Origin of the sequence: Aeromonas sp., from assembly GCF_050252055.1 — a bacterium.
Classification (GTDB): Bacteria; Pseudomonadota; Gammaproteobacteria; order Enterobacterales; family Aeromonadaceae; genus Aeromonas; species Aeromonas caviae.
On sequence record NZ_JBFWLQ010000009.1, the window covers coordinates 55,734 to 111,372 of the forward strand.

A 55,639-nucleotide genomic window follows, 5' to 3' on the forward strand; every position below is an offset into this window, starting at 1 on the left:
CGCCAGGGCAGAGCCATGGCCGGGCGCACGAAGTCGAGCCGCTTGTCCGGTCGCAGGGCCTGCCAGTCGGCCAGGCGGCTGCCGGCCCAGCTGCCGAGCTCCAGATCGCTGCATTGCAGCGGCAGTTCGGGGCGATCGAGCCTGGCATAGGTGAGCATCTCCTCGATGAGGGCATCGAGGGCGCCGAGGTCCCGCTCCAGTCCCTGCTGCTCCTCGGGTGAGGGAGGCTCGGCCAGCATGGCGAGGCGATAGCGCAGCCGCACCAGGGGGGAGCGCAGCTCGTGGGCGATGGCGTCGGTCAACTGCTTGCGACTGGCCAGCATGGCCTGCAACTGCTCCGCCATCTGGTCGAAGGTGCGGCCGACCCGGCCCAGGCTGCTGCCGGGCGGCAAACCGGTGCGACAGGAGAGATCCCCGTCGCCGACCCGGCGGGCGGTCTGTTCGAGCTGTTGCAGGCCGCGCCAGTGGGGGCGCAGCCAGAGCAGGATGGGCAGGCCGAGGGAAAGGCCGATGAGCAGCAGCAGCCCCACGTCCACCCAGTGCAGCTCGTGCAGGTAGGAGAGGTAGGGGACGGGGCCGACGATCAGCACCTTGTCGGTGTTCGGGATGCGCTGCAGGAAGGTGTCATCCTCCTCGACGATGACGATGTTTCCCGCCTCGAGGAAGGCCTGATCCTCGCTGGCCAGGGGCTGGTTGGCGAGGACGCCGATCTGCAGCGGCAGATTGAGCTGGCGGCTCTGTTCGCCGGTGCGGGCGGCCCAGTGTTCCGGCGGCAGCCGGGCCAGCTCGCCAGTGAGCAGGCCGAGGGAGCCTTGCATCATCCGCTCCAGATAACGGTCCCCCGCCCGCTCTGCACTGACCTGATAGACCAGCCCGATGAGCAGAATGGCGAGGGTGAAGCAGCCTATCAGCAACAGATAGAACTGGATAAACAGGCGTCGCATGGGGGCTCTCCTCTTGCCTGGATTGCGTCTGGACATTGCCTTGTTGCCCCTCATCCCTAACCCTTCTCCCGCAAGGGGAGAAGGCTGAGTGCATCAAGGTCATTCGGCGGGGCTTATTCCCAGGCCTGGGGCACCAGCAGGTAACCCTTCTGGTGCACCGTCTTGATCCAGATCGAGTTGTTGCTGTCATTCCCTGGCTTCTGGTGTGCAGGCGTGTGAGACACCAGCTCATTCCCAAGCCTGGGGTACGAGTAGATAACCCTTTTGGCGCACCGTCTTGATGCGGGTCGGGTTGTTGCTGTCATCCCCGAGCCGGCGGCGCAGACGGGAGATGGCCACGTCCATGCTGCGATCCTGGCCGTCGTAGTCGCGCCCCCGCAGGCTGCGAAACAGCGCCTCCCGCCCCAGGATCTGGCCCGCGTGGCAGGCCAGCTCCCACAGGAGGTCGAAATCGGCGGTGGAGAGGGGAATGCTCTCCCCATCGAGGCGCACGTCCCGACCCGGGCCGTCTATCTGGAGGCGGCCGAACTGCAGGCGCTGGGGTGGGGCGGCGGGGACCACGGCCTGCTGGCTCTGCCCCTGCTGGCGAAACTGGACTCGTAGCCGGGCCAGCAGCACCGGGGGGGGCGTGGTCTTGAGGATGTAGTCGTTGGCCCCCAGCTCCAGGCTCAGGATCTGGTTCATGTCGCTGTCGAGCGAAGTGAGCATGACGATGGGGCCGGCAAAGCGCGGGCGCAGATCCCGGCACAGGGAGAGGCCATCCTGCCCCGGCAGCATGATGTCGAGCAGCACCAGATCCGGCTGCTCGGCCAGGGCCCTGTCGAGTGCCCGGTCACCCCGGGTCTCCAGCAGCACCTCGATGTCGTGGCGACCGAGCCAGCTGCTGATGAGCTGGCCTATCTCGGGATCGTCTTCAACAAACAGAACGCGTGGCATGGTGGCGTGATTCCCCGGTCATGGCGTGAGTGGGCGTGTCGCCAGCATAACGGCTGCGTCCGCGCTCTGCACCGGGATAACTAATCAATGCGGGGGTTTTTGCCCCTTCTCCCGGGGGAGAAGGGGGAAAGGATGAATCGGTTGGCATCGGGCCGCCCCCACTTGTCCCGTGGCGGGTCGGGGCGGCGCGATGAGGCAGGATCCGTGCCCTTCAGTGGCCATAGCGGCTCCGGCTGCCATGGAGCAGCCGGGGAACCGCCCGGATCAGCCGCCCTTGCGCTTCAGGTACACCCCGGCTTCCATGTGGTGGGTCCAGGGGAACTGGTCGAACAGGGCGAAGCGGGCGATCTCGTGGGTTTCACCGAGCACGGCCATGTTGGCCTGCAGTGTCTCGGGGTTGCAGGAGATGTAGAGGATGTTGTCGTAATCCTGCACCAGCTTGACGGTGGCGTCGTCCAGACCGGCCCGGGGCGGGTCGACGAAGATGGTGTTGCACTGGTAGGCGCCAAGATCGACCCCCTTGAGGCGGTTGAACTCCCGCTCACCGCGCATCGCCATGGTGAACTCCTCTGCCGACATGCGCAGGATGATCAGGTTGTCGACACCGTTGGCGGCGATGTTGAACTGGGCGGAGTCCACGCTCGGCTTGGCGATCTCGGTGGCCAGCACCTTGCGAAAGTTCTGCGCCAGAGCGATGGAGAAGTTGCCGTTGCCGCAGTAGAGCTCCAGCAGGTCCCCCTCGCTCTCTTTGGTCACGTCCAGGGCCCAGCCCAGCATCTGTTCATTGATGGCGGCGTTGGGCTGGGTGAAGCTGTTTTCCACCTGTTTGTAGACCAGCTCGCGCCCCTGCACGGTCAGGCGTTCGATGACGAAGTCATCCCCGAGACAGATCTTCTGCTTGTGGGCGCGGCCAATCAGTTGCAGCTCGAACCCCTTGGCACGCAGGTCGGCCTGCAGCGCCTCGGCGGCCTGCTGCCACTCGTTCTCCAGCTTGCGGTGGTAGAGCAGGCTGACGCAGATCTGGCCGGACTGGGTGGAGAGGTAGTCTATCTGGAACAGCTTCTTGCGCAGCACGGGGTGCGGGCGCAGCCCGGCCAGCAGCACCGGCATCAGCCGGTTGATGAGCAGGCTGGCGGTGGGGAAGCTGTCGACCCGGATGATCTCCTTGGTGGCCGGTGCATACATGCAGTGAAAGAGGTCATCCCCCTCGTGCCAGATGCGGAACTCGGCGCGCATCCGGTAGTGCTCGGCGGGAGAGGCGTGCAGCTCCAGCGCAGGCGGATTGAAGGGGGCGAACAGCTGGGTGAGGCGATCGCGCTTCTCGTCGATCTGGGCCTGGTAGTCGGCAGGAGTCCGTCTGCCCTGGGCGTCGGCGGAAGAGGGCTGGGATTGAGTCATGGATACCTCGCATGCACCGGGCTGAGCCGGGGAAAGACCGGGGGAAGGCCGCAGCCAACCAAAGGGTGGGGATTTTAAAAGGCCGTTGCGGATTGTCCAAGTTTTTTGTGGTCAAGAAGTGGCCAGTCGGGCCGATAACCGATCCACCACTATAGGCGGGAGAGTAATGATGCAAATTGATGGCATGGGCGCAGCCCAACCCAAGGGAGTGGGCATTGCTCCCAAATCGCCTCAACAGACGGAGTCGAAAACGGCGGACAAGGGGGATGAGGTCTCCCTGAACAAGCCCCCGAAATGGGCCCAGGTGCTGATCCAGCAGGCGCTGCAATTTGCGCTGGAGATCAACGGCCAGGGCTACAAGGCACCCAAGGTGCAGGAACCCCAGGAGGTCACCCCGGAGACCCTGTTCGATTTCCAGTCGGTGGCGGACAACGTGTTGCAGTTCGTCACCGGGCGGATAGGCGCGGCCCGTGCGGACGGCAAGTCCGACGACGACCTGACCAAGATGATGGAGCAGGCCCGCAAGGGGGTGGACAAGGGCTTCGGTGACGCCAGGAAGCTGCTCGGTGACTGGGCGGACAACGAGGACATCAAGACCGGCATGGATCAGAGCTACAAGCTGATCCAGAAGGGGCTCGACGAGTTCGAGAAGGAGTTCTTCGGCAAGGTGTCGACCACGGATCTGGGGGATGCCAGGATGGCCAGCCGCCAGCAGGCCCTCCTCGAGATCGAGACCCGGGATGGGGACAAGGTGATGCTGCGCTTCAGCGACAGCTGGCAGTTCAAGTCCCAGAGCGACGGGGGTGGCAGCCAGTTCAGCCTCAAGTCGAGCCAGAGCTTCGACTTCTCCCTGGAGGGGGATCTCGACAGTGCCGAGATGGATGCCATCGGCACCCTGGTCAAGGGGCTGGACGAGCTGGCCGGGCAGTTCTTCAAGGGGGGCGACGGCAAGACCCTGGCGGACGGGCTGAACGGGCTGCAACTGGATGACAGCCAGCTGGTCTCCTACTCCCTCAAGCTCAAGCAATCGGCCAAGTTGAGTCAGACCTACCAGGGGGCCAGTTCCCTGCAGGAGAGCCTCAAGCCCCTGGCGGACTACCTGCCGAGGCTCAGCCGGTTGCAGCAGCAGGCCGACGCCCTGCTGCCCCCTTCCCAGCAGGAGGCGCTGACGCCCACCGTGCTGGCGGCGCGGGGTCAGGACGGGGCGACCCAGGGGGCAGGCTTCATGGGCTTCAACCAGCGGATGCTGGAGGCCATGCGGCTGCTTGGCCAGCAGATGGCGACCGGCTAGTCTGGCGACGCCCCCGTGATGCTGGCGGGGGCGGGGTGTTTGCCAGCCCGTCCCCGGGCTGGCACACTGCCCTTTTCCCCAGCCCGGCGATGCCATGAACCCCAAGAAGCCAAGAGACAAGCGCGAGCTCTGCTACCCCTTCATCTTCGAAACCCAGTTCCAGTGCGACTACGAGATCGCCACCGACGAGCTCTGCTGCCAGGTGGGTGCCGTGCTCTCTCATCTGATGCCGGATGAGGATACCCGGCCCGTGATGGCGGATCTGGCGACCCTGCAGCGGCTCATCTACAACCTCAACGGCTCGGTGCGGGGACGGCTCGGCATCTTCGAGGAGGATCTGGACTGGCTGAAGGGACGGTACGATCACTACAACGAGGCGAGTCGCGGCCGGGTGACCGGCTTCGTGCTGCCCCAGGGGCCCCAGCCCATTCCCACCCTGCACCTGTGCCGCTGTGGCAGCAAGAAGGTGGTGCGTCTGCTGGTACGCCTGGAAGAGAGCGGCGTGCGCTTCGATCCCATCCTCTATCGCTTCGCCAATCTGCTGGCCAACTTCTTCTTCGTGCTCACCGTCTACCTCAAGCAGGCGTGGGATGTGACCGAAGTCCCCTATGTCAGCATCAACTACTGATGAAGAGATGATGTTTGATGTATTCGTCGCATCACACATGGCGATGTAGAGGTATCGGATCGAAAAACAGCGATGAGGCAGCATCCGCCACTTCGGGGGATGCAGGCATAAAAAAACCGGCGCCCCGAGCGCCGGTTTTCTATTGCCGCTATCTCTAGCTCGACAGCAGTACCCTGGCGGAGTTGGCCGGGATCGTGAGCTGCACCTCCCCCTGCACCACCTCGAACTTGTCGCCGTTGAAGGCATCGGTGAAGCGGCTGGCGGGGCTGGCGGTCTGCCACAGGGGCAGGCTGATGGTGCGCGGCTCCGTGGGGTGGCGGTTGCAGGCGACCACCACCTGATCGCTTTGCAGGGTACGGGCGAACACATAGCTGTGGGGGCCGGCGTAGAGGGTCTGGATGTCTCCCCGACGCAGGGCCGGGCGCTGGCGGCGCAGCTGGATCAGGCGGCGATAGTGGTCGTGCAGCACGTGATCCCAGTCGGTGGTATCCCAGGGGAAGCAGCGGCGGCAGTCCGGGTCGTTGCCGCCGGAGAGCCCCACCTCGTCGCCGTAGTAGATGGAGGGCACGCCGATGTAGGTGATGAGCAGGGTGGCGGCGAGTCGCATCCGCTGCTTGTCTTCCCCCAGCAGGTGCAGGAAGCGGGCGGTGTCGTGGCTGTCCAGCAGGTTGAACTGGGCCAGCTGGTTCTTGAACGGAATATGGGCCCGCGCCAGCTTGAGCCAGTGATCCAGCTCGGTGGCGCTGATCTTGATGGGGTGATAGGCGATGTCCTGCCCCGCCAGGAAGGCGCGGATGGGGTGGGCGAAGCCGTAGTAGTTCATGGCGCCGTCCTCCTGATCCCCCTGAAGCCACTGGCTCGCCTCGAAGAAGTGCTCGCCCAGCACGTAGGCGTCCGGATTCTCCTGCTTCACTGCACCGCGAATGGCGCGCACATGGCCGCGATTGCCCTCGGCAGTGCCCCGCTCCCCCAGCATGTGGATGACGTCGAAGCGCCAGCCATCGATCTGGTAGGGGGCGCGCATCCAGTAGCGCAGAATGGCGTTGTCTGCCCGATAAACGGCGTCCTGCACCTGTTCACTTGAGAAATCCAGCTTGGGCAGGCTGCGGATCCCTTTCCAGCTAACATAATCCCCTTCCTGATCGAAGGTGTAGAAGCTGCGCCAGGGGGAGTCCGGGTTGCTCTGGGCGCCCAGCGGTGGGCAGAACCAGGGGTGCTCGGTGGAGGTGTGGTTGACCACCGCATCCAGGATGATCCTCATGCCGCGCTGGTGCAGGTTGCGGGTCAGCTCGGCAAACTGGGCATTGGTACCGAGGTGCGCATCCACCTTGAAGTAGTCCTGGGTGTCGTACTTGTGGTTGCTCGGCGAATCGAAGATGGGGTTGAGGTAGAGCGCCGTCACCCCCAGGGATTGCAGGTAGTGCAGCTTGGCGTCGATGCCCGCCAGATCCCCGCCGTAGAATTCACAGGCGCCGTGCCCCTCTTCGTGGCGGCTGACCGGCTCGCCCCAGGCCTTGCTGATGACCGCCTTGCCCCTGTACTCGTACTCGTGATGCTTGACGCTCAGCGACGGGTCGCCGTTGCAGAAGCGGTCGGGGAAGATCTGGTAGAACACCTGATCCTGCACCCAGGCCGGGGGCTGGTGATGGCTGTTGAAGCGGAAATGCTGCTCCCGCGGCGGCATGGCGGCGCTGACGCCCGCCCCGTGCAGCCACCACTGCTCCTCGTCGGTGAGGCACTTGAAGCAGTAGAGGTGGATCTCCTGCCCCCTGGCCAGCGGCAGTTCGACCTGCCAGACCTGAAGCCTGTCCCGGGTGGCGACCGGCGTCATGGCGACCAGATACTCCTCGTTGTCCGGCTCGTGGCGCAGCCACACCTCGCGGATGGGGGCGTCCAGCTCGCTGAACAGGGTGAGCTGCAGGGTGTCGGCACTCTCTTTGAACCAGGGTGCCGCCTGGGGGTGAAACAGGAAGGGATGGGTCATGGTATCTACTGTGTCAGAGAGGCTCAGGAGTGGGGGATGGGCGCAGGCCATCTTATCCCGTCCATGGGCGTGTGTATGTGACGACCGGCCAGAATGAGACGGTGCTTCCGGCTTGGCTGGGCGGTCTGCCGTGACGCTATTGGGTCAGCAAATCGGCCAGGGCATTGCTTTGTTCGTGCAGCTGTTCGAGCTAATCCGCCAGAATGAGACGGGGATCCGGCTCCTGCTGATCGGCCGTTGTACATCTACTGGGTCAGCAAATCGGCCAGGGCGTTGCCCTGCTCGTGGAGCTGCTCCAGCTGATCCGCCAGGCTGGCGGGATCCAGCCCCAGCTGGTCAGCCAGGGTTCTGGGGAAACGGGCGATGATGGCCTGTGCCGGTACGCCGGCCTGCCAGGCGAAGGAGACGAAGACGGCGAGCCGGATGAGCACGGCCTCCTTGCTGACCGGATCGTGGGAGAGGGGGTCGAGCTGCTGGGCGATGGCATCCACGAAGGCGGGCGACAGGTTCCAGCGCCGCGCCAGCTCTGCGCCGAGCTGGGCATAGTCGTAACCCAGCATCTCCCGCTGGGCATCGACCCGGCTGCTGCCTTTCTCGATGGCCAGATTGATGAGCCCCGCCTCTTCCGGCAGGGTGCTCTGGATCAGCAGCTCGCCAATGTTGTGAATGAGGGCGCAGGTGAATGCGGTCTCGGGATCCACCGAGGTGGTCTGCTGTGCCAGGGTGCGGGCAATGGTGGCGACCTGGAAGGTCTGGGTCCAGAAGTGGAGCTTGTCAAAGCCGGGAGGGGCCTTGAAGCTGCTGATGATGCCGGAGGCGACCACCACGGAGCGCAGGCGGTTGAAACCGAGGCGGATCACCGCCTGTTCGATGGAGGTGATTTCATTGCCACGGCGCAGGGCGGCGGAGTTGGCCATCCGCAGTACCTTGACGCTGATCACCTGGTCCATGGCGATCTTGGCCGCGATCTCGTCGATGCGGGCATTCTCGTCGTTGAAACTCTGCATCAGCTCGTGCAGCAGTTTCGGAATTGTGGGCAGTTGCTTGATCTTGCCAAACAGGCGATCCATCGACATGGCTGAGGCAGCCTCCATTGCTAACAATGCCTCATATTGTGCCACAGCCTGGCCAGTTGTTCCTGCTGGCGAGCGGTTTTGTGAGCTCTAGTACACCCAGTCTTGCAGCCTGTATTCCAAACGGTGCCGTTTTCCCTGGAGGATCAGGGTCTGGGTGGAACCGCTCAGTGTGGCCCCCTCCGTCAGGGTGGCGAGCACGGCCTGCTCTATCAGATCGAGTTCGGGGGGGCAGGCCATGGCGGTGCTGCCGAGGCTGGTGACCCAGAGCTTGTTCCCCTTGAGGTGACCCTGGCCGAAGTAGCGGTTGCAACCGGCGATGCCGTTGACGGTGAAGTGCTCACCGATCTCGATGTCGGGGGGATTGCTGCGGCGGCTGGCGATGGCCTGGCCATCCAGCCGATCGAGCACCCAGTGATGGTGTTGCAGGTCTTGCGAGGCAAAGCGGGGAGCACTGCTGCAGGCGCTGAGCAGAAGCAGGGCGAGCAGCAGTAGCAGGTATCTGGGCATTGAAGGGGCTCCGGTGGTGGGTATGACAAGCATACCCGTCCATGGGCCCGGGCGGCAGGGCGAGGGGGGAGGAGCCCGACCGCTTCTGTCGCCCCGGGGGAAGAGGGGGTGTCGGCAAATGGCAACACCCGCCCCGAGCGAACCTGTCTACCGGTTGCCCATGGCTCCCCTGGCCGTTTCAGTCCGCAAACAGGCGCTCGGCATAGCGGGCGAGGCCCGAGGCCACCGAACCGAAGTCATCACCCCCCTCCAGCGGTACCTTGGGCAGTTTCTGCTGGATGAAGGCCTTGATGAGGGGGGAGCGGGCACTGCCGCCGGTGACGAAGACCCGGTCAGGCTGCACGCCTGCCGCCTGGATCGCCTCGTCCATCAGCTCGCCAATCTTCTCCAGCAAGGGTGCGGAAGCACTGGCCAGCTGGGGGCGGGTGAGTGCCGCCTCCAGCCCTTTTTCCAGCTCGTTCAGGGTCTGGTGATTGTGCTCGTGGTCGGAGAGGGCGATTTTGCCCTGCTCGGCGCGCCACACCAGTTGATGGCTCAGCTTGTGGGCCCGCAGGCTGGCGAGGCGCGGGAGCTTGCTGCCCGGCTGGCTGTCGAGCTGGAGATCCTGCAACTGACGGGCGGTATCCAGGCTGTAGAAACGGCTCTGGGCACTGACGTCATTGATGGCGGCGGCGTCCCAGAACAGGGGATGGGGCAGTGGCTTGCCGGTCTTGAGGGTCTCGTGCATGCCGAGCAGCGGCATCATGCCCTCCACGGTCAGGCGGATGTCGAAGTCGTTGCCCCCGATGCGCTGGCCGCTGTGACCGAGCAGGTCGCCGCTGCGATCCAGCTGGTCACGGTGGCTCGGGCCCATGCGCAGCACGGAGCAGTCGGTGGTCCCGCCCCCGATGTCCACCACCAGCACCACCGCATCCTCGGTGAGGCGCGCTTCGAACTCGAAGCCGGCGGCCACCGGCTCATAGAGGAACTCCACCCGCTCGAACCCGGCGAGGCGTGCCGCCTCCCTCAGAATGGCGATGGCCTGGCGGTTGCTCTCTTCCCCCGCCAGTCCCTGGAAGTTGACCGGTCGGCCGATCACCGCCTGGCGGATGGTGCTGCCCGTCTGCTGCTCCGCCTCCCGGCGCACGTGCAGCATCATGGCGCAGACGATGTCCTCGAACAGGGCGATCTGGGGAGCCTTGAGGCCATAGGCCCCGAGAAAGGATTTGGGGGACTTGATGTAGTAGCCCTCGTCCGGCTCTTCCAGATAGCGCGCCAGCGCCGCACTGCCGAAGCTCAGCTCGTCGATGAGTCCCTCTTCGCGCATCTGGCGGCGCACCGCCTGTGCCCGGGTCACCACGGGACCGCGCAGCTTGAGGTATTCGCTCTGCTGGACGGGGGCCAGCCCTTCGGCCAGGAGGCCGGCGATGGCGTCCCGGTGGGGGGCGTGCAGGGTGGAGGGAAGGTAATGGGAACCGGAGAGGGTCAGCAGCCTGGGGCTGCCCTGTTCCATCACGGCGACGGCACAGTTGGAGGTACCGTAATCAAATCCGATGAACATGCTGGCCAGACTCCTGTACAAAAAAGGGCTGGTAGCCTACCCGATGCCGCCGGGTCTCACAACCCGGCGGCGGGATCAATGGCGTGGCGACAACGCCTCAGGGATCACTCCACTTCGTTGTCAGAGCGGCCCTGGCTCTCGATGGCCTGGATGTTGCTGAGGGTGGTGTCGGCGATGGCGTGCAGTGCCTCCCGGGTCAGGAAGGCCTGGTGGCCGGTGAACAGCACATTGTGACAGGCAGACAGGCGGCGGAAGACGTCGTCGGTGATCACCTCGTTGGACTTGTCCTCGAAGAAGAGGTCTTCCTCCTCCTCGTAGACGTCCAGCCCCAGGGCGCCGATGCGGGCAGTCTTGAGAGCCTCGATGGCGGCGTTGGAGTCGAGCAGGCCGCCCCGGCTGGTGTTGATGATCATCACCCCGTCCTTCATCTTGGCGAAGGCCTCCTTGTTCAGCAGGTGATAGTTCTCCTTGAACAGGGGGCAGTGCAGGCTGATGACATCGGACTGGCGGAACAGAGTATCGAGATCCACGTACTCGGCGCCCAGATCGATGGCCGCCTGGTTCGGATAGGGATCGCTCACCAGCAGGCGCATGCCGAACCCCTTGAGGATGCGCAAGGTGGCGATGCCGATCTTGCCGGTGCCTATGATGCCGGCGGTACGGCCATGCATGTTGAAGCCCACCAGCCCTTCCAGGGAGAAGTTGGCGTCCCGGGTGCGCTGATACGCCTTATGGATGCGGCGGTTGAGGGTCATCATCAGGCCCACCGCATGTTCGGCAACGGCCTCGGGGGAGTAGGCCGGCACCCGCACCACCTTGAGTCCCAGCTCCTTGGCGGCGGCCAGATCCACGTTGTTGTAACCGGCGCAGCGCAGGGCGATGACCTTGGTGCCGTACTGCGCCAGCTCGGCCAGCACTTCGCGGTCGGCATCATCGTTGACGAACAGGCAGACCACGGGGAAGCCGTGGGCGAGACGGGCCGTCTTGGCCTCCAGCCGCACGTCGAAGAACTCCAGATCGAAACCGTACTGGGCGTTGGCCTGGTGGAAATGTTCCTTGTCGTAGCTCTTGGTACTGAAAACGGCGACTCTCATGGTGCGCTCTCCGTAGATAATGATGTGGTTAAATTACAACAAATAGTGACCGTCATCACGGGATAAGTGGTGCTGTTTCAACCCCAGGGCATGATGGGAACGGCACTGACCGCACTCTTGTACGAACCATCCACCAACTTGGTGCTGTAAGTCAGATAGACAAGGGCATTGCGCTTCTCGTCGTAAAAACGCACCACCTTCTGCTCCTTGAACACCAGCGAGGTGCTGACGTCGAACACCTCTTCCCCCGCCTTCAGCTTGGCGGGCAGGGTGATGGGGCCGATCTGGTGGCACGAGAGGGAGGCGTGGGAGGGATCCTCCGCCAGCCCGAGTCCGCCCTTGACGCCCCCTGTCTTGGGGCGGGCCAGATAGCAGGCGACACCGGTGATTTTCGGGTCGTCGAACGCTTCCACCAGGATCTTGTGGTTGGGTCCGAGCAGCTTGAAGGCGGTGCTCACCTCGCCGACGGGATCGGCCTTGTCGGCCAGCACCGGGCCGGCCATCAGTGCCCCCAGCAGCAGGGGCAGGGTGCGAGCAAGGGTCTGAAGATGTCTCATGGTCTCTCCTGTTGGCCTCCCTCAGAAAGGGATGCCCAAACGACGATAGAGGCTGGCCAGCACCCAGGCGGGGCCTACCAGCAGAAATTGCAGGTCGGTGAGAAAGGAGGGACGTTTCCCCTCGATATGGTGACCGACGAACTGGGCTATCCAGAACAGCACGAACCCGATGAGGGCAGGCCACAGCAGCGGCCCCTGCCAGACGTGGCAGAAGGCCAGTCCCAGGGCGGTCAGGGCCGTCATCCCCGTAAAGATCGTCAACGACAGCCGCAGGTAGAAGACCAGCACCGGGATGGCCACCAGCCCCGCCCAGTTGAAGGACGCTGGCAGGGGACCAGCGGGCAGGCACCAGAGCAGTGCCAGGATGCAGAGGTAGATGCCTGGCACAGCCACCTTGTGGATGGCCACATTGACGGGGTGTTGATGGCTCTGGCCGTAGTCGCGAAACCAGTCATCCAGTCGTTTCATGGCACCTCCCTGGTGCGCGTATTGAGGCCGGGCGACCTCGCGTTCCTGTGCGTCTGCGGCGGGCTGCGCCCACCGGATGGGATGACCCGCGGCTGATCACGCTCCCGGCGGCGGATATTCCCAATGCCGGGATACCGTGTCCGTTTATGCTCGCAGCGGTGGATATTCTCAACGCCGGATATCGTGTCCGTTTACTCCTGCGACGGTGGATATTCCCAATATTGGGCCGGAATGCTTTTGAGCAAGGGGGTCATGTCGGGATTGGGCAGGGCGATGGTGACTCTCTGCTCCAGATTCGCGCTGGCCAGGGCCTCGCGGATCTTGGGGTTCTCCCGAAAGAACGCCATGAAGCTGCCGTCGGCATAGGCACGCTCGAGGCCGGTCTGGATCGCCTTGGCCAGCTTCGGCGACTCCGGGCTGACGAAGAAGAACTCGGCGAAGGGGTAGCGGATCAGCAGGTGCTGATCGATCACCAGGTTGGGATATTGTGCCGCCAGCTCGCTGCGTTCGGCGAAGATTTCCACCAGACCACGGGGGAAGAAGTCCAGCTTGTCGCCGTCATTCATCAGGCGAAACAGGTTGCTGTAGCGCCCGGCATAGGTGGGAATGCCTGCCAGTTCCAGGATCTTGTTGTCGGCCCAGCCCACCCCCTGTGCGGCTTTCAGTTTCTTGAGGTCTGCCAGGGTGTTGATCTGGTTGAACCGCTCCTGGGCATCGGCGTGGATGAAGGAGAGGCGCAGCCCTTCCAGGCCACGAAACAGCGGGATTGGCACTGCGGTGAGGGAGGATTCCAGCGCGCTGGAGGTACCCATCCAGAACACATTGATGACCTTGCCCTTGGCAAGCGCCTGCTGGAGGCTGTACTGGTTGAGATTGAGGTCGACCCGCTCCAGCTTGTAGGGCTGCCCGGCGTGGTTGAGCGCCAGTTCCAGCAGCTTGAGCTGGTATTCGTTGTCGAGATCGTTGATCGGTCGGCTGGGGACCTTGACGGTGAGCGTCTGTGCTTGTGCCAGCAATGGCAGGCACAAGCACAGCCTGATGAGCCATTTCACGCTTTGATCTCCTGTAGGATCCGGGACTTGCCCGGAGTCTAACAGAAGTTGTCACGCTCTTGCTGTGAAAGGGGCCGGGGATCACCCGGCCGCGTCATCTTCGGGCATGGCCTGCCCTGTGCCCGGCTCGTACCGAGGCCGGGCTTGTTCGCCGCATCAGGCGACGCGACGGAACACGTGAGTGTCGTTGAATTCCTTGGTGCTCTGGCATTCAACACAGAAGCGGGACTCGGGACGGGCCTGCAGCCGCTTGAGAGAGATCTCGTCGCCACAGGATTCGCAATAGCCAAAATCCCCTTCATTGATCCGCTTCAACGCCCCTTTCAGCTTGCGCAGGTGCAACTTGTCGTGCTCGATGCGGTTCAGCTCCAGGCGACGGGCCTCCTCGACACTGGCACGGTCAATTTCATCCGCCATCTCGTTGGTATCGGTGGCGATAGCCTGGCTGGCCTGGGAGTTGAGACGTTCTTCGAGCTCAAGGATTTGTCGCTCGATCTGGCCTTTGTAGAAGGTCAGTTGGTCTTCTGTCATGAAATCACACATACGGTTTGCTACCAGTCAGTTTCCCAATGTTACCCATTGATGGGGGCTGTCTGTCGTCAGACCAAGCCCTTGTATCCCGTTTTGCACCAAATCCATGCAGGAGAGTGCAAATCAGGGCGGGCCTTGTACCAAAAAAATGCAGACATGCAAAGGAAATTGGATAAGGAGTGTGCGCCCTTGCAAAGAAATGGGCCTTCTCCGACAGGGTCTGACTGAGTATCGAACGAGATCCCGCCGCCGTTGGCATCGAGCTTGCAGTGGGCTGATCGTGACACAAAGTGTTTAGTATTTGGTGCCGCGATGGTCATTATACAGGCCGTTGTTTATAGTTTTTTAAACACCGCTGCTTGACAAAGGCCTTTATCACGGGCTTTTATGGTGTGGTCGATTACATTTTCTTAACAAGGGTGTTCCTTATATTAGACACCCTTGACAATGGCAACCGTAAAGTCGGGGTTTAACATGGACAGTATCAAGGGCTGGATGGAGAGCAATCGCATCACGGAAGTGGAGTGCCTGTTTCCGGATTTCACCGGCAATGCCCGAGGCAAGATCATTCCAGCCAACAAGTTTCTGCGCGAGGGGGGCATGCGGCTGCCCGAGGTCATTTTCACTCAGACGGTGACCGGCGAGTACCCGGATGACGACAGCATGATAGACCCGCTGGAGCGGGACATGCAGCTCTACCCCGATCCCAACACCATTCGTTTCGTACCCTGGGCGCTGGAGCCCACCGCCCAGGTGATCCACGACTGCTTTGACGTCAACGGCAAGCTCATCGACATCGCTCCCCGCTCCGTGCTGCGCCGGGTTCTGTCATTCTACGAGAAGCAGGGCTGGAAGCCGGTGGTGGCGCCGGAGCTGGAGTTCTACCTGGTGACCCGCAACGAAGATCCCGACTATCCGCTGGTGCCGCCGGTGGGCCGCAACGGCCGCCCGGAAACGGCCCGCCAGTCGTTCAGCATCGATGCGGTGAACGAATTCGACCCCATCTTCGAGGACATGTACGACTACTGCGAGGCCCAGGAGCTGGAGGTGGACACCCTGATCCACGAATCCGGCGCCGCCCAGATGGAGATCAACTTCCTGCACGGGGATGCCATCGATCTCGCCGACCAGGTGTTTCTGTTCAAGCGCACCATGCGCGAGGCCGCTCATCGCCACGGCATCTATGCCACCTTCATGGCCAAGCCCATGAGCAACGAACCGGGTTCCGCCATGCATATCCACCAGAGCCTGGAAGACATGGATGGCAACAACCTGTTTGGTACCAGCGAAGGGGGCAACTCCGATCTGTTCATGCATTTCATCGCCGGCCTGCAGAAATACACCCCGGCAGTGACCGCCCTGCTGGCGCCGAACGTCAACTCCTACCGCCGCCTCACCTTTGGCGAGAGTGCGCCGCGCAACGTGCAGTGGGGGGTGGAAAACCGCACCTGCGGCCTGCGGGTCCCCTTCTCCGAACCGAGTGCACGCCGGGTCGAGAACCGCTTCGCCGGGGCCGATGCCAACCCGTATCTGGCCCTGGCCGCCACCCTGGCCTGCGGCTACCTCGGCATGCTGGAGAAGCTGGAACCCATGCAGGAGATGAAGGCGAGTGCCTATGACCTGCCCTACAGCCTGCCCCGCTCGCTGGAGGAATCGCTGAGCCACCTGGAGCAGTGTGAACCCATCAAGGACATGCTGGGGGAGCGCTTCATCCGCGCCTTCGTGGCCGTCAAACGCAAGGAGTACGAGACCTATTTCGGCGTGATCAGCCGCTGGGAACGGGAATTCCTGCTGCTGAACGTCTGATCTGTCCCCGGGGGAGGCGAGGCCTCTCCCCGTCATATCGCAAGCAAGGGGCCGAAGGCCCGTCTGGCTGGGGCGCCCGCGACCCGGAAGGCACCGAGTATAGGTGAGGCCCGCTCCCGCAATGGAGAGGGGCGTCACCTGCAATCAACTGGCGACGATGTTCGCCCCATGGAAAGGCATCGAGCAGGCAAGAGAGTGCCAGCCCCGTGAATGGCAGTGACCGGGCAGGCCACCCGTGCCCTCATGAATGGCGACAAGATTCGCCGAATCGAAGGAACCGAGGAGCAAGCAATGCAGCACACCACCCGTGAGTGGCAGCAACTGGAAGCCAGCCATCATCTGCATCCGTTTACCGATTTTCAGGCCCTGAACAAGAAGGGCAGTCGCATCATCACCAAGGCCGAAGGCGTCTATCTGGAAGACTCCGAAGGCAAGCGCATTCTGGACGGGATGGCGGGTCTGTGGTGCGTCAACATGGGCTACGGCCGTCAGGAGCTGGTGGATGCCGCCACTCGCCAGATGCAGCAACTGCCCTACTACAACCTCTTCTTCCAGACCAGCCACCCCCCTGCTGCCGAGCTGGCCACCCTGCTGGCCGAGATCACCCCTTCCCACCTCAACCACGTCTTCTTCACCGGCTCGGGTTCCGAGTGCAACGACACCGTGCTGCGCATGGTGCGCCACTACTGGGCCAGCAAGGGACAACCTGACAAGCAGGTGATCATCAGCCGCCACAATGCCTATCACGGCTCCACCGTGGCGGGGGCCAGTCTGGGCGGCATGAAGGGGATGCACGCCCAGGGCGGCTTGCCCATTCCGGGCATAGTACACATCGACCAGCCCTATCACTTCGGTGAGGGAGAGGGCATGAGCGCCCACGAGTTCGGTCTGGCCCGTGCCCGCCAGCTGGAAGAGAAGATCCTGGCACTGGGGGTGGACAAGGTGGCCGCCTTCATCGGCGAGCCTATCCAGGGTGCGGGGGGGGTCATCATTCCCCCCGAGAGCTACTGGCCCGAGATCCAGCGCATCTGCGACCAGTACGGCATCCTGCTTATCGCCGACGAGGTGATCTGCGGCTTTGGCCGCACCGGTCACTGGTTTGCCAGTGAAGGTTTTGGCATCAAACCCGACCTCATGTGCCTGGCCAAGGGCATTACCTCCGGCTATCTGCCGATGGGCGCCGTGATGGTGGGGGACAGGGTTGCCAGGGTGCTGGTGGAAGAGGGGGGGGAGTTCAACCATGGCTTCACCTATTCCGGCCATCCGGTCGCCTGCGCCGTGGCCATTGCCAACATCCAGCTTATGCAAAGGGAGAGCATAGTTAAGCGAGTTCATGATAGTATCGGCCCCTATTTGCAGCGCCGCTGGGCTGAGCTGGCGGACCATCCGCTGGTGGGTGAAACCCGTGGAAAAGGCCTGGTCGCCGCGCTGGAAATAGTGCAGGACAAGCAGACGAAACGTCGCTTCCCGGCCGAGCTCCATGCCGGGATGACCTGTCGGGAGTTCTGTTTTAACAATGGCTTGGTGATGAGGGCTGTCGGCGATACCATGATCATATCGCCCCCCTTGGTGATCACCGAGGAACAGGTGGATGAATTGGTCAAACTGGCCAGGCTCAGTCTGGACCTGACGGCTGCAAAGCTGCGGGAATAGGCGGGAACCGGGCAGGTTGGCTTACGCATACAATTTGCTTAGGAGACAAGGACTATGTCTTTTAAAAAGGGAATGATGGCTGCTTCCGTGGCGCTGGTCATGATGAGTACCGGGGCGATGGCCGACGAGAAGGTGCTGCACGTCTACAACTGGAGCGACTATATCGCGCCGGATACGCTGGAAAACTTCCAGAAGGAGACGGGCATCAAGGTGGTCTACGACGTGTTCGACAGCAACGAAGTGCTGGAAGCCAAGTTGCTGGCAGGCAAGTCGGGCTATGACATCGTCGTACCGTCCAACCCCTTCCTGGCCAAGCAGATCAAGGCAGGTGTCTTCCAGAAGCTGGACAAGTCCAAACTCTCCAACTGGCAGAACCTGGACGTCGACCTGCTCAAGGCGCTCGAACCGAGCGATCCGGGCAACCAATACTCCATCCCTTACCTGTGGGGAACCATCGGCTATGCCTACAACGCCGAGAAGGTGAAGGCCGTGCTGGGGGCCGATGCCCCGGTGGACTCCTGGGATCTGGTGTTCAAGCCGGAGAACATGGCCAAGCTGAAGGAGTGCGGTGTCTCCTTCCTCGACTCGCCGACCGAAATGCTGCCGGCCGCCCTGCAATACCTGGGCTTCAAGCCGGACAGCCAGAAGCCGGACGAGCTGAAGAAGGCAGAGGAGCTGTTCCTCTCCATCCGTCCCTATACCGCCTATTTCCACTCCTCCAAGTACATTTCGGATCTGGCCAACGGCAACCTGTGCGTGGCGGTCGGTTACTCCGGTGACCTGCAGCAGTCCAAGGCGCGCGCCGCCGAGGCCAAGAACGGTGTCAGCCTGACATACACCATTCCGAAAGAGGGGGCAGGCAGCTTCTTCGACATGATCGCCATCCCGGCGGATGCCAAGAACGTCGAGGCGGCCCACACCTTCATCAATTACCTGATGAAGCCGGACGTGATCGCGAACATCACCAACGTGGTGCAGTTCCCGAACGGCAACAAGGCGGCCACGCCGCTGGTGGACGAGGCGATCCGTACCGACCCGGGTATCTACCCGACGCCGGATACCCTCAAGAAGATCTACACCTTCCCGGATCTGCCGGCCAAGGTGCAGCGTCTGATGACCCGCAGCTGGACCAAGATCAAGTCAGGCAAGTAAGAGTGACGAGTACCCCTCCCGGTCCGCAGTTCGGCCGGGAGGGTGGTGACCACCCGACAGGTTGGACGGCGCGTATGGATGCGCGACTGGCAAAATCACACAAATGAGGACTGATAAGTGCACATGACCAAGATGGCAACGCTGGCCCTGACCCTGGGGTTTGCAAATCTGACCCAGGCAGCCCCTGTGGTTCATTTTTACAACTGGTCCGATTATATCGGCGAGACCACCCTCAGTGACTTTCAGCAGAAGACCGGGATCAAGACCGTCTACGACGTGTTTGACTCCAACGAGACGCTGGAAGGCAAGCTGCTGACCGGACGCACCGGCTACGATCTGGTCGTGCCCTCCAACAATTTCCTGGCCAAGCAGATCAAGGCGGGGGCCTTCCAGAAGCTGGACCTCACCCTGCTGCCAAACCTGAGCAACCTGGACCCCATGCTGCTCAAGCAGCTCGAGAAGGTGGATCCGGGCCATCAGTACGCCGTGCCCTACCTCTGGGGCACCAACGGCATCGGCTACAACGTCGACAAGATCAAGGAAGTGCTGGGTGTCGACAAGATTGACTCCTGGGCGACCATCTTCGAGCCGGAAAACATGAAGAAGCTCTCCCAGTGCGGCGTGGCCTTCCTCGATTCGGCGGACGAGATGATCCCGGCTGCCCTCAACTACCTGGGGCTCAACCCCAACAGCCATGAGCCGGCGGATATCAAGCGGGCCGAAGAGCAGCTGCTCAAGGTGCGCCCCTATGTGGCCTACTTCCACTCCTCCAAGTACATCGGTGACCTCGCCAACGGCAACATCTGCGTGGCGGCGGGTTTCTCCGGCGACATCCTGCAGGCGGCGTCCCGGGCCGAGGAGGCGGGCAAGGGGATCAATATTGCCTACAGCATCCCCAAGGAGGGTGGCAATCTCTGGTTCGACATGATGGCGATCCCGGCCGATGCCACCAACGTGAAAGAGGCTCACGCCTTGATCAACTACATTCTCGAACCGCAGGTCATCGCCAAGGTGAGCGACTATGTGGGTTACGCGAACCCGAACATCAAGGCGGGAGAGTTCATGGACAAGGCCGTGCGCGAGGACGAGTCTGTCTATCCCCCCCAGGCGGTGCTGGAGCGTCTGTATGTGCAGGAAGCACATCCCCGCTCGGTGCAGCGCCTGATCACCCGGAGTTGGACCAAGATCAAATCCGGAACCTAACCTTGGCGCCCATCCCGGGGCGCCAGATTGTATTGATGGATCGGCCCAGGCCGGAATCACCTTTGGGAGTTTGGTAATGGCGATAGCCTCCAGTGCCTACAAGAAAGCCCTCGAGGGCAGCCAGCAGCGTAAAGAAGTGCTGGTCAAAATAGACAGGGTAAGCAAGCAGTTCGACGAAACGCTGGCGGTCGACAACGTGTCTCTCAACATCCACAAGGGCGAGATCTTCGCCCTGCTGGGTGGGTCCGGCTCCGGCAAGTCCACCTTGCTGCGGATGCTGGCCGGGTTCGAGCGACCCACGGAAGGACGGCTGTTCCTCGACGGCGTCGACATTACCGACATGCCGCCCTATGAACGCCCCATCAACATGATGTTCCAGTCCTATGCCCTGTTCCCCCACATGACGGTGGCCCAGAACATCGCCTTCGGCCTCAAGCAGGATGGCCTGCCCAAGGCGGAGATCGATGCCCGGGTGGAAGAGATGCTCAAGCTGGTGCAGATGACCCAGTACGCCCGCCGCAAGCCGCACCAGCTCTCCGGTGGTCAGCGTCAGCGGGTGGCCCTGGCTCGTTCCCTGGCCAAGCGTCCCAAGCTGCTGCTGCTGGATGAGCCCATGGGGGCGCTGGACAAGAAGCTGCGCTCCACCATGCAGCTCGAGCTGGTCGAGATCATCGAGCGGGTGGGCGTGACCTGCGTCATGGTGACCCACGATCAGGAAGAAGCCATGACCATGGCCGAGCGGATCGCCATCATGCACCTCGGTTGCATCGAGCAGATCGGCAGCCCGATGGACATCTACGAGACCCCGGCCAGTCGGCTGGTGTGCGAGTTCATCGGCAACGTCAACCTGTTTGACGGCCTGCTGGTGGAGGATGAGCAGGACCACGCCATCATCGCCTGTGCGGATCTGGAGCAGCCCATCTATGTGGGTCACGGCATCAGCTCCCGGGCGGAGAACAAGAAGGTCACCTATGCCCTGCGTCCGGAAAAACTGCTGATGAGCCTGCAAAAGCCGGAAGAGATCGAGCATCCGGACTTCAACTGGACCAAGGGCGAGGTTTATGACATCGCCTATCTGGGCGGCCATTCCGTGTATCACATCCAGTTGCCCTCGGGCAAAATCGTTCAGGCTTTCATCGCCAATGCCGAACGCCACGGCAAACGGCCGACCTGGGATGACCAGGTGTTCCTCTACTGGGAAGATGACAGCGGCGTGGTGCTGCAATCATGAAGGCATTGAGACGACTCAAACAGGTGGGAGGGCGGCAGCTGGTCATCGGCATCCCCTTCTTCTGGCTGTTCCTCTTCTTCCTGCTGCCCTTCATCATCGTCGTGAAGATCAGCTTCGCCGAAGCGGACGTGGCCATCCCGCCCTACACGGACGTGGTGAGCTGGGCAGACAATCAGCTCACCATACTGCTCAACCTGGGCAACTACCTGCTGCTGCAGGAGGATGAGCTCTACATCGCGGCTTATCTGGGGTCCCTCAAGATAGCCCTGGTCAGCACCCTGCTCTGCCTGTTGATCGGTTATCCCATGGCTTACGCCATTTCGCGGGCCAACAAGGAGACCCAGACCGTTCTGCTGCTGCTCATCATGATGCCGACCTGGACGGCGATCCTGATCCGGGTCTACGCCTGGATGGGGATCCTCAGCAACAACGGCCTGCTCAACAGCGTCCTGCTGGGCATCGGGGTGATCGACGAACCGCTGCAGATCCTCAATACCAACCTGGCGGTCTATATCGGCATCGTATACTCCTACCTGCCGTTCATGGTGCTGCCGCTCTACGCCAACCTGGTCAAGCACGACCAGAGCCTGCTGGAGGCAGCCTCCGATCTGGGTGCCCGCAACCTGACCCGGTTCTGGCAGATCACGGTGCCACTCTCCAAGAACGGCATCATCGCCGGTTGCATGCTGGTCTTCATCCCGGTGGTGGGCGAGTTCGTCATCCCGGAGATGCTGGGCGGCCCTGAGACCCTGATGATCGGCAAGGTGTTGTGGCAGGAGTTCTTCAACAACCGTGACTGGCCGGTGGCCTCCGCCCTGGCGGTGGTGATGCTGGCGGTGCTGATCATTCCCATCATCCTGTTCAACCGCAACCAGGCCAAAGAGCTGGAGGGCAAGGCATGAGACGTTTCGGTTTTGCCAAGCTGATGCTGTGGCTGGGGCTGCTGTTCATCTACCTGCCCATGATCATCATGGTCATCTACTCCTTCAACGCCTCCAAGCTGGTGACGGTGTGGGGGGGCTGGTCGCTCAAGTGGTACTTCGGCCTGCTCGACAACAAACAGTTGATCGGGTCCGTGTTCCGCTCCCTGGAGATCGCCTTCTACACCGCCATCGCGGCGGTGGCGCTAGGGACGGTGGCGGCCTTCGTGCTGACCCGGATCCCTCACTTCCGTGGCCGGACCCTGTTCGGCGGCATGGTGACGGCGCCGCTGGTGATGCCCGAGGTGATCACCGGTCTCTCCCTGCTGCTGCTGTTCGTGGCCATGGCCCAGCTGGTGGGTTGGCCCGCGGAGCGGGGCATGCTGACCATCTGGATAGCACATACCACCTTCTGTACCGCCTATGTGGCGATCGTGGTGTCGGCGCGGCTGCGGGAGCTGGATCTCTCCATCGAGGAGGCGGCCATGGACCTGGGTGCCAAGCCCTGGAAGGTGTTCTTCCTGATCACCATCCCGATGATAGCCCCGTCGCTGGCGGCGGGTGGCATGATGTCGTTCGCCCTGTCGCTGGATGATCTGGTGCTGGCGAGCTTCGTCTCCGGCCCGGGTTCGACCACCTTGCCGATGGAAGTGTTCTCGGCGGTGCGCCTCGGCGTGAAGCCCGAGATCAACGCCATCGCGAGCCTGATCCTGCTGTCGGTATCCCTGTTCACCTTCGGTAGCTGGTATCTGATGGCCCGGGCGGAGAAACGCCGCCGTGCCGAAATCGCCATGACCACCCAGATGCAGGCAGTTGCCTGACCTGCCCCGTGATAAGATCCGCATTCCCCCATCCGTCAGGAGAATGGAATGCGGATCTCCCTCTTCATCGGCCAGAGTGCCGAACTGAACCCAGAGCAGGCCCCCGGCCTCATCAGTGCCATCCACAAGCAGCCTGCCGACGCCCCTCTGTGGTGCGATTTCCTCGGCCTTCGCGGGGATGAGCAGAGCGACAGACGCCATCATGGCGGCCCGGATCGGGCCCTGCACCATTACCCTGCGGAGCATTACGCCTGGTGGAAAACCTGGCAAACCGCGCTGGGACTGCCTGTACCACGCACACCCTGGCAGCCTGCCGCCTTTGGCGAGAATCTCTCTGGTTCGGGGCTGACGGAGGCGCAGGCCTGCATCGGCGATGTCTATCGACTTGGGGAGGCGCTGATCCAGATAAGCCAGCCCAGATCCCCCTGTTTCAAGCTCAACCAGCGCTTTGGCTATGGCCAGCTCTCCCAGGCGATGCAGCTGAGTGGTCGCTGTGGCTGGCTGCTGCGGGTGCTGGAAGAGGGAAGGGTGGATCCGCAGGGGGAGCTGACACTGGTGGACAGACCCTACCCTGAGCTGACGGTGAAGCGCACCGCCGACATCCTGTTCAACCAGGCCCGCAACGAGGACGATCTGCAACTGCTGCTGGAGAACCCGGCGCTCTCCCCCAACTGGCGCCAGCATGCGGCTCATTGGCTGGAACATGGAGTGGTGGCGGATTGGAGCCGGCGTTTGCTGGGGCCGACCGAGTTCAGGTTGCCTCGACAGGGCTGAAGGCAGGCGGAAAGATACCTTGTGGGCGATTTTTCCTGCGACTTGCTGAATTATTGAGCGTAAAGCCATTTTTTTAGAGTGAATGCAAAAAAAGGCTTGTGTCGGGTCGGGGCTTTCGGTAAATTCTCGCCCCGCAGACATCGGTGTGTAGCGCAGCTTGGTAGCGCACTTCGTTCGGGACGAAGGGGTCGGAGGTTCGAATCCTCTCACACCGACCAAATTTGAAAAGGCCGCTCAATGAGCGGCCTTTTCGCATTTGGTCTGTTGAAGCAAAGCTGACATTTCCATTGTCGATTGCTTCTCCTGCTCCGATTTCCCTCATTTGCCCAACTAAAAGGGCCACCGCTCGGTGGCCCCACTGGTGGAGTCTGATCCTGACTCCGGCACTCTAGATTGTGACAATCTCGTTATGGGTCTTGTCGATGGTGCCCTCCTTGCGCCCCAGGCGCTCATTCAGATATGCCAGTGTTGATGCCGCAATGCCTTGAAACCGTGTTGGGTTTGCAGGGCCGCATGCTTGGGGTACTCACTAATGAAATGTGCTATTCCCTCCATCAGTTGTGAACGCAGCGAAGACACGGGCTCATGCCAGGCTTGCAGGCAGAGATGACCAGGGATCAGCTGCTCTCGATACGCTTCCAGCAGCGATTCCGGCCAGGGCTCGATATGGGAATCGTGACGCAGTAAATAGTGGGCGGCGGGTTCACGGGCATAGATGAACTGAACTTGGGCCAGGTCGCGTTGGCTTAGCGTTTGGCTGCCGATATGGCAAGTCAGATATTTTCCCGTCTTCAGATTCAGGAAGTGACCGCGTTGCCGACAGGCAATGATGCGATACCAGGGCAGGGGTGAACAGAGAGAATACCCCTCCAGCTCCTGTTCCAACCAGTGACGGCACTCTGGGGTCTGCACTTCTTCGCGCATGGCCTCAAGTCGTGTCAGCAAGGCTCTGGATGGTTGGGTAGCCAGTATCGCGCTCATCGTCTGCAATCCTCCCTCTGCACAGAATCCCGACTTTCAGTATGGACCCTGAGCGGAGGAGGGGGTAAGAATTCTAATGATTAAAATCAGCTTAGAAGCGCACTTTTTATGCAATAAAAACCATTAGCCGACGAGGTAGGTCCCCGTGCCAAAGGCGATGTGAGTGCCCTCTTCGTTGTGCAGCTCCATGCGGGCGACCGCGACCTTGCTGCCTGCCCGGATGATGTGGGCGGTGGCGATGAACTCGTTGCCGCGACCGGGACGAAGATAGTCCACCCGCAGATCGATGGTGCCAAGCCGCGAGAAGCGCTCCTTGAGATAGCTGGGGGAGAAGTTCTCCAGCTCGTCGATGCAGGAGGCTGCGACTATCATGCCGCCCGCCACGTCGAGCAGGCTGGCGGTGACGCCGCCGTGCAGTATGTTGTGGAAAGGGTTGCCGATGAGCTTCTGTTCCATCTTGATGCGCAGCTCCACTTTATCGAAGTCGTAGTGGGTGACTTGCATGCCGATCAGCTTGTTGAAGGGCATCTTTTCGGCGAACAGGTTGGCTATGCCACTGAGCGCCATCTTCTTGAGCATCTGTTTCATTCCTTGCGTCCGATCCCTGTCAGCACAGCCGAGTAAAAACTCCAGCCAGTCTGCAACACTTCCTTAACACTCGCAATGGCAGGTTTATTGTGGGCGGCGGCTGCTTTAGAATGGCGACCCCAAAGGAGAGCCCATGACCGTCATTGCCGAAACCCTGCCTGACCCTCAGCCAGAGAATCCCCTTGCCCTGTTGCAGGCGGTGTTTGGCTATCAGCAGTTTCGGCCGGGCCAGCTCGAGATCATCGAGCAGATAGTGGCGGGGCGCGATGCCCTGGTGCTCAAACCCACCGGCGGCGGCAAGTCGCTTTGCTACCAGATCCCGGCGCTGCTGCGACCCGGGCTCGGTGTGGTGGTCTCCCCCCTCATCTCGCTGATGAAGGATCAGGTCGACACCCTGCGCGCCAACGGCGTGGCGGCGGTCTACATCAACTCGGCACTGAGCCGGGAAGAGATGATCCAGAACTTTGCCGCCATGCGCCGGGGCGAGATCAAGCTGGTTTATGTTTCCCCCGAGCGTTTGCTGCAGCACGAGTTCATGGACCGGTTGGCGGAGTTGCCCCTCGGCCTGTTCGCCATCGACGAGGCCCACTGCGTCTCCCAGTGGGGGCACGATTTTCGGCCGGAATACGCGGCGCTGGGACGGCTCAAGCAGTGGTTCCCCCAGGTGCCGGTGGTAGCGCTCACCGCCACCGCCGACGAGGCGACCCGCAGCGACATGCTGCACCGGCTGGAACTGAACGATCCCTTCATCCACACCGCCAGCTTCGATCGGCCCAATATCCGCTACAGCCTGGTGGAAAAGTTCAAGGCGGCGGAGCAGCTGCTGCGCTACGTGCAGAGCCAGAAGGGCAACTGCGGCATCGTCTACTGCTCCAGCCGCAATCGGGTGGAGGAGGTGGCCGAGCGGCTATCCCGTCACGGCTGCAAGGCGGCACCCTATCATGCCGGTCTGCCGCTGGAGCTGCGTCAGCAGACCCAGGAGGCCTTCCTCAAGGATGACATCGAGATCGTGGTGGCGACGGTGGCGTTCGGCATGGGCATCGACAAGCCCAACGTGCGCTTCGTGGTGCACTACGACATCCCCAAGAACATCGAATCCTACTATCAGGAAACCGGCCGTGCCGGGCGCGACGGCACCCCGGCCGAGGCGCTGCTGCTCTACGATCCCGCCGACATCGGTCGGGTGCGCCGGCTGCTCGACAACATCGAAAACCCACAGCAGTTGCAGGTGGAGCAGTACAAGCTCAACGTGATGGCGGCCTTCGCCGAGGCGCAGACTTGCCGCCGTCAGGTGCTGCTCAACTACTTCGGCGAGTACAACGACAAGCCGTGCGGCAACTGCGACATTTGCCTCGATCCGCCCCAGAGTTATGACGGCACCGAAGACGCCCAGAAAGCGCTCTCCTGCGTCTGGCGGGTGGGACAGAATTTCGGGGTGGGTTATGTGGTGGAGGTGCTGCGCGGATCGCTGAACCAGCGCATCAAGGATCACGGTCACGACAAGCTGTCGACCTACGGCATCGGCAAGGATCAGAGCCACGAATACTGGATGAGCGTCATCCGCCAGCTGATCCACAAGGGGTTGCTGACCCAGAACATCACCCGCAATCTGGTGTTGCAGCTGACCGAAGCGGCTCGACCCGTGCTGCGTGGCGAGATGAAGCTTGAACTGGCAGTCCCCCGCCTGCAGCCCATCTCCAGTCGCAAGGAGAAGCGCAACGGCCTGCTCGACAACGCCAACTATGACAAGCGGCTGTTCAAGGAGCTGCGCGCCCTGCGCAAGCAGATCGCCGAGGATGAAGAGGTGCCGCCCTATGTGGTGTTCAACGACGCCACCCTGGTTGAGATGGCACAGCTCATGCCGATGACCGAGGAGGAAATGCTGGCGGTCAACGGTGTCGGTCACCGCAAGCTGGAGCGCTTCGGTGAGGCCTTTATGGACCTGATCATCGACTACTGCCGCCGGTAGGGTCGGCCCAGGTAGACCTTGTCATCGACCGCTGCAGGCCCAGGCCGGTAGGCTGGCACAACAAACAGTGGAAAGGCGCCCGTTGGTCGGCGCCATGCATTATTTCAGGCTGGCGTAATAGGCCGCCAGATTCTCCATGTCCGCCTCGGTCAGCATCGCCATGAAGGGAACCATCAGCGGCTCGGTACGGGAACCCTCCTTGAACGCTTTCATCTGCTTGAGCAAATAGGCCTGGTTCTGGCCCGCGAGGTGGGGGTAGGTCGGGACGCTCGCCTTGCCATCCGCGCCATGACAGGCGGCACAGACCACGGATTTGGCCTTGCCTGCGTCTATGTCGGCCGCCTTGGCCTGATGGCCCCAGGCAAGCGCCAGCAGGGGCAGGGTATAGACCCACTTTTGCATCGTCTTCTCCTTGAAATGAATAATCGTGATCGCCTGTTAGCCTCGACGAGCCGACGGCGGTATAAAGAGTGACACGAGCATACGCAGGGACAACCCCCATCACCATGAAGTTGATCAACACTTTTGCCACCGAACTCCCCTGGGCTTGCGAGCCTGTTGCCCCGCAGCCGCTGCATGGCCCCAGATTGCTGCATCTGAACCGTGCGCTGCTTGGGGAGCTGGGGCTCGGGGAGGTGAGCGAGGCGCAGTGGCTCGCTTGTTGCGGCCAGGGGCAGCCCCTGCCGGGCATGCAGCCGGTGGCCCAGGTCTATGCGGGCCACCAGTTCGGTGGTTACAGCCCGCGCCTCGGGGATGGCCGCGCCCTGCTGCTGGGGGAGCAGCTGGCGCCGGATGGCAGCCGCTGGGACCTGCACCTGAAAGGGGCGGGCAAGACGCCATTCTCCCGCTTTGGCGACGGCCGTGCCGTGCTGCGATCCAGCATTCGCGAGTACCTGGCTTCCGAGGCGCTGCATGCCCTCGGCATTCCCACCACCCGGGCTCTGGTGCTGCTGGGCAGTGACGAGCCTGTCTACCGGGAGCAGGTGGAGAGCGGGGCGACCGTGCTGCGCACCGCGCCGAGCCATCTGCGCTTCGGTCATTTCGAGTATTTCGCCTGGAGCGGGCAGGGGGAGAAGATCCCCGCCCTCATCGACTATGTGCGGCGTTACCACTTCCCCGAGCTGGCCGATGGCGCCGAGTTGTTTGCCGAAGTAGTTCGCCGCACCGCGCGGCTCATCGCCAAGTGGCAGGCGGCGGGGTTCTGTCACGGGGTGATGAACACCGACAACATGTCCCTGCTCGGGTTGACCCTGGATTACGGCCCCTACGGTTTCATCGACGCCTATGTGCCGGACTTTGTCTGCAACCACTCGGATCCGGGCGGTCGCTATGCGCTGGATCAGCAGCCTGCGGTCGGATACTGGAACCTGCAGAAGCTGGCACAGGCGCTGGCCGGCCATGTGGATGGCGACGCGCTCGCGTCGGCCCTGGCCCAGTACGAGCACCAGCTGATGTTGCACTACTCCGAGCAGATGCGCGCCAAGCTGGGGCTGGCGGTGTGGGAAGAGGAGGATCCGGCGCTGTTCCGCGAGTTGTTCCGGCTGCTGGCGGCGCACAAGGTGGATTACCACCTCTTCCTGCGACGGCTGGGGGAATTGACCGCTCAGGGTGACTGGCCCGCCAGCCTGCTGGCCCTGTTGCCGGTTCCTGCCGTCTGGCAGGGGTGGCTTGAGGCCTATCGGGCACGCCTCGCCCGGGAAGGGAGCGAGGATGGCGTGCGCAAGGGGCAGATGGATGCGGTCAATCCCAAGTATGTGCTGCGCAACGCCCTGGCCCAACAGGTAATAGAGGCGGCAGAGCAGGGCGACATGGCGCCGTTCGAGCGGCTGTTTGTTGCCCTGCTGCACCCCTATGATGAGCAACCGGAATACGAGGATCTCGCCACCCCGCATCCGGGCTGGTATTGCGGGGGCGAGCTCTCGTGCAGCAGTTGAGGAGCAACGGATGAACTGGCGTATCACGCAGACAGACAGGGAAGCCGGGGTGGTGATGCTGACCTGCCCGGGCCTTGACTGGGACAGCTTCCCGACTCTGGCCGAGGCCCTGTTGCAGGAGTGGGAGCTGGCGGCACTCGAGCGGGAGTGGGGGGCGGATCGCTACAGCTGGCTGCTGGAGTTTGAAGGCAGCCGCTTTCGGCTCGAGTACGAACATTACAGCGGCTGCTGGCTGGCGGCGGTGCAGCCGGACGACGCGGAGGCGCTGCTCTGGCTGGCTCGGCAGTCCCGGGAGTGAGCTTTGCGTGCGATGCGAGTCAATCCCTTGAGATAACCGCATAAAGATTGAACTATCAATTTTGGGGCGTATAATCTCGCCCCTTGATTATCGCCATGGTGGCGATATGGGTTCCCTAACCCCATTAACCAAAAAGGTCACAATATGAACCTGACTCCGGCTCAGTACCAGACGGCACTGATGCGTCTCTCGTTGTTCCACATCCTGATCATTGCCAGCAGCAACTACCTGGTGCAGCTGCCGATCACCATCTTTGGCTTCCACACCACCTGGGGTGCCTTCAGCTTCCCGTTCATTTTCCTGGCCACCGATCTGACGGTGCGGATCTTCGGCGCCGGCCTGGCACGCAAGATCATCCAGACCGTGATGCTGCCGGCATTGACCGTGTCTTACGTGCTCTCGGTGCTCTTCTTCGAAGGGAGCTTCCAGGGGGTGGGCAATCTGGCAGAGTTCAATCTCTTTGTTGCCCGGATCGCGTTAGCCAGCTTTATGGCCTATCTGGTGGGCCAGTTCATGGATGTGGTGGTGTTCAACCGCCTGCGCCTGCTGAAAGCCTGGTGGGTGGCTCCGGCGGCCTCCACCCTGTTCGGCAATCTGGTGGATACCATCGCCTTCTTCGGCATCGCCTTCTGGCGCAGCACGGATCCCTTCATGGCCGAGCACTGGGTCGAGATCGCGACCGTGGATTACGTATTCAAGTTGCTGATAAGTCTGGGGTTGTTTGTGCCGCTTTACGGTGTGCTGCTGCGCTATCTCAGCCGCAAGCTGGTGGGGGAGGCCGGATTGGCTGGCCTGCAAGCTGCTACGCGACAAGCCTGATGAGATTGACCACCCCCATGGGTGGTCAATTTTTTTGCGATCTTCGCAAATAAGGCTTGCACAGTTAAATGAGAATGATTATTGTTAACTTGTTTTCCGGGAAAGACTTCATTTGTTCCAACGTGATGGACTTCTTGTGAAGGCACGACATTGCTCACATTGCTTCCAGTTAAGGGGCCAGTAGTTTACTGGCCCTCTTTTTTTGCGTCTTTTCCGCCATCAGCGGGCATAAAAAATGGGAGCCAGGGCTCCCATTTTCACTCAGCGTTATTTACTCGATGTCGAGGGCATCGGGGGAGAGGATCACCCCTGTGGTATCGGCATAGAGGTGGTCATCCGGCAGGAAGGTGACGCCGCCGAAGTTGACAGGCAGATCGGTTTCCCCGATATCCTTGCTGTCGGCGCCCACCGGAATGGCCGCCAGGGCCTGAATGCCGATGTCGAGATCTTCCAGGATATCGACCTCACGGACGCAACCGTAGCAGACGATCCCTTCCCACTCATTTTCCGCCGCCGTGGTGGCGATCTCGCTGTCGATCAGGGCACGACGCATGGAGCCGCCACCGTCGATCAACAGCACGCGACCAACGCCGTTCTCCTTGACCAGTTCACGGATAAGACCGTTCGATTCGAAGCATTTGACTGTGGTGATGACGCCGCCGAAAGAGGCGCGGCCGCCGAAGGAGCAGAGCATGGGTTCGAGCACATCCACCATGTCCTGATAGATGTCGCACAGTTCTGAAGTGTTGTATTCCATTGTGTCAGATCCACCGCTGGAAACAGGTGGATCCAGTATAAGGAGTGGGGTTGGCATTTCAACGACTATTCCTTGCCCAGTGGCGGGAAATGCCGTTTTTGCGCGAAAGCGGCCCCGCGTCATGGCAGGAGCCGCAGACGGTCAGCCTCGGGCCCTAGAGCAGAAACAGGGTCGCCAGCCCCAGGAAGATGAAGAAGCCGCCGGTGTCGGTGATGGCGGTGATCATCACGCTGGCCCCCACCGCCGGGTCGCGCCCCAGCCGGCTCATGGTCATGGGGATGATGACCCCCATCAGGGCCGCCACCAGCAGGTTGAGGATCATGGCGAGCGTCATCACGCCCCCCAGCGCCGCATCCTGATAGAGCAGGAAGGTGGCGATGCCCATGATGCCGCCCCACACCAGGCCGTTGATCAGGGCCACCCCCAGCTCGCGCCACAGCAGGAAGGAGACGTTGCCTGTCTGGATGTGCTGCAGCGCCAGCGCCCGCACTATCATGGTGATGGTCTGGTTGCCGGTGTTGCCGCCGATCCCGGCGACGATGGGCATCAGGGCCGCCAGTGCCACCAGCTGGGAGATGGTGTGCTCGAACAGGCCGATCACCCGCGATGCCACGAAGGCGGTGCAGAGGTTGATGGCGAGCCAGGCCCAGCGGGTCTTGACCGCCTTGGAGACGGGGGCGAACACGTCTTCTTCCTCGCTGATCCCCCCCATGCGGCGCAGGTCGGTGTCGCTCTCCTCATAGACCAAGTCCACCACCTCGGCGACGGTGAGCCGTCCCATCAGCTTGCCCCTGGCATCCACCACGGCGGCGGAGACCAGGTCGTCCCGCTCGAAGGTGCGGGCGGCGGCTTCGTCGTTGTCTTCCGGATCGAAGGTGACCGGATCCTTCTCCATCGCGTCGCTCACCAGGGTTTCGGGCTTGTGCAGCAGTACGGCGGTGAGGGGCAGCTCCCCCTGCAGCCGGTTGCGCCGATCGGTGACAAACAGCTTGTCGGTGTTGGCGGGGATCTTGCCGCGCAGGCGCAGATAGCGCTGGACGGTGGCCAGGGTCACGTCGGGCCGCACCGTGATGAGCTCGAAGTCCATCATGGCGCCGACCGTGTGCTTGCCGTAGCGGATCACCTCCCGCACCTTGTCCCTGTCCATCGGCGCCATGGAGGTGAGCAGCCGTCCCATCAGGTTGCGGGGCAGGTACTGGCCCAGGTAGATCTGGTCGTCGATGTCGAGGGTGCTCAGGGCGTGCAGCAGCTCCTTGTCGCTCATGCCGCTGATGAGACTGTCCCACACCGTCTCCGACGCCTCCACCAGGATCTGGCCGTGCTTGTCTGCATCCACCTGCTGCCACAGCACATGGCGCTCGTCCGGCGGCAGGGACTCCAGCGCATCGGCGATATCGGCGGCGGGCAGGCTGTTGACCAGCCGGGTCAGCTCGCTGGTCTGGTCCCGAAGCTCTGCGTCCTGCTCCCCTTGCGGGTCGAGCAGGCTCTCGGTGAGGGCGTCATCGGCCAGCAGCAGCGTGAGGATGCGGGCTCTGTCGTGTTCACGCTGTTTGGCGCTGTTCTTGGGGGGGAGGGACATGAAGCAGAATTCCTGAATTCGGTGATCCGGCGGACAGTCCCCATAGGATACCAGACTCAAAACAAGAGGTTATGACAGTAAATGCAGAAAAAGAAACGCCACCCGAGGGTGGCGTTGGAATGGATGCAGCGATCAGGCCGAGGCCAGGGCCGTGTCGGCGGCGCCTCCTTGCCCGAACCAGGCAAGCTGGTCCGCCAGGGTCACAACAGATCCCACCATGATGAGGGCCGGGCTCTCGACCCCCACAGCCAGCGCGGGCAGCTCATCGAGGGTACCGCGAATGACCCGCTGGCTTGGCTGGGTGCCACGCTCGATCAGCGCTACCGGGGTGTCGCCCCCCTTGCCGTGAGCCAGCAGCTGCTCGCGGATGGTGGCGCAGGAGGAGAGTCCCATGTAGAACACCAGCGTCTGTTTGTCCTTGGCCAGCAGCGGCCAGTCGAGATCCCGGGCACCCCCCTTGCCGTGGGCGGTGACGAAGCGCACGCTCTGGGCGTGGTCGCGGTGGGTCAGCGGAATGCCGGCGTAGGCCGCGCAGCCGCTGGCCGCGGTGATGCCGGGTACCACCTGAAAGCCAATCCCAGTACCAACGAGCGTCTCCAGCTCCTCGCCGCCACGGCCGAAGATAAAGGGGTCGCCCCCCTTCAGCCGCACTACCCGTTGCCCCTTCTTCGCCTCCTCCAGCAAGAGCTGGTTGATCCCCTCCTGCGGCACGCAGTGGTTGCCCGCCTGCTTGCCGACGAAGATGCGTTTGGCGTCGCGGCGCACCAGCGCCATCACCTCGTCGGAGACCAGCCGGTCATAGACCACCACGTCGGCCTGCTGCATCTGGCGCAGGGCGTGCAGGGTGAGCAGGCCCGGATCGCCGGGGCCGGCTCCCACCAGTACCACCTCGCCACGGGGGTGACTTTCGTCGGCAAACAGGCTGTCGGCCAGCTGGTGGGCAGAGGCGTGATCCCCCCGCGCCAGCGCCTGACCGAGCCGGTCCGCCCCGAGCAGCCGCTCCCAGAAGCGACGCCGTTCGCCCATGGAGGCGAAGCGGGCCTTGACCCGATCCCGCAAGCTGCCGGCGAAGGCCGCCACGACGCCCAGATGCTGGGGCAGCAGGGCTTCGAGTTTTTCCCGCAGCAGCCGGGCCAGCACCGGCGCCTTGCCACCGGAGGAGATGGCCACCATCAGCGGCGAGCGGTCGATGATCGACGGCATGATGAAGCTGGAGCGTTTCGGGTCATCCACCACGTTGGCAAAGATCCGCGCCTGATTGGCGCTCTGGTAGACCAGCGCATTCACCTCGCGCCGATCGGTGGCGGCCACCACCAGCCACTTGCCCGCCAGTTGTTCCGATGCAAATTCACCGGCCAGCCACTCGATGCTGCCGTTGGCCGCCAGTTCCGCCAGCTCGGGGTCGAGCTCGGGCGCTACGACTGTGAGGTGGGTACCGGCATCCAGCAGCAGGCGCGCCTTGCGCTCCGCTACCTCGCCGCCGCCGACTAGCAGCACGGGTTTGTTGTCGAGTCGGCAAAAGATGGGCAAGTAGTCCATGGGGCCTCCTGATCAGGCGGTTCGGGTCTGGTTGGCGGTACTGGTGGTTTCGCTCACCGCGACCGGGCGCTCGGCCTTGGGGGTGGCATACCAGTAGCCGAGGCCCATGAAGAGGGCGCCGGAGACGGTGTTGCCCAGGGTCACCCACAGCAGGTTGTGGCCGATGCCGCTCAGGGTGTAGGCCTCGGAGTGGGCGCCAAACCAGGAGAGGGCGAACAGGGTCATGTTGGCGATGGAGTGCTCGTAGCCGGAGGCGATAAAGGCCAGCAGGCACCACCAGATGGCGATGAAGCGGGCGGCCCCTTCGGTGCGCAGCGCCATCCAGATGGCGAGGCAGACCAGCCAGTTGCAGAGGATCCCTTTCATAAACAGGGTCAGCGCCGGTGCCTGGGTCTTGGCCAGCGCCACCTTGTGGGCCAGACTGCCCGCATCCGGCAGCAGGCTGCCGCCGTAGGAGTAGATGAGCGCTACCACGATGGAGCCAATCAGGTTGCCCGCCCAGGTCTGCGGCAGGATGCGCAGCAGGTCGGCCATGGTGATCTTGCCCGTTTTCACCCCGAAGGTGAGGAACATGGTGTGGCCGGTAAACAGCTCGGAGCCGGCGATGATCACCAGCGTCAGGGCGATGCCGAAGGTGGCCCCCATCACCAGCGGCCGGATGGCGGGATCCACCAGATTGCCGAGGGTGAAGATGAGGATGATGCCAAGGCCCACATAGGCCCCCGCCATGGCGGAGCTGAGCCAGAAGCCGAGCTTGTCGCTGCGCTCGAAGCGGTTGATGCGGGCCGCGTTGGCGGCGCACTTGTTGATGGTTTCGGTATACATCTTTGGTTCCTTCAAGAGGGCCGCCCGCAGGCAGCCCTGACTGTTTTTTAACCCCCTCCCAGCCTCCCCCTTGCTCAGGGGGAGGAGCTTTTTGCTCCCTCCCCTGTGAAGGGGAGGGCCGGGGTGGGGTCTGGTGTTAGACGGCGACCCAGACCTGCTGGTCGCGCACTTCAACGGGGTAGCTCTGCACCGACATGACGGGGTTGTCGAAACAGTGGCCATCGCTCAGGCGAAAGCGCTGCTTCTTGAGCGGGCTGGCGACCCAGAGCTCGCCGTCGTGTTCGCAAATCAGGCCCCGCGACAGCACGTTGGCGGCGAAGAAGGGATCCCGGTTGTCGATGGCGAACACCTCGGCGGCCGCGCTCGGGCGGAACAGAGCGATCTGACGACCTTCAATGAGTGCGCAGACACCGGTTCCCGGCAGGATGTCGTTGAGTTGGCAGGCAAGTTTCATCGCTTAATCTCCACCTCGAGTTGGATGGACTGGCTATCGAGCAGGGCGCAAACGTCCATGCAGCCCATCAGGATGCCGTTGAGTTGGCAGGCTAATTTCATCATTTGGTCTCCACCTCGATCTGGTAGACGGGGATGCGCTCGGCCGGAGTGGCGGGTCTGTGCTGGTCGCGCTCGGCGACGAACTGGACGTCCGGATCGCGCTTGTCGCTGTTGATGAAGTGGCTGAAACGCTTGAGCGCTTCCTCTTCGTTGAGGGTGCGCGACCATTCGCACTCGTAGCTGTCGATGAGGGTCTGGATATCGCGTTCCAGCGTCTCGGCCAGTCCCAGCTTGTCGTCGACGATCACTTCGCGCAGGTAGTCGACGCCCCCTTCCAGATTGCCGAGCCAGACCGAGGTGCGCTGCAGTTTGTCGGCGCTGGTGACGTAGAACATCATGAAGCGGTCGATCAGCTTGATCAGGGTCTCGCGGTCGAGGTCAGACGCCAGCAGGTCGGCGTGGCGCGGCTTCATGCCGCCGTTGCCGCCCACATAGAGGTTCCAGCCAGCATCGGTGGCGATGATGCCGATGTCCTTGCCCTGGGCTTCCGCACATTCGCGGGTACAGCCGGAGACGCCGAACTTCATCTTGTGCGGGGTGCGAATGCCCTTGTAGCGGTTCTCGAGGAAGACCCCGAGGCCGACGCTGTCCTGCACGCCGAAGCGGCACCAGGTGCTGCCGACACAGGTCTTGGCCATGCGCAGCGCCTTGGCGTAGGCCTGACCGGTCTCGAATCCGGCCGCCAGCAGCTTGCGCCAGATGGCGGGCAGGTCATCCTTCTGGGCCCCGAACAGGCCGATGCGCTGGGCGCCGGTGATCTTGGTGTAGAGCTTGTAGTCGCGGGCCACTTCGGCTACCGCCAGCAGCCCTTCCGGGGTCACTTCGCCGCCGGCCATGCGCGGGATGACGGAGTAGCTGCCGTCTTTTTGCATGTTGCCGAGGAAGATGTCGTTGGTGTCCTGCAGCGGGATATTGCGCGGGCTCAGCACATGCTCGTTCCAGCAGGAGGCGAGGATGGAGCCGACAGTCGGTTTGCACACCTCGCAGCCATAGCCTTGGCCATGCTTGGCCAGCAGCTCGTCGAAGCTCTTGATCCCTTCCACCTTGACCAGATGGAACAGCTCCTGACGGGAGTGGGGGAAGTGGGCGCAGAGGTGGTTGTTGACCTCGATGCCCTGCTTCACCAGCTCGGCGTTGAGTACCTGACTGATGAGCGGCACGCAGCCGCCGCAGCCGGTACCGGCCTTGGTGTGCTGCTTGATGGCGGCAAGGGTGGTGTGACCCTCGGCCACCGCCTGGGCGATGTCGCCCTTGGAGACGTCGAAGCAGGAGCAGATCTGCGCGCACTCCGGCAGGGCATCCACCCCCAGCGTCGGCTTGGCACCGGCGTAGGCAGGCAGGATCAGGGTGTCCGGGTGGCTCGGCAGCGGCAGGGCATTGAGCATCATCTGCAGCAGGTTGCCGTAATCTTCCACGTCACCCACCAGCACGGCGCCGAGCAATCGGCTGTTGTCCTCGCTCACCACGATCTTCTTGTAGACGCCAGCCTGATCGTCCTGAAACACATAGCTGTGGCTGCCCGGGGTGCGGCCGTGGGCATCACCGATGGAGCCGACGGAGACGCCGAGCAGCTTGAGCTTGGCGCTCATGTCTGCCCCTTCGAAGCGACTGTCACCGCCCTGCAGGTGGTCGACGGTGATCTGGGCCATCTTGTAGCCCGGCGCCACCAGCCCGAAGAAGCGACCCTGCCAGGCTGCGCACTCGCCGATGGCGTAGATGTCGGGGTCGGAGGTGAGGCAGTGATCGTCGATGACGATGCCGCCGCGCTCGGCGATGGCGAGATCACCGTAGCGGCCAAGGGTATCTTGCGGGCGAATGCCGGTGGAGAAGACCACCACGTCCACTTCAAGCTGGCTGCCGTCGGCGAAAGCGAGGCGGTGTTTCGCCTGCTCGCCGCCATGCATCAGGATCTCGCTGGTGCTCTTGCTGGTGTGTACCTGCACGCCCATGGATTCAATCTTGCGGCGCAGCAGCTGGCCGCCCTGACCGTCGAGCTGCTCGGCCATCAGCACAGGAGCAAACTCCACCACGTGGGTCTCGAGACCCAGCGCCTTGAGGGCACCGGCGGCTTCGAGGCCAAGCAGGCCGCCCCCGATCACCACCCCGCTCTTGCCGCTCTTGGCGGCGCTGCGGATGGCTTTCAGATCCTCGATGGTGCGATAGACGAAGCACTCATGGTGCTGGCTGCCCTGGATGGGCGGCACCCAGGGGTAGGAACCGGTGGCCAGCACCAGCTTGTCGTACTCGACCACAGTGCCCTTGTTGGAGTGCACTTCGCGGTTGGCCCTGTCGATTTTTTTCACCGCTTCGCCGAGCAGCAGGCAGATGCCGTGCTTGTCGTAGAAACCGGGTTTGACGAGGGAGAGATCTTCGCTGGTGTGATGGGAGAAGTAGGAGGAGAGATGGACGCGATCGTAGGCGGGACGGGGTTCTGCACCGAAGACGGTGATCTCGTAGCGGCCCGGATCGGCCCGCTCGATCAGCTCTTCGATAAAGCGGTGCCCCACCATGCCGTTGCCCACAACGACCAGTCTGACTTTGCTCATAGTTGCCTCAAGTTTGGAGTAATAAAACATCATTCTGGGGCTAGGCTACCCAGTCGGCAGGGGTGGGCGATTGATGCAAATCAAGTGTCTATTTATATATCTCCTCAGGGGTAATTCGAGAAAATTCAGCACTATACAAAAATAGGTATACCAGTTAATGATTTCTGCGTTAGCTCGGGGTGAGGGATGGTGGAGGGTAAGCCCGGTTTACCAACTGCCGGGGAGTGAAAACTTATGTCGGAAAAAGGCCGGTCTCGCACTGGGCGAGACCGGCATCAGCTGAACAAGGTGGCGCGTCAGGCAATATGGCGGCGGAACATGGCGAGCGCCAGCGACAGGGTGACGCCGGCGATGGCGAGCAGCGGCCAGAGCAGGGGCCAGGCGGCCGACCAGTCGAACCCCTTGAGGAAGACCCCCTTGAGCAGCACGATGAAGTGGGTGAGGGGGTCGATGGCCGCCAGCCACTGGAACACCTGGGGCATGTTCTCCACCGGCGAGATGTAGCCCGAGAGGATCACCGCCGGGACGGTGAAGGAGAAGACCCCGAGAAAGGCCTGCTGCTGGGTCGAGCAGAACGACGAGATGAAGAGCCCGATCCCGGCCAGTGCCAGCCCGTAGCAGACCATGCCTGCCATCAGCAGGCTGAGGCTGCCGGCAAAGGGAAGGTGAAAGACAAAACGGGCGGCCAGCGCGACTATGCACCCTTGTCCCACCGCCACCATGATGCCGGGCACCGCCTTGCCCGCCATGATCCAGCCTGCGGTGAGGGGCGAGACCAGCAGCTGATCGAAGGTGCCCTCTTCCCGCTCCCGCGCGACCGAGAGGGCGGTGACAATCAGACAGCCGGTGGTGGTGATGATGGCCACCAGCGCCGGCAGGATATGCCAGTGGAACTCGACGTTGGGGTTGTAGAGGTTGCGTACTGCCAGCTCGGGTTGCCCCTTGCCCTCACTTTGCCAGCGAGCGATCACCTGACTGATGTAGCCCGCCGCCACCTGACCGCCGTTGGAGCGGCGCCCGTCGATAATCAGCTGCACCTTGGCCGGTTCGCCCCGCGCCAATCGGCGCGAAAAATCCCCCGGAATAATCAGCCCGAGCAGCGCCTGCTGCCCGGTGATGGCCTCGGTCATGCCCGCCTCGCCCTGCACCGGAATGATGGTGGTGAAGGCGGGCATATGGGTGAGGCGCTCCAGCAGCTCGCGGCTCTGGGCGCCGCCATCCTGGTTGTAGATGGCCAGCGTGTTGCCGGTCACCTCCAGAGTGGCGGCGAACGGGAAGAGGGCGGTTTGCAGCAGCACCGGCATGATGAGCAGAAAGCGCCCCTGAGTATTGCCCATCAGGGCCTGCAGCTCTTTTCGGATCAGCCACCAGAGTCGGATCAGCATGGGTTACTCCAGAGTGCGCCGCGTCTTGCGGGCGGTCAGGGCCAGCCAGAAACCGGCCAGCAGCAGCAGACAGAAACCGTTGACCAGCAAGATCGAGAAGACGCTGCCCGCCTGATAGAGGGTCTGCAGGGAGCTGGCGAAGTAGCGGGCCGGAATGAGGTGGGTGATGGCCCGAAGCCAAGGCGGCATGCTGGCGATCTCGAACACGAAGCCCGACAGCATCACCGCGGGCAGAAACGCAGCGATCAGCGCCGCCTGTGCGGCATTGAACTGGCTACGCATCACGGTGGAGAGGAACAGCCCGAGCCCGAGGGCGCTACCGAGAAAGACGCTGGTGACCAGAAAGAGCAGCAGCAGGGAGCCGCGCCAGGGCACGCCCATCACCGTCACTGAGAAGAGCAGGCAGAGCAGCATGGCAATGATGCCAAGGCCATAGTAGGGCAGCAGTTTGGAGAGCAGCAGCTCTCCCTTGGTGACCGGGGTGGCGAGCAGCGCCTCCATGGTGCCGCGCTCCCACTCCCGCGCCACCACCAGCGAGGTGAGCAGGGCCCCTATGATGGTCATCACCACCGCAATGGAGCCAGGCACCAGAAAGTTGCGGCTCACCAGCGCCGGGTTGAACCAGGCGCGGCTCTCTATCGACACCGGCATGGCAACCCCCTCGCCAGCGAGCCACCCCTGCCAGATCCCCTGCACATAGTTGGTGACGAAGTTGGCGGTGTTGGGCTCGGAGCCGTCGGTCAGCAGCAGCGCCTGCGGCGTGCCATTGCCCTGACCGGCCAGCGCGCGGGAGAAGCCGTCATCGATCACCAGCAGGCCGCGGATCTCGCCACGGGCCAAACTGGCGAGCAGGGACTCCTTGCTCGGCCCGCTGTGGATCTCCAGCGCGGTAGAGCCGCGCAGGGCCTGCTCCAGCCGCACCTCCGGGGCGCCGCTGTCGGTGCGCCAGATGCCGAGGCGCAGATGGTCCACATCCAGATTGATGGCGTAACCCATCACCACCAGCAGCACCACCGGCATGATGAAGGCGATGAGGATGCTGCTCGGGTCACGGACGATTTGCAGCGTCTCCTTGCGGCAGAGGGCCAGCAGTCGCCGACGGTTGATGCTCATGCGTCCTCCTCGCTGGCCCGCTCGACCAGGGTGATAAAGGCCTCTTCCATTGTTGGCAAAGAACAGGTCGGCAAGGAGCCGGTTGGCAAAGAGGTCGCCGCCTCTTTGGCGGCCAGCCCCTTGAGATCGTCCGGAGTACCGAGGGCCAGCAGCTTGCCGCGATAGATGAGGGCGATGCGGTCGCAATATTCCGCCTCATCCATAAAGTGGGTGGTGACCAGCACGGTGACGCCGTGGTCGGCCAGTGCGTTGATGTGCGACCAGAACTCGCGCCGGGTCACCGGATCGACCCCGGAGGTGGGTTCGTCGAGAAACAGCAGCGGCGGCTCGTGCAGCAGGGCGCAGGCCAGCGACAAGCGCTGGCGCAGGCCGAGCGGCAGGGATTCCGCCTTCTGATCGAGCCAGGGGGTGAGGGCAAAGGCAGTCACCATGGCGTCGATCCGCGTCTGCTGGTGGCGGCCGAACAGGCCGTAGATACCGGCGAAGAAGGAGAGGTTCTGGGCCACGGTGAGCTGCTTGTAGAGGGAGAACTTCTGCGCCATGTAGCCGAGGCGCTGGCGTGCCGCCGAGGGGCTGTGAGCCAGATCGATGCCGGTCACCAGCGCCTGCCCCTCGCTCGGGCGCAGCAGGCCGCACTCCATCTTGAAGGTGGTGGACTTGCCCGCCCCGTTAGGGCCGAGCAGGCCGAAGATCTCGCCGCGCCGCACCGCAAAGCTGACATCATCGGTGGCGGCGAAATCGCCGAACCGCTTGGTAAGGTGGCGCGCCTCGATCACCGCTTCGGGGGAGACCCCCTGCGGCAGTTCGGCTTCCCGCATCCCGGCTGCCAGACTCGACTCCCCGCCGGGGCCGCCGCCGAGCAGGTCGATAAAGGCATCCTCCAACCGGGGCTGGGCCGGTTGAAAGGCGCCGTTGGCGAGATGCAGCTCCGCCAGCGGTGGGGGCGTCATGCCCGGGTGCAGCAGCAGGCGAACCCGCTCCCCCGCCACCGCGCCATCCATCACCGACGGGTGAGCCAGTGCCCGGCGCAGCAGGGCGCGTCGCTCGCGGCCATCCAGCTGCCCCGCCTCCAGCAGCCAGCAGCGGCTGGCCATGGCCCCCATCAGATCGGCCGGCGTGCCGCTGGTGCGCACCTCGCCATCCGCCATCAGCAGCACGTGGTCGCACAGCTCCGCCTCGTCGAGATAGGCGGTACTCCAGAGCACCGTCATTCCCCCCTTGGCCAGCTCCCGCACCATCTGCCAGAGGGCGCGGCGAGAGATGGGATCGACCCCGACCCCCGGTTCGTCGAGCAGCAGCACATCCGGGGTGCCGAGCAGGGCGCAGGCCAGCCCGAGTTTCTGCTTCATCCCGCCAGAGAGCTTGCCTGCCGGCCTTGCGGTGAAGCGGGCAAGGTCGGTGAAGGCGAGCAGCCGCGCGAAGGTGGGCGTGCGTTCGGGCTCCAGTACGCCGCGCAAGTCAGCGTAGAGGGTGAGGTTCTCCAGCACGCTGAGATCCTCGTAGAGGCCGAACTGCTGGGGCATGTAGCCGAGGCGCTGACGCAGCAGATCTCCCTCGCTCACCGGATCCAGCCCCAGCACCCGGATGGCGCCCGCGTCGGGGATCAGCAGACCGGCCAGCAGGCGCAGCAAAGTGCTCTTGCCCGCGCCGTCGGGGCCGACCAGCCCGGTGATGCCACCGGTCGGAATGGTGGCCGAGATGGCGTTGAGGGCGACCCGCTCGCCAAAGCGTTTGGTGAGCCCTTCAAGGGAGATAGCGCTGTTCATGGAGCCAGCCTGACAGTGACCGGCATCCCCTGTCGCAGGGCCGGGTCGGGATCCTGCACCACGATGCGCAGCCGGTAGACGAGGTGGGTGCGAAGATCCGGCGTTTCCACCGATTTCGGAGTGAACTCGGCGGTGGGCGAGACAAATCCCACTACTCCGTGATAGGGCTTGTCCGGCCGCGAGTCGGTGGTGAGGGTCACCTTGGCGCCGCTCGGGAAGTGGCCGAGCCAGGGCTCCTCCACATAGGCGCGCACCCAGACCGGCGCGGTCAGGGAGAGGTTGAAGGCGGTCGCTCCGCTCTGCACCATGCTGCCGTTCTCGATGGCGCGGCTGATGATGATGCCGTCGCTGGGGGCGGTCAGGCTGGCATCCGCCAGCGCCAGCTCGGCACTGGCGAGCGCCGCTTTGGCCCCTTCCAGCTGGGCATCGGACTGGGCAATCTCTTCCGGGCGATAGCCGGTTTCGAGCTGGGCGAGCTGTTCGCGGGCGGAGCGTACCTGCGCCTGGGTCTGATCCCGCTGGGAGCGGGCGGTATCGAGCTGACCGCGGGAGATGGCGCCGGTGGCGGCCAATGCGCTCTGGCGGCGCCACTGCTGGTCGGCTTCCAGCGCAGCGGCCTCGGCGGCGGCCAGTGCGGCCCGGGCGCGGTCGGTCTCTTCGCTGCGATAGCCTTTGTGGATCAGGGCGTTGGCGGCAGTGAGTGCAGCCAGATTGGCGCGGGCGCTGTCGCGGCTGTGGGTGAGGGGAGCCGGATCGAGGCGGGCCAGCAGTTGACCGGCTTTTACGCTATCTCCCTCATCGACCTGCACCTGATCGACGCGGCCGCCGACCCGAAAGGCCAGATTGACGTCGCGAATATCGACGTTGCCGTAGAGGATGGATCCGTCGGCGGGGCGCCCCTGCCACCAGAGGTAGCCACCGATAACGGTTAGCAGCAGGGCCAGGATTGCAATGCGTTGTTTCATGCCGCTTCTCCTTCTTTCATATCGGTGGGGCGCAGGCCGCGCAGGGCCCATACCAGCCGTTGTCTGGCGGCCTCTGGGTTGTCTATCTGGCTGAGAAAGGGGGCGGCCTCTTCGGGCAGCCAGCCGAGCTGACGACCGCTGCCGGCGATCACCAGCGGCAGGCCGACCGACCCCATGATGAAGATCATCAGCTGGAGCGGGTGACCCGCGACCAGCGACCCTTCCGCCTGTGCCATCCGTACCTGTTCGATCAGCAGCAGGGGGTGACGGCGCGGCAGGCTGAGCAGAAAGCGCTGGGCCGCCCCTTCCCCCGCCAGCGCATCGCCAAACAGGTGGTTGATGAAGCCGCGCTGGCGCGCCACCAGCCCGATCAGCGCCTCCATGGTGGCCTCGAACATGGCGATGGCAGAGGGGTAGGAGCCCTTGGCTGCCACCGCCTTGAGCTCGTCATAGAGGGGGGCATACCAGAGCTCCACCAGCTCGTCGATAAAGGCGTCGCGGTTGCCGAAGTGGTAGACGAAGGAGCCGAGGTTCACCTCGGCCGCCGCCGCCAGCTCGCGCACCGTCAGGCCGCGCAGCCCCTTGTCGGTGGCGATGGCGAGGCCGGTATCGAGCAGTTTCTGACGGGTGGGGTGCATCTGGCTGGTGCTCCTGGTGTATGTATTTTGTACGCAATTATACGACTGTATAAAAAATGCGGAAGCGGGCGACAGGATCTTTTTGCCCGCAATGTGATCCGCCCCGCTCTGAGGGGCCGTGATCCCCGTCCGGCAGGGGGAAGGATCCACCGATTGTGCCCAAGCCACGGGCATGTCGGTGTGATGGGGTGGTGAAAGGCGCTTCTGGTCCCGGGTGCGGGTGCCCGGGCCACAAGAGGCTGGTGATGGAGCCGGGAGCTGCCTGACCCGGATCAGGGGGTGTCGGTGGCCCCGGTGTGATAGGGGGGCCGGGCACAGGTGTCCCGTATCAGGGCGCGCAGCCAGCGGTGGCCCGGATCGGCATCCTGACTGGGGTGCCAGAGCAGGGCGACCCGGATCCCTGGCAGAGCGAAGGGCAGGGGCAGGGTGACCAGATCGCCGAGCAGGCTGGCGCAGTGCAGGTGCGGCACCGTCGCCACCAGATTGCTCTCCCTGACCAGGGCCAGTGCCGTTGCAAACCCGGGAACCAGGGTGGTGATGGTGCGCCGCCTCCCCTGGCCTGCGAGAATTTCGTCGATGGGGCTGTGAGGCTGGCCCCGGCGGGAGACCAGCACGTGGCGCGCGGCGGCATAGCGCGCCACGGTCAGGGTGCCGTCGCAGAGGGGGTGGTCCGGGTGCACCACGGCGACGAAGTGGTCCTGGAACAGGGCCTGGGTGCGCAGCTCAGGGGCCGTGGTGGTGCCGATGACCCCGGTCTCGAAGTCCAGCTCGCCACGGCGCAGGGGGCCGCTCTCCTTGTCGGGTTTGGCCAGAAAGTGCAGCCGCACCCCGGGGGCCTCGACGGCGAGGCGCGCCAGCAGGGCGGGGCCTACCGCCTCCACGAAGCCGTCGCTGGATCGCAGGCGGAAGGTGCGCTCCAGGCTCGCCGGGTCTACTTCCTGCTGGGGGCGCAGCACGGCCCGGGTCTCCTGAACCAGGCGGGCGACCTCATCCCGCAGGATCTGCGCCCGGGGGGTGGGGATCAGGCCGCGTCCCGCCCGCACCAGCAGCGGATCCCCCGTGGTTTCCCGCAGCCTTGCCAGGGCCCGGCTCATGGCGGAAGCACTCAGGCCTAGCCGTCTGGCGGCGCCCGCCACACTGCCCTCTTCCAGCAGGGCATCCAGGGTGATCAGCAGGTTGAAATCCGGGGTCATGGTCGTCTCCTCGCAGGCGGCGCCTGACGGGCCGACCCCTTCATGATACGCGAGTTGCCGTCTCTTCATATGGCGTCTGGTGCAACTATAAGTTGCAATCCGTGCGTCTTCCGCCTTGTCATCCCCCCCGCTAGCCTGAGTGCATCATCACTTGCCGGAGAGACTGCCATGTCCACACCACTTCTTGTTTCCCCTCCCGTGACGCGCCGTCTTGGTCTCGCGGGGCTCGGGCTCGCCACCCTGCTGCCCATGCTGGCGGGCAGCATGGCCAACCTGGTGCTGCCTGCCCTGGGGCGGGACTTCGGCGTGCCCTTCGCCAGCCTGCAATGGGTGCTGGTGGCCTACCTGCTTGGGATCACCAGTCTGACGGTGGTGGCGGGCCGGCTGGGCGATCGTCTGGGGCGGCGTCGCGTGCTGCTCTGGGGGACCGGGGTCTTTGCGCTGGCTTCCCTGCTGTGCGCCCTGGCCCCTTCCATTGGCTGGCTCATTGCCGCTCGCACCCTGCAAGGAGCGGGTGCGGCCTGCATGCTGGTGCTCTCGCTGGCCATGGCAGGAGAGCTGGTGCCGCCAGCCCGACGGGGCTGGAGCATGGGATTGCTCGGCACCCTGTCGGCCTGCGGCACGGCGCTCGGCCCCTCCTTTGGCGGCCTGTTGATCGGCGGATTTGGCTGGCAGGCTCCCTTCCTGCTGCTGCTCCCCCTGGTGTTGCTGGCGCTGGGGTGTGCCTGGCGTGATCTGCCCCGGGATGAGGCGGGCTCTGCCGAGGGAGGCCTCCCGCTCACCAGTCTGTTGCTGCTGGTGACGGCGCTGCTCTGCTACGGGCTGGCACTGACCCGGGGCAGCCCGCTCGGGGCCTGGCCGGGGATAGGGGCGCTCGTCGCCATGGCGCTCTTCGTACGTGCCGACTCGGGCGCCCGTCGCCCCCTGCTGCCCCTGGCGCTGCTGGGGGCGTCCAGGCGAAGAGGCGGGATCATCGCCAGTGCGCTGGTGGCCAGCGTCATGGTGGCGACTCTGCTGATCGGTCCTTTCTACCTGCACGGCGCCTTTGCCCTCGACATGGGGACGGTGGGGCTGATGATCTCCATGGGCCCGCTGCTGGCGGCGCTGTCCGGCATGCCTGCTGGCTGGCTGGTTGACAGAGTGGGGGCGACTCCTGTGGTGCGCCTCGGCCTGGGGCTCATGGTGGTGGCCGCCGTCTTGCTGGCCCTGCTGGACAGGGCGCTCGGGCCCCTCGGCTACCTGCTGCCCATCCTGCTGCTCACCGCCGGTTATGCCCTGTTCCAGACCGCCAACAACAGCGCCGTGGTGGGGGAGGCGGAGGGGGCGAGCCGGGGCGCCGTGGCCGGGCTGCTGACCCTGTCGCGCAACCTGGGCCAGCTGACGGGGGCGGCGGGGCTGGGGGGCCTGTTCGCCGCCCTGGCGGGGCGGCCCGATCTCGCCCTCGCGACGGCGGACGAGCTGGCGTTTGCCACCCGGGTCACCTTCGCCCTGACGGCCTTGCTGCTGATGAGTGCGCTCTGGCTGGCGGGAAGGGAGGAGCGTGCCGTGCAGGATGATGTGGCCCGGGACGGCTGCGAGTCGGGAGAACGCTGAAAACGAAGACGCCTCCACAGGGGAGGCGTCTTGCTATGGGATTGAGCAGGATAGTAAACCGCTCAGCTCCTCGTTATCGATCAACCTGTTACAGAATGAAGCGGCTCAGATCCTCGTCTTCAATCAGCTTGCCGAGGTGGGCGTTGACGTAGTCGGTGTCGATGACGAAGGTCTCGCCGGATTTCTCGGAGGCGTCGTAGGAGATGTCTTCCATCAGGCGCTCCATCACGGTGTGCAGACGGCGGGCGCCGATGTTCTCGGTGCGCTCGTTGACCTGCCAGGCCGCTTCGGCCAGACGGCGGATGCCATCCTGGGTGAACTCGATGTTGACCCCTTCGGTGGCCATCAGCGCCTTGTACTGATCGGTCAGGGAGGCGTTCGGCTCGGTCAGGATGCGCTCGAAGTCTTCGGTGGTCAGGGCGGTCAGCTCGACCCGGATCGGCAGGCGGCCCTGCAGCTCGGGGATGAGGTCGGACGGCTTGGCGATCTGGAAGGCGCCGGAGGCGACAAACAGGATGTGATCGGTCTTGACCATGCCGTGCTTGGTGTTGACGGTGCAGCCCTCGACCAGCGGCAGCAGGTCGCGCTGCACCCCTTCACGGGAAACGTCCGGGCCCGAGCTCTCGCCGCGCTTGCAGATCTTGTCGATCTCGTCGAGGAAGACGATGCCATTGTTTTCGACGGAGGCGATGGCCTTCTGCTTCAGCTCTTCCGGGTTGACCAGGCGGGCCGCTTCCTCTTCGATCAGTGCCTTCATGGCCTCTTTGACCTTGATCTTGCGCTTCTTCTTCTGGTTCTGGCCCAGATTCTGGAACAGCCCCTGCAACTGGTTGGCCATCTCTTCCATGCCCGGCGGGGTCATGATTTCGACACCCATGGGGGAGGCGGCCAGATCCAGCTCGATCTCCTTGTCATCCAGCTGACCTTCCCGCAGTTTCTTGCGGAAGATCTGGCGGGTGTTGGAGTTGTCGGCTTTCTCTTCCTCACCCCAGCTGTTGCGCGGGTTGGGCAGCAGGGCGTCGAGGATGCGCTCTTCTGCGGCTTCCTCGGCGCGGTATTTCATCTTCTCCATCTCGGTCTCGCGCACCAGCTTGATGGCGACATCGGTCAGATCGCGGATGATGCTGTCCACTTCCTTGCCCACATAGCCCACTTCGGTGAACTTGGTTGCTTCCACCTTGATGAAGGGGGCGTTGGCCAGCTTGGCCAGGCGACGGGCGATCTCGGTCTTGCCGACGCCGGTCGGGCCGATCATCAGGATGTTCTTCGGGGTCACCTCGTGGCGCATCTCCTCGGAGAGCTGCATCCGGCGCCAGCGGTTGCGCAGGGCGACGGCGACCGCGCGCTTGGCGTCGGCCTGACCAATGATGTGTCTGTCCAGCTCGTGGACGATTTCTCTCGGGGTCATCTCGGACATGGTGGCGTTCCTGTATCCGGGGCGGGCAGGGCCCACCCCTTGGAAAATGGGGTTTGGCTGGCGGCCTTATTTGGCGGCCCTATTTCGCCGACTTATTTAGCTGAATAATCCAGCACTTCGATGGTGTGGTTGCCGTTGGTGAACACACAGATGTCGCCCGCAATCTTGAGGGACTTCTCGACAATGCTCTTGGCGTCGAGCTCGGTGTTCTCCAGCAGGGCGATGGCGGCGGACTGGGCAAAGTTGCCGCCGCTGCCGATGGCGATGAGATCGTGCTCCGGCTGCACCACGTCACCGTTGCCGGTGATGATGAAGGATTTGTGCTCGTCGGCGACGGCCAGCAGCGCCTCGAGGCGGCGCAGGGCGCGATCGGTGCGCCAGTCCTTGGCCAGCGCCACGGCGGCGCGCTCCAGGTTGCCCTGATGGGCCTGCAGTTTGGCTTCGAAGCGCTCGAGCAGGGTGAAGGCGTCGGCGGTGCCGCCGGCGAAACCAGCCAGTACCTTGCCGTTGTAGAGGCGATGAACCTTGCGGGCGTTGCCCTTCATGACGGTGTTGCCAAGAGAAACCTGGCCATCGCCACCGATGACGACCTGACCGTTGCGGCGAACTGAAACTATGGTAGTCACTTTACTTACCTCGCTTGAGCCGAATGACGGCCTGACTGTGCATGGAGGAAAAGATGGGGATGGCAAAACGGCTTTTCAAGCCTGTGTCGAGCACGGATCGCGGGGGAGGGATCGGGTGGGCGCGGGATGGCGCCAAAAGAAACAGGGCCGGGTGTTGCCACCCGGCCCTGTGCATGGACGCGGCGATCACCCCTTCTTGGGGATGCAGCCGCTGATGCCCGAGCCCTGCAGCTTGCGGTTGGCCGCATCGGCCGCCGCCTTGCCGTTGAAGGGGCCCACCATCACCTTGTAGACGGCGCCACCGGCCCCGTTCACCACCTGCAGGCTGGAAGAGAGCCCGGCGGTGAAGGCGATGCGCGCCTTGAGGGATTCTGCGGAATCCTGGGAGCGCAGGGCGGCACACTGCATCATGTAGCGACCGCCGTCGGCGGCTGCGGTCTGTGCAGTCTGGGTCGCCGCCTTGGCCCTGGCGGCTTCGGCACGCTCCCGCTCCAGTTCGGCGCGGATCTCCCGCTCCATCCGCTCACGCTCGGCCTTCTGGTCGATCACCTGCTCCCGGGCGCTGGCGACCGGGGCGCCGGTGGCCGGCTTGGCCGGTTGCACCGGTTGCGGCTGATAGGGCTTCACCTGACCGATGGGGGTTCCCGGCTGGGGGATGTCGGTCGCGACCGGCTTGGGCAGTGCCTCCGGTTGCAGGGTCATGGTCTCGGCGGGCGGGGGCGGCAGCACGCCCGGCTGGGGCGGCGGCTCTATGATGTCCACCTGCTTGTTCTCCAGCCGCTCGATGTAGCTCCACTTCTCCTGGGGCAGGGTATTGCCCTGTGCCTTGGGTTTGTTGGCCTTCACCTGCTCTTCGATGGTGGGGGCATCGGCGCCCTTGCCGTTGATGAGGTAGAGGAAGGCGCCGAAACCGACGACCAGGGCCCCGGCCAGCAGTGCCGGGATAACAGGAAAGCGGCGAGGGGCCGCTTTCTTGATGTTACGGCCACCCGCCCGTCGTCTCGGGCTGTTGCCGACGTAATCCCGGGTCGCCATCTATTACATGCGCTCCAGGGTGTGGATGCCCAGCACGCCCAGGCCCAGCTTGAGCACCTTGGCGGTGGCGGCGCACAGCAGCAGACGGCTCTGGCGGGTCGCTTCGTCCACGCCGTCCTTGTTGATCGGGCAGGCTTCGTAGAAGGTCATGAAGTTGCCGGAGAGCTCATACAGATAGGTACAGAGCAGGTGCGGCATCCCCTTGTCCGCCACGCCGTTGACCGCGTCGGAGAACTGGATCAGCTTCTGGGCCAGGGTCTCTTCGGCATCTTCGCTCAGGACCACCTTGCCGCTCAGGGTATCGGCATCGACGCCGGCCTTGCGGAAGATGGACTGGATACGGGTGTAGGCGTATTGCAGGTAGGGGGCGGTGTTGCCTTCAAAGGAGAGCATCAGATCCCAGTCGAAGATGTAGTCGGTGGTGCGGTTCTTGGAGAGATCCGCATACTTGACCGCGCCCATGGCGATAGCGTGCACCACCTGGGCCTTCTCTTCGGCAGAGAGGTCGCTGTTCCGGCTCTCCAGCAGGGCGCTGGCGCGCTCTTCCGCTTCGTTCAGCAGGTCAACCAGCTTGACGGTGCCGCCGGAGCGGGTCTTGTAGGGACGGCCGTCCTTGCCCAGCATCATGCCGAAGGCGTGGTGCTCGAGGGGCACGGACTCCGGCACATAGCCCGCCTTGCGGGTGATGGTCCAGGCCTGCATCAGGTGCTGGTGCTGACGGGAGTCGATGAAGTACATGACCCGGTCGGCGCCCAGGTTCTCGTAACGGTATTTGGCGCAGGCGATGTCGGTGGTGGTGTAGAGGAAACCGCCGTCGCTCTTCTGGATGATGACGCCCATGGGCTCGCCATCCTTGTTCTTGAACTCGTCCAGGAAGACCACGGTGGCCCCTTCGCTCTCGACTGCCAGCCCCTTGGCTTTCAGGTCGGCAACGATCTGCGGCAGCATGTCGTTGTACATGGACTCGCCCATGATGTCCTTGTTGGACAGGGAGATGTTCAGACGGTCGTAGTTGCGCTGGTTCTGCTCCATGGTCATGTCGACCAGCTTCTTCCACATGGTGCGGCAGTACTCATCGCCACCTTGCAGTTTCACCACGTAGTTGCGGGCGCGCTCGGCGAAGGCTTCGTCTTCGTCATAGTGACGCTTGGCCTGGGTGTAGAAGGCTTCCAGGTCCTTGAGCTCCATGTCGGAGGCGTGCTCGTTGGCCATCTTCTCCAGATAGGCGATCAGCATGCCGAACTGGGTGCCCCAGTCGCCGATGTGGTTGGCACGCACCACCTTGTGGCCCAGGAATTCGAGGGCGCGGGCGGCCACGTCACCGAGCACGGTGGAGCGGATGTGGTGCACCGCCATCTCCTTGGCCACGTTGGGGGCGGAGTAGTCCACCACCACGGTCTGCGGCGCCGGCAGCTTCACGTTGGCGTTGTCGGAGGTCACCATGGCTTCCACCTGACCGGCCAGCCAGCTCGGGTCGAAGAAGAAGTTGATGAAGCCGGGGCCGGCGATCTCGACCTTGGCGATCAGATCGGAGGCAGGCAGGTGCTCGATGATGGCAGCGGCCAGCTCGCGGGGATTCTTGCGGGCCGGTTTGGCCAGCAGCATGGCCAGGTTGGTGGCCAGGTCGCCGTGAGCCTTCTCCTTGCATCGGTCTACTTGCACCCGGGCTTCCAGGTCGGCGGGCAGGACGCCTGCGGACTTGAGATTGGCTACCGTTTGTTCAAGTAGATGATGAATATGCTCTTTCATAACTGACCACCGAGGTTGCGCGTCGAAAAGTGACTGACTGGATAAGGGCGTGAATTTTACCCGCATCGGGCCGAGAAAACTATAGGAACGGCCCGCACCCGTGGGCGTGGCGGATATTTCACTGCGTTTTCCACCACATTGCAGGATATTGATTTGGGTAAGTGGTGGTTATCCATTTCTACTGCATAACGAAACGGCTTGTCCAGGCTATTTTCCCCTGATTATGACAGGGTTATTTATACCGATTCGATCTGAATGATCCCGCTTCCCGTGGCGGTCGTATCCTTTGAGGACGCCGTTGGAGGATGATTCCCATGACACTGGTACTGTTTCCACTCTCCGCTCACCTGCTGCCGGGCGGCATCATGCCGCTGCGCATCTTCGAGCCCAGATACCAGCGCATGATCGCCGAGTCCCGGGAGCGGGAGTTCGCGCTCTGCATGCTGGACCCCCGCCAGCCCGACGCGCTGCGCAACATGTACCCCATCGCCACCCGGGTGCGCATCATCGATTTCGATCTGCTGCCCGATGGTTTGCTCGGCATCACGGTGCTCGGGGTGGAGCGGGTGCGCATCACGGATCTCTGGCAGGAAGAGGACGGTCTGCGGGTCGGCGAGGTGGAGCCCCTTCCCCCCTGGCAGAGCGGCAGGCTCCAGGCGGATCAGCACTCACTGGCCAAGGCGTTGCAGGATGTGTTCAACGACTATCCGGAGTATGCGGCCCTCTATCCGGAGCCGGACTGGGAGGATGCGAGCTGGGTCGCCCAGCGCTGGCTGGAGGTGCTGCCCATCCCGGTGGAGCAAAAGCAGTGGCTGGTGGCGGCCAAGGACAACCAGCCCACCCTCTCCCTGCTGAGCGGTCTGCTGGTCGCGAGCCATTGAATTCCCCTTCCCGGTGATCCTTTTTCCTCGCTCACCGTATTGGGGGTGAACACCACACGCGAGGGATGGCGCAATGGCATATACTGGCCAACCACAATCGGCTCCACGCAGGACATCGCCCCCCATGGACAACCCAGACGGCGACCTCACATCTTTGCTGGTCCGGGTGGCCGAGCGTGCCGACAAGGCTGCCTTCGCCACCCTGTTCCACCACTTCGCGCCGCGCATCCGCAGCTACGGGCTGCGCCACCTCGGCAGCGAAGCCAACGCCATGGAACTGGTGCAGGAGACCATGCTGCTGGTCTGGCAGAAGGCACGGCTCTATCACCCCGACAAGGGCGCCGCCACCACCTGGATCTACACAGTGATGCGCAACCAGAGCTTTGACATGCTGCGCCGCCGCCGCGCCAGCAAGGAGGAGCTCTGCGCCGAGGAGATCTGGCCGTTGCTGGAGTTCCGGGCCGAAGAGGAGCACCTGAGCGGCGGTGAAGACGCGGTGCTGACCCGCCAGATGGCCCACTATGTCGCCACGCTGCCGGAGCCGCAGCAGCAGGTGGTGCGCGGCATCTACCTGCAGGAGCTCTCCCAGCAGGAGCTGGCCGACCGGCTCGGCGTGCCCCTTGGCACCATCAAGTCCCGGCTGCGGCTGGCACTACAGAAACTGAAGGAACAAGTGGAGCAAGGCCATGATTAAGACCCATCCGACTGAACCCATGCTGCGCGCCTTCGCTGCCGACGAGCTGCCTCTGCCGCTGGCCGTCGGTGTCTCCGCCCATTGCGAGTTCTGCCCCGAGTGCGCCGCCCGGGTGAAGGAATTTGAAGAGGCGCTGGCGTGCCAGCATCTCGCCCCTGACGCGCCGGACGAGGCGCTGCCCGCCGGATTCGATGCCATGCTGGCGGGCATACTGCAACAGCCGGTGGCGACGGAGGCGGCGCTCGCCCTTCCCGAGAGCCCGAGGCCAGAGCTCAGGGTGGCGGGTCACAGTTACCGGCTGCCGCGGGCATTGGCACGGCATCATGCCCCCAGGTGGCGTCATCTCGGGGCCATCCGTCAGGTCAGCCTGCCGCTGGACGAGATGGGTGCGCGGGCCAACCTGCTCCACATCGAGGCGGGGGGGCGGATCCCCGAGCACACCCACAAGGGATATGAGCTGACCCTGCTGTTGGCGGGCACCATCGAGGATGGCGACACCCGCTATCAGGCGGGGGATTTCATCTGGCGCGACGCCAGCCACGCCCACAGCCCCCACACCCCGGACGGCTGCCTCTGCTACACGGTGCAAGATGCGCCGGTCCAGTTCACCAAGGGGCTGTCACGGCTGCTCAACGGCATCAGCCAGCACCTCTATTGAGTTGGGCTCACGGCTGCCCGGTGATCGCGGGCTGCCGCGCGACTGAGGCGGTATCACGGCATGAAAAAAGGGACCCTCGGGTCCCTTTTGTGTTGCTTGGGGGCGAAGCCCATCAGGCCACGAAGACCAGGTAGACGACGAAGGCCAGCAGGAAGCGGTAGATGGCGAAGGGGATGAAGTCGAGACGACGGATCAGCGCCAGGAAGGTCTTGATGGCGACCATGGCCACCACGAAGGCGGTGACGAAGCCCACCGCAAACATGGGGAAGTCCGCCATGGAGAGGAAATCGCGGCTCTTGTAGAGATCCAGGCCGCTGGCCGCGATCATCATGGGTACCGCCATGATGAAGGAGAATTCCGCTGCCGCGTGGCGGCTGATGCCCATCAGCATGCCGCCGCTGATGGTGGCGCCGGAGCGGGAGAAACCGGGCCAGAGTGCCAGGCACTGGAACAGGCCGATGCCGAAGGCCTGCTTGTAGCTGATGTCGTCCAGGGTCTCCGCGGTCACGGCGGGGCGGAACTTTTCGGCGATGATGAGCAGGATGCCGCCGGCCACCAGGGCATACATCACGGTTTCCGGCCCGAACAGATTGGCCTTGATCCAGCTGTGGATAGCCAGCCCGACGACCACGGCGGGCAGCATGCCGAGGATGACGTGCACCAGGGAGAGGGTCGCGTGGCCCGGGGTCGGTTTCTGACCGAAGTGAATGCCGATGAGTCCGAACAGGCGGCGCCAGAACATGACGACCACTGCCAGGATGGAGCCGAGCTGGATCACCACCTCGAAGGTGGCGGCCTTGGGTCCTTCAAACCCGAGGAGGTGGCCGACGATGATCATGTGGCCGGTGGAGGAGACGGGGAGGAACTCGGTCAGGCCTTCCACTATGCCCAGCACAAAGGCGACGAACAGGGCGTAGGATTCGGTCATGGTGCAGATCTCTTGGTTATGGGGTCTGGATAAAATCAACCCCGAACGGGTCGGGGCGGCCAATGATGGCGGAAAATCGCGCGGGCAACCAGTGAATATTGGGGATTTCAGCGCCCTGTTCCGGCCGGGAAAGGGCGCTGGCGGACCATGCAGGGCGCGGCTTGCCGCATGCTGTCAGAAGCCATGACGGCCCCGTCACGTTCTGACAGGTCAGTCACGCCAGTTGACCTCTGTTTTATGATCTCTTTGTGCTGTCAGGCCAGTATGGACAGGATTTTCTGTTGAAGATCATCGTCCAGGGGGGGCTGCCCCAGGGCGTCGACGGCGCTCGTTATCTGTTGGGGATGGCTGGCGCCGATCAGGGCGCAGCTCACCACGGGGTCGCGCAGCACCCATTGCAGTGCGAGTTGCGACAGGGACTGACCCCGTTGCAGGGCCAGTGCATGCAGGGCGCGGACGGTGGCGAGCTTCTCCTCGGTGATCTGGTCCGCCGTGAGGAAGGGGCTGGCACTGGCGGCGCGGGAATCCGCGGGAATGCCCGCCAGGTAGCGATCGCTCAGCAGCCCCCCGGCCAGGGGCGAGAAGGCGACCACCCCCATGCCGTGCTCCCGGCAGGCCGGCAGGGTGTCGGGCTCAACATCGCGCTGGAACAGGGAGTATTTGAGCTGGTTGACCAGGCAGGGGGTGCCGAGCTCCACCAGCCGGGCGGCAGCCTTGGCCGCGAGCTGGGCCGGGTAGTTGGAGAGGCCGATGTAGAGCGCCTTGCCCTGGCGCACCATCAGGGCCAGGGCCTGGCAGGTCTCCTCGAGCGGGGTGCGGGGATCCGGCCTGTGGTGATAGAAGATGTCCACGTAGTCGAGGCCCAGACGGCGCAGGCTCTGGTGCAGGCTGGCGAAGAGGTACTTGGCGCTGCCGCCATCGCCGTAGGGGCCGTCCCACATCACGTAGCCCGCCTTGCTGGCGATGATGAGCTCGTCCCGATAGGGAGCCAGGCTCCTCTTGAGCAGCGTGCCGAAGGTCAGTTCGGCAGATCCCGGCGGCG

Annotated in this window: 51 protein-coding genes, 1 tRNA gene and 1 pseudogene (2 of these 53 only partly in view); 19 read left to right on the forward strand and 34 right to left on the reverse strand. The window is 63.5% G+C overall.

The window, feature by feature from the left end:
• From rstB to trmA, 4 genes and pseudogenes are all read right to left on the reverse strand, one after another.
• A protein-coding gene (gene rstB / locus AB7E19_RS16050) for a two-component system sensor histidine kinase RstB (protein ID WP_319859182.1) crosses the window boundary here: on the reverse strand, nt 1–944 show its 5' portion. It extends 382 nt beyond the left edge of the window; 944 of the gene's 1,326 nt are visible here — the first part of the coding sequence; its start codon is at nt 942–944; its stop codon lies beyond the left edge, outside the window.
• A gap of 113 nt (nt 945–1,057) precedes the next feature.
• Nucleotides 1,058–1,147 (reverse strand): annotated as a pseudogene (locus tag AB7E19_RS16055) (two-component system response regulator RstA); the annotation flags it as partial.
• A gap of 25 nt (nt 1,148–1,172) precedes the next feature.
• Nucleotides 1,173–1,880 (reverse strand): two-component system response regulator RstA, encoded by a 708-nt coding sequence (gene rstA, locus AB7E19_RS16060; protein WP_010676073.1) that lies wholly within the window; start codon nt 1,878–1,880, stop codon nt 1,173–1,175.
• Between the two features lie 264 nt (nt 1,881–2,144).
• Complete coding sequence (trmA, locus tag AB7E19_RS16065) at nt 2,145–3,278, reverse strand: tRNA (uridine(54)-C5)-methyltransferase TrmA (protein WP_322131301.1); 1,134 nt, start codon at nt 3,276–3,278, stop codon at nt 2,145–2,147.
• A gap of 169 nt (nt 3,279–3,447) precedes the next feature.
• On the opposite strand from trmA, the gene AB7E19_RS16070 reads away from it, so the two are divergent.
• Nucleotides 3,448–4,569, forward strand: coding sequence for a DUF5610 domain-containing protein (locus tag AB7E19_RS16070; RefSeq protein WP_053288185.1), 1,122 nt, complete (start codon nt 3,448–3,450; stop codon nt 4,567–4,569).
• 94 nt (nt 4,570–4,663) lie between these two features.
• The gene (locus AB7E19_RS16075) at nt 4,664–5,197 is read left to right on the forward strand and encodes an ATP--cob(I)alamin adenosyltransferase (RefSeq protein WP_042016441.1); all 534 of its coding nucleotides are present in this window, start codon (nt 4,664–4,666) and stop codon (nt 5,195–5,197) included.
• Between the two features lie 154 nt (nt 5,198–5,351).
• Here the strand turns inward: AB7E19_RS16075 and malZ are convergent, their stop codons facing one another.
• The 9 genes from malZ to AB7E19_RS16120 form a co-directional block, all read right to left on the reverse strand.
• Nucleotides 5,352–7,181: a maltodextrin glucosidase gene (malZ, locus tag AB7E19_RS16080; RefSeq protein ID WP_029314873.1), complete on the reverse strand. Its 1,830-nt coding sequence runs from the start codon at nt 7,179–7,181 to the stop codon at nt 5,352–5,354.
• A gap of 245 nt (nt 7,182–7,426) precedes the next feature.
• The gene (locus AB7E19_RS16085; protein ID WP_039039670.1) at nt 7,427–8,275 is read right to left on the reverse strand and encodes an HDOD domain-containing protein; all 849 of its coding nucleotides are present in this window, start codon (nt 8,273–8,275) and stop codon (nt 7,427–7,429) included.
• Between the two features lie 69 nt (nt 8,276–8,344).
• On the reverse strand, nt 8,345–8,764 hold the full coding sequence (locus tag AB7E19_RS16090; RefSeq protein ID WP_010676067.1) for an META domain-containing protein: 420 nt from the start codon (nt 8,762–8,764) through the stop codon (nt 8,345–8,347).
• 178 nt (nt 8,765–8,942) lie between these two features.
• Nucleotides 8,943–10,304, reverse strand: a complete 1,362-nt coding sequence (gene yegD / locus AB7E19_RS16095; RefSeq protein ID WP_322131300.1) for a molecular chaperone — start codon at nt 10,302–10,304, stop codon at nt 8,943–8,945.
• 104 nt (nt 10,305–10,408) lie between these two features.
• The gene (locus tag AB7E19_RS16100) at nt 10,409–11,398 is read right to left on the reverse strand and encodes a 2-hydroxyacid dehydrogenase (protein WP_322131299.1); all 990 of its coding nucleotides are present in this window, start codon (nt 11,396–11,398) and stop codon (nt 10,409–10,411) included.
• 77 nt (nt 11,399–11,475) lie between these two features.
• Entirely contained in the window at nt 11,476–11,955 is a 480-nt protein-coding gene (locus AB7E19_RS16105; RefSeq protein ID WP_113069208.1) for a CreA family protein, read from the reverse strand.
• A gap of 21 nt (nt 11,956–11,976) precedes the next feature.
• Nucleotides 11,977–12,423: a DUF962 domain-containing protein gene (locus AB7E19_RS16110; RefSeq protein ID WP_041214237.1), complete on the reverse strand. Its 447-nt coding sequence runs from the start codon at nt 12,421–12,423 to the stop codon at nt 11,977–11,979.
• Between the two features lie 191 nt (nt 12,424–12,614).
• Nucleotides 12,615–13,475 carry a hypothetical protein gene (locus AB7E19_RS16115; protein ID WP_010676062.1) on the reverse strand — a complete coding sequence of 287 codons (861 nt, stop codon included), beginning with the start codon at nt 13,473–13,475 and terminating at the stop codon, nt 12,615–12,617.
• Nucleotides 13,476–13,631: 156 nt separating this feature from the next.
• Nucleotides 13,632–14,018 (reverse strand): TraR/DksA family transcriptional regulator, encoded by a 387-nt coding sequence (locus AB7E19_RS16120; protein ID WP_010676061.1) that lies wholly within the window; start codon nt 14,016–14,018, stop codon nt 13,632–13,634.
• A 462-nt stretch (nt 14,019–14,480) separates the two neighbouring features.
• On the opposite strand from AB7E19_RS16120, the gene AB7E19_RS16125 reads away from it, so the two are divergent.
• The 9 genes from AB7E19_RS16125 to AB7E19_RS16165 all read left to right on the forward strand — a co-directional run bounded on the left by AB7E19_RS16125 (nt 14,481) and on the right by AB7E19_RS16165 (nt 23,784).
• The gene (locus tag AB7E19_RS16125) at nt 14,481–15,812 is read left to right on the forward strand and encodes a glutamine synthetase family protein (RefSeq protein WP_010676060.1); all 1,332 of its coding nucleotides are present in this window, start codon (nt 14,481–14,483) and stop codon (nt 15,810–15,812) included.
• Between the two features lie 291 nt (nt 15,813–16,103).
• The gene (locus AB7E19_RS16130; protein WP_010676059.1) at nt 16,104–17,465 is read left to right on the forward strand and encodes an aspartate aminotransferase family protein; all 1,362 of its coding nucleotides are present in this window, start codon (nt 16,104–16,106) and stop codon (nt 17,463–17,465) included.
• 54 nt (nt 17,466–17,519) lie between these two features.
• Complete coding sequence (locus AB7E19_RS16135; RefSeq protein ID WP_039039663.1) at nt 17,520–18,617, forward strand: polyamine ABC transporter substrate-binding protein; 1,098 nt, start codon at nt 17,520–17,522, stop codon at nt 18,615–18,617.
• A gap of 123 nt (nt 18,618–18,740) precedes the next feature.
• Nucleotides 18,741–19,820, forward strand: a complete 1,080-nt coding sequence (locus tag AB7E19_RS16140; RefSeq protein ID WP_045522886.1) for a polyamine ABC transporter substrate-binding protein — start codon at nt 18,741–18,743, stop codon at nt 19,818–19,820.
• Nucleotides 19,821–19,896: 76 nt separating this feature from the next.
• Nucleotides 19,897–21,051, forward strand: a complete 1,155-nt coding sequence (gene potA / locus AB7E19_RS16145) for a polyamine ABC transporter ATP-binding protein (protein ID WP_010676056.1) — start codon at nt 19,897–19,899, stop codon at nt 21,049–21,051.
• The gene (locus tag AB7E19_RS16150) at nt 21,048–21,953 is read left to right on the forward strand and encodes an ABC transporter permease subunit (RefSeq protein ID WP_010676055.1); all 906 of its coding nucleotides are present in this window, start codon (nt 21,048–21,050) and stop codon (nt 21,951–21,953) included. The genes potA and AB7E19_RS16150 overlap by 4 nt, the downstream gene beginning before the upstream one ends.
• Complete coding sequence (locus AB7E19_RS16155; protein WP_010676054.1) at nt 21,950–22,792, forward strand: ABC transporter permease subunit; 843 nt, start codon at nt 21,950–21,952, stop codon at nt 22,790–22,792. The genes AB7E19_RS16150 and AB7E19_RS16155 overlap by 4 nt, the downstream gene beginning before the upstream one ends.
• 48 nt (nt 22,793–22,840) lie before the next feature.
• Nucleotides 22,841–23,566, forward strand: coding sequence for an MOSC domain-containing protein (locus tag AB7E19_RS16160; RefSeq protein ID WP_322131298.1), 726 nt, complete (start codon nt 22,841–22,843; stop codon nt 23,564–23,566).
• Nucleotides 23,567–23,707: 141 nt separating this feature from the next.
• Nucleotides 23,708–23,784, forward strand: a tRNA-Pro gene (locus tag AB7E19_RS16165).
• Between the two features lie 235 nt (nt 23,785–24,019).
• On the opposite strand, the gene AB7E19_RS16170 is transcribed toward AB7E19_RS16165, so the two are convergent.
• Both AB7E19_RS16170 and AB7E19_RS16175 read right to left on the reverse strand, forming a co-directional pair.
• Nucleotides 24,020–24,547 carry a hypothetical protein gene (locus AB7E19_RS16170; protein WP_010676052.1) on the reverse strand — a complete coding sequence of 176 codons (528 nt, stop codon included), beginning with the start codon at nt 24,545–24,547 and terminating at the stop codon, nt 24,020–24,022.
• 123 nt (nt 24,548–24,670) lie between these two features.
• Entirely contained in the window at nt 24,671–25,135 is a 465-nt protein-coding gene (locus AB7E19_RS16175) for a thioesterase family protein (protein ID WP_069652393.1), read from the reverse strand.
• Nucleotides 25,136–25,268: 133 nt separating this feature from the next.
• Here AB7E19_RS16175 and recQ point away from each other — a divergent pair, with 133 nt between their 5' ends.
• Entirely contained in the window at nt 25,269–27,104 is a 1,836-nt protein-coding gene (gene recQ / locus AB7E19_RS16180; RefSeq protein WP_039039660.1) for an ATP-dependent DNA helicase RecQ, read from the forward strand.
• Nucleotides 27,105–27,203: 99 nt separating this feature from the next.
• Here recQ and AB7E19_RS16185 read toward each other — a convergent pair whose 3' ends face one another.
• A complete protein-coding gene (locus tag AB7E19_RS16185) occupies nt 27,204–27,506 on the reverse strand; it encodes a c-type cytochrome (protein WP_128272669.1) in 303 nt (100 codons plus the stop codon).
• Between the two features lie 104 nt (nt 27,507–27,610).
• Here AB7E19_RS16185 and AB7E19_RS16190 point away from each other — a divergent pair, with 104 nt between their 5' ends.
• The 3 genes from AB7E19_RS16190 to AB7E19_RS16200 all read left to right on the forward strand — a co-directional run bounded on the left by AB7E19_RS16190 (nt 27,611) and on the right by AB7E19_RS16200 (nt 30,155).
• The gene (locus AB7E19_RS16190; protein WP_322131297.1) at nt 27,611–29,038 is read left to right on the forward strand and encodes a protein adenylyltransferase SelO; all 1,428 of its coding nucleotides are present in this window, start codon (nt 27,611–27,613) and stop codon (nt 29,036–29,038) included.
• 10 nt (nt 29,039–29,048) lie between these two features.
• Complete coding sequence (locus tag AB7E19_RS16195; RefSeq protein ID WP_322131296.1) at nt 29,049–29,336, forward strand: DUF3630 family protein; 288 nt, start codon at nt 29,049–29,051, stop codon at nt 29,334–29,336.
• 144 nt (nt 29,337–29,480) lie between these two features.
• Nucleotides 29,481–30,155: a 7-cyano-7-deazaguanine/7-aminomethyl-7-deazaguanine transporter gene (locus AB7E19_RS16200; RefSeq protein ID WP_322131295.1), complete on the forward strand. Its 675-nt coding sequence runs from the start codon at nt 29,481–29,483 to the stop codon at nt 30,153–30,155.
• Nucleotides 30,156–30,426: 271 nt separating this feature from the next.
• On the opposite strand, the gene rraA is transcribed toward AB7E19_RS16200, so the two are convergent.
• The 12 genes from rraA to AB7E19_RS16260 form a co-directional block, all read right to left on the reverse strand.
• The gene (gene rraA, locus AB7E19_RS16205) at nt 30,427–30,912 is read right to left on the reverse strand and encodes a ribonuclease E activity regulator RraA (protein WP_010676045.1); all 486 of its coding nucleotides are present in this window, start codon (nt 30,910–30,912) and stop codon (nt 30,427–30,429) included.
• 154 nt (nt 30,913–31,066) lie between these two features.
• Nucleotides 31,067–32,491 carry a magnesium transporter gene (gene mgtE / locus AB7E19_RS16210; RefSeq protein WP_322131294.1) on the reverse strand — a complete coding sequence of 475 codons (1,425 nt, stop codon included), beginning with the start codon at nt 32,489–32,491 and terminating at the stop codon, nt 31,067–31,069.
• Nucleotides 32,492–32,623: 132 nt separating this feature from the next.
• Complete coding sequence (gene cysG, locus AB7E19_RS16215) at nt 32,624–34,030, reverse strand: siroheme synthase CysG (RefSeq protein ID WP_427935933.1); 1,407 nt, start codon at nt 34,028–34,030, stop codon at nt 32,624–32,626.
• A 12-nt stretch (nt 34,031–34,042) separates the two neighbouring features.
• On the reverse strand, nt 34,043–34,855 hold the full coding sequence (gene nirC, locus AB7E19_RS16220) for a nitrite transporter NirC (RefSeq protein ID WP_268031994.1): 813 nt from the start codon (nt 34,853–34,855) through the stop codon (nt 34,043–34,045).
• 136 nt (nt 34,856–34,991) lie between these two features.
• The gene (gene nirD, locus AB7E19_RS16225) at nt 34,992–35,309 is read right to left on the reverse strand and encodes a nitrite reductase small subunit NirD (RefSeq protein WP_267529214.1); all 318 of its coding nucleotides are present in this window, start codon (nt 35,307–35,309) and stop codon (nt 34,992–34,994) included.
• Nucleotides 35,310–35,409: 100 nt separating this feature from the next.
• On the reverse strand, nt 35,410–37,956 hold the full coding sequence (gene nirB / locus AB7E19_RS16230) for a nitrite reductase large subunit NirB (RefSeq protein WP_322131292.1): 2,547 nt from the start codon (nt 37,954–37,956) through the stop codon (nt 35,410–35,412).
• A gap of 296 nt (nt 37,957–38,252) precedes the next feature.
• Nucleotides 38,253–39,341, reverse strand: coding sequence for an ABC transporter permease (locus AB7E19_RS16235; protein WP_005355575.1), 1,089 nt, complete (start codon nt 39,339–39,341; stop codon nt 38,253–38,255).
• A 3-nt stretch (nt 39,342–39,344) separates the two neighbouring features.
• Entirely contained in the window at nt 39,345–40,454 is a 1,110-nt protein-coding gene (locus tag AB7E19_RS16240; RefSeq protein ID WP_427935936.1) for an ABC transporter permease, read from the reverse strand.
• Nucleotides 40,451–42,220, reverse strand: a complete 1,770-nt coding sequence (locus AB7E19_RS16245; protein ID WP_322131290.1) for an ATP-binding cassette domain-containing protein — start codon at nt 42,218–42,220, stop codon at nt 40,451–40,453. The genes AB7E19_RS16240 and AB7E19_RS16245 overlap by 4 nt, the downstream gene beginning before the upstream one ends.
• On the reverse strand, nt 42,217–43,185 hold the full coding sequence (gene hlyD / locus AB7E19_RS16250; RefSeq protein ID WP_201888791.1) for a secretion protein HlyD: 969 nt from the start codon (nt 43,183–43,185) through the stop codon (nt 42,217–42,219). The genes AB7E19_RS16245 and hlyD overlap by 4 nt, the downstream gene beginning before the upstream one ends.
• Nucleotides 43,182–43,823, reverse strand: a complete 642-nt coding sequence (locus AB7E19_RS16255; protein WP_134997213.1) for a TetR/AcrR family transcriptional regulator — start codon at nt 43,821–43,823, stop codon at nt 43,182–43,184. The genes hlyD and AB7E19_RS16255 overlap by 4 nt, the downstream gene beginning before the upstream one ends.
• A gap of 272 nt (nt 43,824–44,095) precedes the next feature.
• On the reverse strand, nt 44,096–45,016 hold the full coding sequence (locus tag AB7E19_RS16260; protein WP_042016461.1) for a LysR family transcriptional regulator: 921 nt from the start codon (nt 45,014–45,016) through the stop codon (nt 44,096–44,098).
• Between the two features lie 168 nt (nt 45,017–45,184).
• On the opposite strand from AB7E19_RS16260, the gene AB7E19_RS16265 reads away from it, so the two are divergent.
• The gene (locus AB7E19_RS16265; protein WP_427935939.1) at nt 45,185–46,609 is read left to right on the forward strand and encodes an MFS transporter; all 1,425 of its coding nucleotides are present in this window, start codon (nt 45,185–45,187) and stop codon (nt 46,607–46,609) included.
• 88 nt (nt 46,610–46,697) lie between these two features.
• Here AB7E19_RS16265 and hslU read toward each other — a convergent pair whose 3' ends face one another.
• The 4 genes from hslU to argS form a co-directional block, all read right to left on the reverse strand.
• The gene (gene hslU, locus AB7E19_RS16270; RefSeq protein WP_069652381.1) at nt 46,698–48,026 is read right to left on the reverse strand and encodes an HslU--HslV peptidase ATPase subunit; all 1,329 of its coding nucleotides are present in this window, start codon (nt 48,024–48,026) and stop codon (nt 46,698–46,700) included.
• 92 nt (nt 48,027–48,118) lie between these two features.
• Nucleotides 48,119–48,652, reverse strand: coding sequence for an ATP-dependent protease subunit HslV (gene hslV, locus AB7E19_RS16275; protein ID WP_005306539.1), 534 nt, complete (start codon nt 48,650–48,652; stop codon nt 48,119–48,121).
• Nucleotides 48,653–48,838: 186 nt separating this feature from the next.
• Nucleotides 48,839–49,687, reverse strand: a complete 849-nt coding sequence (locus AB7E19_RS16280) for an SPOR domain-containing protein (RefSeq protein WP_052815344.1) — start codon at nt 49,685–49,687, stop codon at nt 48,839–48,841.
• A gap of 3 nt (nt 49,688–49,690) precedes the next feature.
• On the reverse strand, nt 49,691–51,436 hold the full coding sequence (gene argS, locus AB7E19_RS16285) for an arginine--tRNA ligase (RefSeq protein ID WP_010676028.1): 1,746 nt from the start codon (nt 51,434–51,436) through the stop codon (nt 49,691–49,693).
• Nucleotides 51,437–51,750: 314 nt separating this feature from the next.
• On the opposite strand from argS, the gene AB7E19_RS16290 reads away from it, so the two are divergent.
• The 3 genes from AB7E19_RS16290 (at nt 51,751) to AB7E19_RS16300 (ending at nt 53,669) form a co-directional block, all read left to right on the forward strand.
• On the forward strand, nt 51,751–52,317 hold the full coding sequence (locus AB7E19_RS16290; protein ID WP_010676027.1) for an LON peptidase substrate-binding domain-containing protein: 567 nt from the start codon (nt 51,751–51,753) through the stop codon (nt 52,315–52,317).
• A gap of 124 nt (nt 52,318–52,441) precedes the next feature.
• On the forward strand, nt 52,442–53,011 hold the full coding sequence (locus AB7E19_RS16295; RefSeq protein WP_010676026.1) for a sigma-70 family RNA polymerase sigma factor: 570 nt from the start codon (nt 52,442–52,444) through the stop codon (nt 53,009–53,011).
• Nucleotides 53,004–53,669 (forward strand): ChrR family anti-sigma-E factor, encoded by a 666-nt coding sequence (locus AB7E19_RS16300; RefSeq protein ID WP_223932326.1) that lies wholly within the window; start codon nt 53,004–53,006, stop codon nt 53,667–53,669. The genes AB7E19_RS16295 and AB7E19_RS16300 overlap by 8 nt, the downstream gene beginning before the upstream one ends.
• Nucleotides 53,670–53,781: 112 nt before the next feature.
• Here AB7E19_RS16300 and bacA read toward each other — a convergent pair whose 3' ends face one another.
• Both bacA and AB7E19_RS16310 read right to left on the reverse strand, forming a co-directional pair.
• Nucleotides 53,782–54,597, reverse strand: a complete 816-nt coding sequence (bacA, locus tag AB7E19_RS16305; RefSeq protein ID WP_010676024.1) for an undecaprenyl-diphosphate phosphatase — start codon at nt 54,595–54,597, stop codon at nt 53,782–53,784.
• Between the two features lie 254 nt (nt 54,598–54,851).
• Nucleotides 54,852–55,639, reverse strand: partial view of an aldo/keto reductase gene (locus tag AB7E19_RS16310; protein WP_263309478.1) — the 3' portion only. The gene runs 208 nt beyond the window's last position; only the last 788 of its 996 coding nucleotides appear in the window; its start codon lies off the right edge, out of view; it ends in the stop codon at nt 54,852–54,854.

What these genes read in the sequence shown, in the direction of transcription:
- yegD (WP_322131300.1), bottom strand. Translation starts at nt 10,304, where the DNA reads ATGTTCATCGGATTTGATTACGGTACCTCCAACTGTGCCGTCGCCGTG.
- AB7E19_RS16110 (WP_041214237.1), bottom strand. Translation starts at nt 12,423, where the DNA reads ATGAAACGACTGGATGACTGGTTTCGCGACTACGGCCAGAGCCATCAA.
- AB7E19_RS16265 (WP_427935939.1), top strand. Translation starts at nt 45,185, where the DNA reads ATGTCCACACCACTTCTTGTTTCCCCTCCCGTGACGCGCCGTCTTGGT.
- AB7E19_RS16295 (WP_010676026.1), top strand. Translation starts at nt 52,442, where the DNA reads ATGGACAACCCAGACGGCGACCTCACATCTTTGCTGGTCCGGGTGGCC.
- AB7E19_RS16195 (WP_322131296.1), top strand. Translation starts at nt 29,049, where the DNA reads ATGAACTGGCGTATCACGCAGACAGACAGGGAAGCCGGGGTGGTGATG.
- AB7E19_RS16155 (WP_010676054.1), top strand. Translation starts at nt 21,950, where the DNA reads ATGAGACGTTTCGGTTTTGCCAAGCTGATGCTGTGGCTGGGGCTGCTG.
- AB7E19_RS16125 (WP_010676060.1), top strand. Translation starts at nt 14,481, where the DNA reads ATGGACAGTATCAAGGGCTGGATGGAGAGCAATCGCATCACGGAAGTG.
- AB7E19_RS16255 (WP_134997213.1), bottom strand. Translation starts at nt 43,823, where the DNA reads ATGCACCCCACCCGTCAGAAACTGCTCGATACCGGCCTCGCCATCGCC.
- AB7E19_RS16075 (WP_042016441.1), top strand. Translation starts at nt 4,664, where the DNA reads ATGAACCCCAAGAAGCCAAGAGACAAGCGCGAGCTCTGCTACCCCTTC.
- trmA (WP_322131301.1), bottom strand. Translation starts at nt 3,278, where the DNA reads ATGACTCAATCCCAGCCCTCTTCCGCCGACGCCCAGGGCAGACGGACT.
- AB7E19_RS16135 (WP_039039663.1), top strand. Translation starts at nt 17,520, where the DNA reads ATGTCTTTTAAAAAGGGAATGATGGCTGCTTCCGTGGCGCTGGTCATG.
- mgtE (WP_322131294.1), bottom strand. Translation starts at nt 32,491, where the DNA reads ATGTCCCTCCCCCCCAAGAACAGCGCCAAACAGCGTGAACACGACAGA.
- AB7E19_RS16175 (WP_069652393.1), bottom strand. Translation starts at nt 25,135, where the DNA reads ATGAAACAGATGCTCAAGAAGATGGCGCTCAGTGGCATAGCCAACCTG.
- hslU (WP_069652381.1), bottom strand. Translation starts at nt 48,026, where the DNA reads ATGTCCGAGATGACCCCGAGAGAAATCGTCCACGAGCTGGACAGACAC.
- malZ (WP_029314873.1), bottom strand. Translation starts at nt 7,181, where the DNA reads ATGACCCATCCCTTCCTGTTTCACCCCCAGGCGGCACCCTGGTTCAAA.
- AB7E19_RS16140 (WP_045522886.1), top strand. Translation starts at nt 18,741, where the DNA reads ATGACCAAGATGGCAACGCTGGCCCTGACCCTGGGGTTTGCAAATCTG.
- AB7E19_RS16300 (WP_223932326.1), top strand. Translation starts at nt 53,004, where the DNA reads ATGATTAAGACCCATCCGACTGAACCCATGCTGCGCGCCTTCGCTGCC.
- AB7E19_RS16170 (WP_010676052.1), bottom strand. Translation starts at nt 24,547, where the DNA reads ATGAGCGCGATACTGGCTACCCAACCATCCAGAGCCTTGCTGACACGA.
- AB7E19_RS16280 (WP_052815344.1), bottom strand. Translation starts at nt 49,687, where the DNA reads ATGGCGACCCGGGATTACGTCGGCAACAGCCCGAGACGACGGGCGGGT.
- AB7E19_RS16240 (WP_427935936.1), bottom strand. Translation starts at nt 40,454, where the DNA reads ATGAGCATCAACCGTCGGCGACTGCTGGCCCTCTGCCGCAAGGAGACG.
- AB7E19_RS16260 (WP_042016461.1), bottom strand. Translation starts at nt 45,016, where the DNA reads ATGACCCCGGATTTCAACCTGCTGATCACCCTGGATGCCCTGCTGGAA.
- AB7E19_RS16290 (WP_010676027.1), top strand. Translation starts at nt 51,751, where the DNA reads ATGACACTGGTACTGTTTCCACTCTCCGCTCACCTGCTGCCGGGCGGC.
- AB7E19_RS16105 (WP_113069208.1), bottom strand. Translation starts at nt 11,955, where the DNA reads ATGAGACATCTTCAGACCCTTGCTCGCACCCTGCCCCTGCTGCTGGGG.
- AB7E19_RS16085 (WP_039039670.1), bottom strand. Translation starts at nt 8,275, where the DNA reads ATGGAGGCTGCCTCAGCCATGTCGATGGATCGCCTGTTTGGCAAGATC.
- AB7E19_RS16150 (WP_010676055.1), top strand. Translation starts at nt 21,048, where the DNA reads ATGAAGGCATTGAGACGACTCAAACAGGTGGGAGGGCGGCAGCTGGTC.
- rstA (WP_010676073.1), bottom strand. Translation starts at nt 1,880, where the DNA reads ATGCCACGCGTTCTGTTTGTTGAAGACGATCCCGAGATAGGCCAGCTC.
- AB7E19_RS16100 (WP_322131299.1), bottom strand. Translation starts at nt 11,398, where the DNA reads ATGAGAGTCGCCGTTTTCAGTACCAAGAGCTACGACAAGGAACATTTC.
- recQ (WP_039039660.1), top strand. Translation starts at nt 25,269, where the DNA reads ATGACCGTCATTGCCGAAACCCTGCCTGACCCTCAGCCAGAGAATCCC.
- AB7E19_RS16245 (WP_322131290.1), bottom strand. Translation starts at nt 42,220, where the DNA reads ATGAACAGCGCTATCTCCCTTGAAGGGCTCACCAAACGCTTTGGCGAG.
- rraA (WP_010676045.1), bottom strand. Translation starts at nt 30,912, where the DNA reads ATGGAATACAACACTTCAGAACTGTGCGACATCTATCAGGACATGGTG.
- nirD (WP_267529214.1), bottom strand. Translation starts at nt 35,309, where the DNA reads ATGAAACTTGCCTGCCAACTCAACGACATCCTGCCGGGAACCGGTGTC.
- AB7E19_RS16120 (WP_010676061.1), bottom strand. Translation starts at nt 14,018, where the DNA reads ATGTGTGATTTCATGACAGAAGACCAACTGACCTTCTACAAAGGCCAG.
- AB7E19_RS16070 (WP_053288185.1), top strand. Translation starts at nt 3,448, where the DNA reads ATGCAAATTGATGGCATGGGCGCAGCCCAACCCAAGGGAGTGGGCATT.
- potA (WP_010676056.1), top strand. Translation starts at nt 19,897, where the DNA reads ATGGCGATAGCCTCCAGTGCCTACAAGAAAGCCCTCGAGGGCAGCCAG.
- AB7E19_RS16130 (WP_010676059.1), top strand. Translation starts at nt 16,104, where the DNA reads ATGCAGCACACCACCCGTGAGTGGCAGCAACTGGAAGCCAGCCATCAT.
- nirB (WP_322131292.1), bottom strand. Translation starts at nt 37,956, where the DNA reads ATGAGCAAAGTCAGACTGGTCGTTGTGGGCAACGGCATGGTGGGGCAC.
- bacA (WP_010676024.1), bottom strand. Translation starts at nt 54,597, where the DNA reads ATGACCGAATCCTACGCCCTGTTCGTCGCCTTTGTGCTGGGCATAGTG.
- argS (WP_010676028.1), bottom strand. Translation starts at nt 51,436, where the DNA reads ATGAAAGAGCATATTCATCATCTACTTGAACAAACGGTAGCCAATCTC.
- AB7E19_RS16190 (WP_322131297.1), top strand. Translation starts at nt 27,611, where the DNA reads ATGAAGTTGATCAACACTTTTGCCACCGAACTCCCCTGGGCTTGCGAG.
- hlyD (WP_201888791.1), bottom strand. Translation starts at nt 43,185, where the DNA reads ATGAAACAACGCATTGCAATCCTGGCCCTGCTGCTAACCGTTATCGGT.
- AB7E19_RS16185 (WP_128272669.1), bottom strand. Translation starts at nt 27,506, where the DNA reads ATGCAAAAGTGGGTCTATACCCTGCCCCTGCTGGCGCTTGCCTGGGGC.
- AB7E19_RS16160 (WP_322131298.1), top strand. Translation starts at nt 22,841, where the DNA reads ATGCGGATCTCCCTCTTCATCGGCCAGAGTGCCGAACTGAACCCAGAG.
- AB7E19_RS16200 (WP_322131295.1), top strand. Translation starts at nt 29,481, where the DNA reads ATGAACCTGACTCCGGCTCAGTACCAGACGGCACTGATGCGTCTCTCG.
- cysG (WP_427935933.1), bottom strand. Translation starts at nt 34,030, where the DNA reads ATGGACTACTTGCCCATCTTTTGCCGACTCGACAACAAACCCGTGCTG.
- AB7E19_RS16090 (WP_010676067.1), bottom strand. Translation starts at nt 8,764, where the DNA reads ATGCCCAGATACCTGCTACTGCTGCTCGCCCTGCTTCTGCTCAGCGCC.
- nirC (WP_268031994.1), bottom strand. Translation starts at nt 34,855, where the DNA reads ATGTATACCGAAACCATCAACAAGTGCGCCGCCAACGCGGCCCGCATC.
- AB7E19_RS16235 (WP_005355575.1), bottom strand. Translation starts at nt 39,341, where the DNA reads ATGCTGATCCGACTCTGGTGGCTGATCCGAAAAGAGCTGCAGGCCCTG.